This is a genomic window from Bradyrhizobium sp. 155 (assembly GCF_023101105.1).
Taxonomy (GTDB): domain Bacteria; phylum Pseudomonadota; class Alphaproteobacteria; order Rhizobiales; family Xanthobacteraceae; genus Bradyrhizobium; species Bradyrhizobium canariense_D.
Genome location: NZ_CP064706.1, coordinates 115343 through 173013, shown reverse-complemented (window position 1 = coordinate 173013; position 57671 = coordinate 115343). Strand labels below are relative to the sequence as shown.

The 57671-nt window shown below is 59.5% G+C and carries 34 protein-coding genes and 18 pseudogenes; 35 read left to right on the top strand and 17 right to left on the bottom strand.

What is annotated here, in order from left to right; genetic code table 11:
- Positions 1 to 567 precede the first annotated feature (567 nt).
- From IVA93_RS40330 to IVA93_RS40275, 12 genes and pseudogenes are all read left to right on the top strand, one after another.
- On the top strand, positions 568 to 1329 hold the full coding sequence (locus IVA93_RS40330) for a ParA family protein (protein ID WP_247790123.1): 762 nt from the start codon (positions 568 to 570) through the stop codon (positions 1327 to 1329).
- On the top strand, positions 1319 to 2299 hold the full coding sequence (locus IVA93_RS40325) for a ParB/RepB/Spo0J family partition protein (protein WP_247790122.1): 981 nt from the start codon (positions 1319 to 1321) through the stop codon (positions 2297 to 2299). The genes IVA93_RS40330 and IVA93_RS40325 overlap by 11 nt, the downstream gene beginning before the upstream one ends.
- Before the next feature lie 424 nt (positions 2300 to 2723).
- A complete protein-coding gene (locus IVA93_RS40320) occupies positions 2724 to 3242 on the top strand; it encodes a MobC family plasmid mobilization relaxosome protein (protein WP_247790121.1) in 519 nt (172 codons plus the stop codon).
- A gap of 143 nt (positions 3243 to 3385) precedes the next feature.
- Complete coding sequence (locus tag IVA93_RS40315) at positions 3386 to 4315, top strand: relaxase/mobilization nuclease domain-containing protein (protein WP_247790120.1); 930 nt, start codon at positions 3386 to 3388, stop codon at positions 4313 to 4315.
- 212 nt (positions 4316 to 4527) lie between these two features.
- A complete protein-coding gene (locus tag IVA93_RS40310; RefSeq protein ID WP_247790119.1) occupies positions 4528 to 6297 on the top strand; it encodes a nuclease-related domain-containing protein in 1770 nt (589 codons plus the stop codon).
- On the top strand, positions 6246 to 6656 hold the full coding sequence (locus IVA93_RS40305; protein WP_247790118.1) for a hypothetical protein: 411 nt from the start codon (positions 6246 to 6248) through the stop codon (positions 6654 to 6656). Before IVA93_RS40310 ends, IVA93_RS40305 begins: the two co-directional genes overlap by 52 nt.
- Positions 6657 to 6683: 27 nt before the next feature.
- Positions 6684 to 6941, top strand: coding sequence for a hypothetical protein (locus tag IVA93_RS40300; protein ID WP_247790117.1), 258 nt, complete (start codon positions 6684 to 6686; stop codon positions 6939 to 6941).
- Between the two features lie 25 nt (positions 6942 to 6966).
- The gene (locus IVA93_RS40295; protein ID WP_247790116.1) at positions 6967 to 7827 is read left to right on the top strand and encodes a DUF4238 domain-containing protein; all 861 of its coding nucleotides are present in this window, start codon (positions 6967 to 6969) and stop codon (positions 7825 to 7827) included.
- Positions 7828 to 8086: 259 nt separating this feature from the next.
- Positions 8087 to 8419: pseudogene (locus IVA93_RS40290) on the top strand (recombinase family protein); the annotation flags it as partial.
- Positions 8416 to 8640, top strand: a complete 225-nt coding sequence (locus IVA93_RS40285) for a WGR domain-containing protein (RefSeq protein ID WP_247790115.1) — start codon at positions 8416 to 8418, stop codon at positions 8638 to 8640. The pseudogene IVA93_RS40290 and the gene IVA93_RS40285, both read left to right, overlap by 4 nt.
- A gap of 26 nt (positions 8641 to 8666) precedes the next feature.
- Positions 8667 to 9752: a hypothetical protein gene (locus IVA93_RS40280; protein ID WP_247790114.1), complete on the top strand. Its 1086-nt coding sequence runs from the start codon at positions 8667 to 8669 to the stop codon at positions 9750 to 9752.
- Positions 9753 to 9765: 13 nt separating this feature from the next.
- Complete coding sequence (locus IVA93_RS40275; RefSeq protein WP_247790113.1) at positions 9766 to 11106, top strand: hypothetical protein; 1341 nt, start codon at positions 9766 to 9768, stop codon at positions 11104 to 11106.
- 71 nt (positions 11107 to 11177) lie between these two features.
- Here the strand turns inward: IVA93_RS40275 and IVA93_RS40270 are convergent, their stop codons facing one another.
- Positions 11178 to 12347, bottom strand: a complete 1170-nt coding sequence (locus IVA93_RS40270) for a Fic family protein (protein WP_247790177.1) — start codon at positions 12345 to 12347, stop codon at positions 11178 to 11180.
- 178 nt (positions 12348 to 12525) lie between these two features.
- Between IVA93_RS40270 and IVA93_RS40265 the strand changes: the two genes are divergently transcribed.
- Complete coding sequence (locus tag IVA93_RS40265) at positions 12526 to 13191, top strand: helix-turn-helix domain-containing protein (protein ID WP_247790112.1); 666 nt, start codon at positions 12526 to 12528, stop codon at positions 13189 to 13191.
- An 11-nt stretch (positions 13192 to 13202) separates the two neighbouring features.
- Positions 13203 to 13976 carry an abortive infection family protein gene (locus IVA93_RS40260; protein WP_247790111.1) on the top strand — a complete coding sequence of 258 codons (774 nt, stop codon included), beginning with the start codon at positions 13203 to 13205 and terminating at the stop codon, positions 13974 to 13976.
- 11 nt (positions 13977 to 13987) lie between these two features.
- Here IVA93_RS40260 and IVA93_RS40255 read toward each other — a convergent pair whose 3' ends face one another.
- Both IVA93_RS40255 and IVA93_RS40250 read right to left on the bottom strand, forming a co-directional pair.
- Entirely contained in the window at positions 13988 to 14257 is a 270-nt protein-coding gene (locus tag IVA93_RS40255) for a hypothetical protein (RefSeq protein WP_247790110.1), read from the bottom strand.
- A gap of 32 nt (positions 14258 to 14289) precedes the next feature.
- Positions 14290 to 16140 (bottom strand): helicase HerA domain-containing protein, encoded by a 1851-nt coding sequence (locus tag IVA93_RS40250; protein ID WP_247790109.1) that lies wholly within the window; start codon positions 16138 to 16140, stop codon positions 14290 to 14292.
- Positions 16141 to 16252: 112 nt separating this feature from the next.
- Here IVA93_RS40250 and IVA93_RS40245 point away from each other — a divergent pair, with 112 nt between their 5' ends.
- Both IVA93_RS40245 and IVA93_RS40240 read left to right on the top strand, forming a co-directional pair.
- Positions 16253 to 17209 (top strand): hypothetical protein, encoded by a 957-nt coding sequence (locus IVA93_RS40245; protein ID WP_247790108.1) that lies wholly within the window; start codon positions 16253 to 16255, stop codon positions 17207 to 17209.
- Between the two features lie 178 nt (positions 17210 to 17387).
- On the top strand, positions 17388 to 18797 hold the full coding sequence (locus IVA93_RS40240) for a DUF2130 domain-containing protein (RefSeq protein WP_247790107.1): 1410 nt from the start codon (positions 17388 to 17390) through the stop codon (positions 18795 to 18797).
- A 62-nt stretch (positions 18798 to 18859) separates the two neighbouring features.
- On the opposite strand, the pseudogene IVA93_RS40235 reads toward IVA93_RS40240, so the two are convergent.
- A pseudogene (locus tag IVA93_RS40235) lies at positions 18860 to 19084 on the bottom strand (XRE family transcriptional regulator); the annotation flags it as partial.
- Between the two features lie 356 nt (positions 19085 to 19440).
- Between IVA93_RS40235 and IVA93_RS40225 the strand changes: the two are divergent.
- From IVA93_RS40225 to IVA93_RS40215, 3 genes are all read left to right on the top strand, one after another.
- Positions 19441 to 19635 carry a hypothetical protein gene (locus IVA93_RS40225; protein WP_157790354.1) on the top strand — a complete coding sequence of 65 codons (195 nt, stop codon included), beginning with the start codon at positions 19441 to 19443 and terminating at the stop codon, positions 19633 to 19635.
- Positions 19632 to 22094 carry an AAA family ATPase gene (locus tag IVA93_RS40220; protein WP_247790106.1) on the top strand — a complete coding sequence of 821 codons (2463 nt, stop codon included), beginning with the start codon at positions 19632 to 19634 and terminating at the stop codon, positions 22092 to 22094. Before IVA93_RS40225 ends, IVA93_RS40220 begins: the two co-directional genes overlap by 4 nt.
- Before the next feature lie 84 nt (positions 22095 to 22178).
- Positions 22179 to 23297 (top strand): restriction endonuclease, encoded by a 1119-nt coding sequence (locus IVA93_RS40215; protein WP_247790105.1) that lies wholly within the window; start codon positions 22179 to 22181, stop codon positions 23295 to 23297.
- Positions 23298 to 23445: 148 nt separating this feature from the next.
- On the opposite strand, the pseudogene IVA93_RS40210 reads toward IVA93_RS40215, so the two are convergent.
- Positions 23446 to 24713 (bottom strand): annotated as a pseudogene (locus tag IVA93_RS40210) (IS256 family transposase).
- Positions 24714 to 24931: 218 nt separating this feature from the next.
- Here IVA93_RS40210 and IVA93_RS41525 point away from each other — a divergent pair.
- The gene (locus IVA93_RS41525) at positions 24932 to 25516 is read left to right on the top strand and encodes a PilZ domain-containing protein (protein ID WP_524536892.1); all 585 of its coding nucleotides are present in this window, start codon (positions 24932 to 24934) and stop codon (positions 25514 to 25516) included.
- 551 nt (positions 25517 to 26067) lie between these two features.
- On the opposite strand, the pseudogene IVA93_RS40205 reads toward IVA93_RS41525, so the two are convergent.
- Positions 26068 to 27172: pseudogene (locus tag IVA93_RS40205) on the bottom strand (IS3 family transposase); the annotation flags it as partial.
- Between the two features lie 181 nt (positions 27173 to 27353).
- Positions 27354 to 28631, bottom strand: coding sequence for a glycosyltransferase family 4 protein (locus IVA93_RS40200; protein ID WP_247365802.1), 1278 nt, complete (start codon positions 28629 to 28631; stop codon positions 27354 to 27356).
- Between the two features lie 519 nt (positions 28632 to 29150).
- Here IVA93_RS40200 and IVA93_RS40195 point away from each other — a divergent pair.
- The 4 genes from IVA93_RS40195 to IVA93_RS40175 all read left to right on the top strand — a co-directional run bounded on the left by IVA93_RS40195 (position 29151) and on the right by IVA93_RS40175 (position 34392).
- Entirely contained in the window at positions 29151 to 30050 is a 900-nt protein-coding gene (locus tag IVA93_RS40195) for a hypothetical protein (RefSeq protein ID WP_247790104.1), read from the top strand.
- 1 nt (position 30051) lies between these two features.
- On the top strand, positions 30052 to 31338 hold the full coding sequence (locus IVA93_RS40190; protein ID WP_247365970.1) for a glycosyltransferase: 1287 nt from the start codon (positions 30052 to 30054) through the stop codon (positions 31336 to 31338).
- A gap of 59 nt (positions 31339 to 31397) precedes the next feature.
- Positions 31398 to 31988, top strand: coding sequence for a hypothetical protein (locus IVA93_RS40185; RefSeq protein ID WP_247365967.1), 591 nt, complete (start codon positions 31398 to 31400; stop codon positions 31986 to 31988).
- 403 nt (positions 31989 to 32391) lie between these two features.
- Positions 32392 to 34392: a prolyl oligopeptidase family serine peptidase gene (locus IVA93_RS40175; protein ID WP_256469941.1), complete on the top strand. Its 2001-nt coding sequence runs from the start codon at positions 32392 to 32394 to the stop codon at positions 34390 to 34392.
- 12 nt (positions 34393 to 34404) lie between these two features.
- On the opposite strand, the gene IVA93_RS40170 is transcribed toward IVA93_RS40175, so the two are convergent.
- From IVA93_RS40170 to IVA93_RS40150, 5 genes and pseudogenes are all read right to left on the bottom strand, one after another.
- Positions 34405 to 35169, bottom strand: coding sequence for an SAM-dependent methyltransferase (locus IVA93_RS40170; protein WP_247365963.1), 765 nt, complete (start codon positions 35167 to 35169; stop codon positions 34405 to 34407).
- A gap of 51 nt (positions 35170 to 35220) precedes the next feature.
- Entirely contained in the window at positions 35221 to 35463 is a 243-nt protein-coding gene (locus IVA93_RS40165) for a hypothetical protein (RefSeq protein ID WP_247365962.1), read from the bottom strand.
- Positions 35464 to 35566: 103 nt separating this feature from the next.
- Positions 35567 to 36517, bottom strand: coding sequence for a TauD/TfdA family dioxygenase (locus IVA93_RS40160; RefSeq protein ID WP_247365960.1), 951 nt, complete (start codon positions 36515 to 36517; stop codon positions 35567 to 35569).
- A complete protein-coding gene (locus IVA93_RS40155; RefSeq protein ID WP_256469182.1) occupies positions 36514 to 37404 on the bottom strand; it encodes an SAM-dependent methyltransferase in 891 nt (296 codons plus the stop codon). Before IVA93_RS40155 ends, IVA93_RS40160 begins: the two co-directional genes overlap by 4 nt.
- Positions 37405 to 38037: 633 nt before the next feature.
- Positions 38038 to 39305 (bottom strand): annotated as a pseudogene (locus tag IVA93_RS40150) (IS256 family transposase).
- 177 nt (positions 39306 to 39482) lie between these two features.
- On the opposite strand from IVA93_RS40150, the pseudogene IVA93_RS40145 reads away from it, so the two are divergent.
- Positions 39483 to 40290: pseudogene (locus IVA93_RS40145) on the top strand (transposase); the annotation flags it as partial.
- On the opposite strand, the pseudogene IVA93_RS40140 reads toward IVA93_RS40145, so the two are convergent.
- Positions 40286 to 40691 (bottom strand): annotated as a pseudogene (locus IVA93_RS40140) (recombinase family protein); the annotation flags it as partial. The pseudogenes IVA93_RS40145 and IVA93_RS40140 sit on opposite strands and share 5 nt — an antisense overlap.
- 406 nt (positions 40692 to 41097) lie before the next feature.
- A pseudogene (locus IVA93_RS40135) lies at positions 41098 to 43039 on the bottom strand (glycosyltransferase family 2 protein).
- Between the two features lie 291 nt (positions 43040 to 43330).
- Between IVA93_RS40135 and IVA93_RS40130 the strand changes: the two are divergent.
- The 5 pseudogenes from IVA93_RS40130 to istB all read left to right on the top strand — a co-directional run.
- Positions 43331 to 43522: pseudogene (locus tag IVA93_RS40130) on the top strand (IS256 family transposase); the annotation flags it as partial.
- 1102 nt (positions 43523 to 44624) lie between these two features.
- Positions 44625 to 45139: pseudogene (locus tag IVA93_RS40125) on the top strand (transposase); the annotation flags it as partial.
- 255 nt (positions 45140 to 45394) lie between these two features.
- A pseudogene (locus IVA93_RS40115) lies at positions 45395 to 46485 on the top strand (recombinase family protein); the annotation flags it as partial.
- Positions 46486 to 46705: 220 nt separating this feature from the next.
- Positions 46706 to 48242, top strand: a pseudogene (istA, locus tag IVA93_RS40110) (IS21 family transposase); the annotation flags it as partial.
- Positions 48243 to 48259: 17 nt separating this feature from the next.
- A pseudogene (istB, locus tag IVA93_RS40105) lies at positions 48260 to 49004 on the top strand (IS21-like element helper ATPase IstB).
- Between the two features lie 256 nt (positions 49005 to 49260).
- Here the strand turns inward: istB and IVA93_RS40100 are convergent.
- Positions 49261 to 49835: pseudogene (locus IVA93_RS40100) on the bottom strand (IS3 family transposase); the annotation flags it as partial.
- Positions 49836 to 50057: 222 nt separating this feature from the next.
- On the opposite strand from IVA93_RS40100, the pseudogene IVA93_RS40095 reads away from it, so the two are divergent.
- Positions 50058 to 51427: pseudogene (locus tag IVA93_RS40095) on the top strand (IS110 family RNA-guided transposase); the annotation flags it as partial.
- Between the two features lie 11 nt (positions 51428 to 51438).
- Here IVA93_RS40095 and IVA93_RS40090 read toward each other — a convergent pair.
- Together IVA93_RS40090 and IVA93_RS40085 are read right to left on the bottom strand one after the other, a co-directional pair.
- Positions 51439 to 51696 (bottom strand): annotated as a pseudogene (locus IVA93_RS40090) (transposase); the annotation flags it as partial.
- A gap of 259 nt (positions 51697 to 51955) precedes the next feature.
- Positions 51956 to 53401 carry an aspartate aminotransferase family protein gene (locus IVA93_RS40085; protein ID WP_247365976.1) on the bottom strand — a complete coding sequence of 482 codons (1446 nt, stop codon included), beginning with the start codon at positions 53399 to 53401 and terminating at the stop codon, positions 51956 to 51958.
- A 555-nt stretch (positions 53402 to 53956) separates the two neighbouring features.
- Here IVA93_RS40085 and IVA93_RS40080 point away from each other — a divergent pair.
- The 4 genes and pseudogenes from IVA93_RS40080 to IVA93_RS41520 all read left to right on the top strand — a co-directional run bounded on the left by IVA93_RS40080 (position 53957) and on the right by IVA93_RS41520 (position 57632).
- A pseudogene (locus tag IVA93_RS40080) lies at positions 53957 to 55220 on the top strand (IS256 family transposase).
- A 76-nt stretch (positions 55221 to 55296) separates the two neighbouring features.
- Positions 55297 to 56517 carry an IS701 family transposase gene (locus tag IVA93_RS40075; RefSeq protein WP_247285483.1) on the top strand — a complete coding sequence of 407 codons (1221 nt, stop codon included), beginning with the start codon at positions 55297 to 55299 and terminating at the stop codon, positions 56515 to 56517.
- A gap of 238 nt (positions 56518 to 56755) precedes the next feature.
- Positions 56756 to 57357, top strand: a pseudogene (locus tag IVA93_RS40070) (IS5 family transposase); the annotation flags it as partial.
- A gap of 128 nt (positions 57358 to 57485) precedes the next feature.
- Positions 57486 to 57632 (top strand): hypothetical protein, encoded by a 147-nt coding sequence (locus IVA93_RS41520; protein WP_524536899.1) that lies wholly within the window; start codon positions 57486 to 57488, stop codon positions 57630 to 57632.
- The last annotated feature ends 39 nt before the right edge of the window (positions 57633 to 57671 follow it).

Genomic DNA, 57671 nt, shown 5'->3' with positions numbered 1-57671 from the left:
TGAGTCTTATGAATCGACCGGGCCGATCGATTCATTTTATCGATAGGTCCATTGCGTTGGAAATGTCGCGACCCATCCTTGCCGGATTAAATCTCTCCTCGATGGAGACTTCGCCATGGGGACGCGCGCGTCGCGATGCCTAGCTTGCAATTGCGCCAGCCCTGATCACAACAGCCGCCCGCAAGAAGATCGGCTTTTAATTCGAAACTTTCTGCGGCTTTTACAGCCTTGCCTGCTTGGGCGAGCCTCTTCGGGGACGGCTCTACTGGCACCGCCGCGGCGACGCTCCCGGAGCCCACAAGCGGTCTCCGCGCCTTCGCGTGATGATCCTCTCGCCACCGCGTCGCAGAGCGCCCGGCAACGTGCACAATCCCAGTCTCGCGTCCCAGACTTTCCTTCGATGGCTATGGGCTGACCTGACTCTTCTGGCAGGGGATTCGCCGGATGAATTTCGGGATCGTTCCCACGTTCGGATTCGCGATCGCTGTTGGTTCAAACCAACATCCCCAATGACATGACGGACGAGGATATGACCCCAGCGCCGTTAGACCTTTTTCGGACCTTAATATGAAGACCATTGTCATCAACAATCAAAAGGGCGGGGTCGGCAAGACGACGCTTGCTGTGCATTTGGCCTGGTTCATGGCGGAAGCGAATCTCCGCGTTCTCGTGATCGACGTTGATGCGCAGAGCAATGCGTCGGATACGTTGAGGCACTACGCCGGTTCAACGTTAGCCGCGGATCTGTTCAAGCCGGGGATACGGGTCGTACCTCGGGAAGACGAGTCCCTAACGCTCGCGCCGGCCGATAGCTCGCTGACTGATCTGGATCGCAGCAATGCGGTCGCCATAACGACTCTGCAAGAGAACCTCGCTGTCGCGTCGGATCAGTTCGATGCCTGCGTCATCGATACGCCGCCATCACTTGGACTGCGCAGTGTCGGCTGTTTGGTTGCGGCCTCGCATGTGCTTGCTCCAATTTATCTGGAGGACTATTCGATCAAGGGCGTCAAAGGTCTGATGCAGACCGTGATCGGCGTGCAGAGGCGCTATGGCCGCCAGGATACGAAGTTCCTCGGGTTGCTGCCTTCGAACTTCAACACGAAGTCGCCTCGTCAAAGGGCGCATCTTGAGCAACTCTTGCGTGAGGCTGGAAAATATGTGTTCCCGGGCCAGATCGTTGCCAGGGACGGCTACGCTGAGGCCGTTGCGGAACGCCTGCCAGTCTGGAAGCTGAAGCGCCGCTCTGCGCAGGAAGCTGGTCGGGAAATCCGCGAGGTTCTCGCCAAGATCGTCGCGCAAATGGACGAGACCGCACATGGCGCTTGATCTCAGCTTTAAGCAGCTCATCGACGCCGCGGAAGATGGTGCCGCCACAATCGGACAACCGACTTGCATCGCCATCGACCGTATTGACGAAGATCCGGACCAGCCTCGTCGCGGTTTCGACGAACAGAAGCTCGGGGAGCTTGCGGAATCAGTCCGTCAGCATGGCGTGCTGCAACCGATCGTGCTGCGGCAAGCGACCGAGGAAGGGCGATACGTGATCGTCATGGGTGCGAGGCGGTACCGTGCTGCTAAGCGCGCCGGGCTCTGTGACATCCCGGCTTTCATTCATGCTGTTGGTTCTGCGGATCGTTATGTTCAGATGATCGAGAATATCCAGCGTGATGACCTCAGTGCTCCCGAAATTGCAGCATTCATCGCGGACCGCTTGGGGCAGGGTGACAACCAAGCTGACATCTCGCGCAAGCTCGGCAAGCCGAGGGACTGGGTGTCTCGCTACGCGTCAGTCCAGAGCATGCCGGAGTTCCTCCGGTCGAAGCTTGCCGGCTCATCAATCCGTGCTGTGTATGAACTCTACCAGGCTTGGCGTGAGCAGCCCAACGCCGTCGAGACCTTATGCGCAGCACAGGAGAGCTTCACCGACGCACACGCCCGTCAGCTGGCCCGCAAAGTCCGTACGGACGCCGGCGGGGCCCCTGCCGATAGCGAAGGGCCTCCTGGATCTCAAACAGCACGAAGCCCGATCGCACCGCAAGCGGCATTGCAACCCAGAGAGAGAGACGGCGTGACGGCGATCGCGAAAAAGCCCCCCAACTCTTCCGGCGATCGGAACGCGCGAATGAGCACATCACTGACGATCAGAGTGCGTCACCAAGGTCGCACTGGCTGTCTTCTGGTCAATCGACTCGCGTCTCAAGGCTCACGGCACGCAGTACTGTTGGTTGATGGCGCAGAAGAGGCGGAGGAGGTTCCAGCATCGACCATCACAATCGAAGAGATCCTTTTCGCATGAAGCTGGACTTAGACAGCCTCCTCAGAAACGCTGCCACAGTTGGTGTGCCGGTGGAGCGGATTTCCCATCCGAAGGATGGCGCGTTAGCGCAGCAGCCGGAGGCCGAACGCGCTCCCCACAGCGCTGTAGAGAGGCCGGAGGCTGCTGGAAAGCCGCGGTCGACATATTCGATGCCAATACTGCCGACCTGCACGCGCGGCGTTCGTGGAGTACAAGGATTAGGGGTGACGGCTCAGTCATTCCCAGAGGAATTCTCCGCATCGATCGCCGGCTGGGTTGGATCTCACCTGCAGCGACTGCCGAGCTTTGAAGGCCGACCCCGTTGGTTTGAACCAACATGGAGGGGGTGGAAGGATTCGCGTTTTCTAGTGCAGGATAGGCTTCGCGCCAGCGATGTATTACGTCGCGATTGGGATTGGAGTGCATGGCTCTGATCTCGCTTCGTGTCTCCGACGAGGTCGCGGCGGCGTTCTCAGTTCTTGCAGCTACCCAGGGCGGCAAATCCGCGCTGCTGCGGCGCCTCATCGCTGAGGCACTAGCTGCACCCGCGCCGCGCATCTCGGCGTTGCCGGTCGGACGGCCGGAGAAGGTGACGGTACGATTTCGCGAGAGCGAGATGCGGCAGCTCGCGGAGGTCTCGCATCAGCGTGGCATGACGCGAACCGGCTGGATCGTTTCGCTGGTGCGCTCGCGGTTAGGGTCACCCGTGCAGCATTCCCCGAACGAGCATGATGCGCTTCGCGCGATCGTCCGCGAGCTCAACCGGATCGGCGGCAACATCAACCAGATCGCGCGCGCTGCAAACACGAGCGTGCTGCAGGGCAGGGCGGTCGAACCCGATCTGTCCGCCATCCGAGAGGCCAAGTTGGTCATCGAAACGGAACTCGCGCAACTACGTAATGCGCTGCATGGCAACGCGGATTATTGGGATGGACGGCGATGAGTCGGCGCTCCTCGCCTCGGTCGGCCGACCCAGCCTCCGAACTTCCGCCGATCTCGTATGTCTGGGAAACGCCTAATCGGCGCCCTCGGTGGGCAGAGTGGGATATCCCCGATCCGGCCGCGCCTGGCCGCCTAACGCCGGCGATGCGCGCGAAGCTCGAGCGCATCGTGCGCCGAGCGCCGGAGGTGATGGTCAAGATCACCGGTCGGACCAAGAGCGTGGCGCATCTCAAGTCGCACCTCGCATACATCACGCGAAATGGCGAGCTCGATACGGAAACAGAGCAGGGCGCGACGCTAGCGGGTCGTTCCGGATTGAAAGATCTGCAGCAATGCTGGGAAGATGATGCCAGTCTCGATGGCAAGCGTCGCCGTGATGGATCGCTTTCGATCAACATCATTTTGTCGATGCCGGCTGGCACCGATGCCGTCGCAGTCAAAGATTCAGCCCGGACATTTGCCATCGAGACATTCGGTGACAATCACGATTACGTCTTCGTCCAGCACCTCGACAACAAACACCCCCACGTGCATTTGACCGTTCGGTCCCTCGGACATAATGGCAAGCGCCTCAATCCCCGCAAGGCGGATCTTCAGGCCTGGCGAGAACGGTTTGCTGGACAACTCCGGCTTCGCGGCATCGCGGCGGAGGCAACGCCGCGGCGGACCCGCGGACAGGTTCGAAAGGCCGATCGCGGGGCGGTGGTTGCCTTGCGCAGGCGAAAGATCGTGCCCGATGTTGATCGGCTAGCTCGTACAGAGGTGCTTTCGGAGGTGAGGGGCGGCAAGAGTACCAAACATCCTTGGGACGAGCAGATCAAGTCACGTCAGGACGCGATCCGGCGGCGATATCTCGACTATGCCGCCCAGCTCCAGCGTTCTGGAGCGGCAGCAGATCAGGAGCTAGCACGCCAGGTTCGGCAATTCGTCGAGGACATGCCTGCCCTCGAAACTCGGCGGCATGCGCTGAAGAACGAGCTTTCGAAGCTTGCCGATACTCGGCGCCGCGGCGCGGAGCCGGACGTCGGTAAAGAGCGGCGCGAGAAGACAAGAGGTCAGGAGCCGACCAGATAGTTGAGCCGAATATTCTCGAGCTGAATATGGTCTCTACCGCCATGGGAAGTCGCCAACGCCGCTAACGACACTGTCAGGCTCATAACCTGAGGGTCGTTGGTTCAAATCCTATCCCCGCAACCAATTTCCCAACAACAACCCTAGCTTTTGCCCCGCCACGGCGTATATCGCCAGTCGTTGCGTTATATAATCACGTTTGATTGGGAGCGACGATGTCGGAGGGACTGGAAGAGGAAAAAATTAGAAGCGAGCAAGAAATTTTTGATGGGCTCGCTGGCGTCTGTCAGCGTCCCGGCTTTGCCCATGCAGTCGCAAATTTCTGCTTCCGCGACAACGTCGTGGGTTACGGCGATGAGCTGAAGGGCGAGGACTACGCCAAAATGTTCTCGCCGGATAGGCTTATCCGAACCGAGATGTCTACCCTCATAGGGCTGATGGCCATGGGCCCGATCGACTGGGCGAAGCCTTCAAACGAGCAGATGCAGGAAATGATGAAGCGCGCTGAAGAATTGCTTCAGGAGCTTCATCACGCCCTCAATCGGCCCGGTGAGGAGGAGTTCAAGGCACTATTGGCCGAGGCCGCGAAGGGGGGAGAGGACGTCAATCCATTCAAGGCGGGCTCTGTCCTGAGGGAGCCGATTTTCTATGCGGCTGAATCGGCCTATCCATCTCAATATCGAGAGTTCGCCACCAAGAAGTACCAGGCGGATAATGAATGGCTGAAAAGCAATCGTGGCTTCACCATCGAGGATGCCTCAAAAGTCGTCTCATCCTTGCTTGCTATTCTCGAAAGGAAGCTGCCGGAGGAACTGAAGAGGCTAAGGGACAAGCCAGCGGAGGAGTGGACGCTCTTGCCCGGCTTTCAGTTCACCGCCGAAGAAGTGATCGCGGTGTCAAAGCTGACCGAGGACGTTGTAGGGAAGGTCCTCGATGCATTTGTCCTCAAAGATCAAAATCCTACATTTTCGTCGCTCAACGCATTCAACGCGACGAACGCATTCCCGCTCCTGAAATCGGGCGAAGATCAGTACACGCTCTTTCAGTACCATGCATTGGCGGAATCTCTCTACGAGAGCCCATTTTTCTGGATGTTGAGTGATAAGAAATATCAGCCGACCGCAACGGCCAATCGCGGTAAATTCGTTGAGGCGTTAGCGGCCGAACGCCTTGAAAAGGTGTTTGGAGCGCCGCGCGTATTTAAGAATGTCGATATCTGGGAGTCAAAAGGCAAAAAGGCAGGGGAAATCGACGTGCTGGTCTTATTTGCTGACCGCGCAATTGTCCTGCAAGCAAAGTCTAAGAAATTGACACTTGCGGCGCGCCAAGGGAGCGATCCGCACATTCAAGAGGATTTCAAAGGGGCAGTACAAGACGCGTGCGATCAGGCCTTCACGTGTTCGGAAGAGCTTGTCGCGGGCAAATGCTCTTTCACCGACGAACACGGGAAGGAGATCGCGCTGCCGAAGGAGATTAAGCGGGTGTTTCCGGTGTGCGTCGTATCGGATCATTACCCGGCGCTCAGCTTCCAAGTGCAGCAGTTCTTGAAATCGAAGACAACGGACAAGATCGCTGCGCCATTGGTGAGCGATGTATTCATGCTCGACGTCATGACTGAGTTCTTGGATACGCCGCTGCGGTCACTGAGTTACCTCGACCTGCGAGCCAAGGCAGGCGAAAACGTTATGTCGTCACATGAAATCACAACACTCGCTTATCATCTGAAGCAGAATCTTTGGCTCGGCGAGCATGATTTCATACAATTGGGAGACGATATCTCTGCCGACGTAGACATTGCGATGGCAGTCCGGCGCGATGGCGTTGATGGTGAGAAGACGCCCAAAGGCATTCTAACCTTCTTGGAAGGCCGCTCGCTTGGGAGGATTGTCGAGGAACTAAACGCCATGGCAACGCCGTGGGCTAGGCGGCAGGCTTGGAGTTGCTTAAGCTTGGCAGCGAAACAGCAGATGATCTTTGCGCACTGATTGACAGGCAGGCTCAGCAAGGGGCGCGCGGCAAGAATGGCAGCTCATCTCTAGGCTTCAGCAAGGAGAGCACGGGCCTGACCGTGCAATGCAATAATTTGCCAACCCTGGAGGCGGTAGGGAATTTAAAGCGTCAGTGCGAGCTGCGAAAGTATGGACAGAAGGCTGCTTCATGGATCGGCCTATTGGTCGAGCCCGGTACAGGGAAGCTTCGGAACTGCTTGGTGCTAGATGCACCTTGGAAGGAAGATCCTGAGCTTGCGAAAGCGGCGGCACAGTTGACCGCCGCCGAACCGGCGAAAAGCGTCAAAGAGTCCAAAAAAGTTCTAAAGCGCTACAAGCTTGGAAAAGACAGATAATTTGGCCGAACAACTGGAAGAGGAACAATGGATACCGAAACGTTCGCGCTTCTCATGGTACAAAAAGTTACCTTGGTTGGTCTGATAAAATTTCTGCACATGAAGGGAGTGCTCGACCAAGATCTCATTGTCGAGTTCCTCCAGCAAATGGCGACGCCGACCGAGGGTGAGAGCGAGGGCGATGCATTAAAGCCGCACTTGGTTGAGGGCTTCGAAGCGATGATCGCATCTATAGAAGCGGAGCACGGATGGAAGCCCACAATTATTCCCGGAGGAAAGAAATAGGTAAATCATCAGCGCCAAAACTTGAATGAACAATCCTCGCGATCATCACTATGTACCGCAGTTCTACTTGCGAAACTTCGCCTGCGACCCTGAGAGGAAGAAGATTAGGACGCTCGCCAGGAACGGCGAATATGCCGTTTGGGCGGAACGGTCGATCGAAGGCCTTGGCTTCGAGAAGGACCTTTATGTTCACTCCTACGCAGGCATCCCGGTGTCGGTCGAGGAGACCATTAATCGCTCCGTTGAGACGCCCATTTCGCAAAGTGATACGTGGGCCAAGATTCAGAGCGGTCGGACCGACTCTCTCGACCGGTCCGACAAGCCAGTGCTTTATGCGTTGCTCCGGCACCTTGAAGCGCGCACGCCCCACTACCTTGCCAGCCAATCAGAGCTTGCGCAGCTCGCGGGTCAAGCCGACAGCGATATTCAGTTTTCAGACGAGGAGAAGGAGCACTACGCGGAAATGCGGGCAAATCCCGGTCTGACCAAGGAGATCTTCAACTACATGTCTGCCTCTGCCGATTGGACCGAGGCAGCCTATCGTGGGTGCGGAATAACAGTCGTGCGTACGGCTAAACCGCTGCGGGCCTCGACCACGCCCGTTTTGGTGACGGGAGCGCCAGAACACCCGTCGCTGCGGCTGCCACTGCCGGGCATGGTGCCCTACATGTATAATCTCGTAGTCAATCCAACGACGGTCGTGAACCTCGTCCTCGCGGACTTTGGCGACGCATTTCTCAATGTCGAGCAGGGTGAGGATTTCCGGCTTGGCATGAACCGGCACTTCATGGGCCAGTTTGGTCACTTCCCGCGGGTGCGGCACATGATCACGGATGCCGGCGAAGAACTGGTCCGGGATATGACCTGGGCAACTACCGGTTGCTGAAGGGTGGCGACCGGAAAATGGTATTTCATCGCCCTGCGGATTGGACCCCCGCTGGGACCAGCGACGGCCAGCCTGCCGCGTCATAAGCCTGTCTCTTGTCAGAGAGTTCCAAACGCTACATGGCACATATTTGGCACATGACGAGGTGTCTGCCGTTGAATTCGTTCAGGTGTTTCCATTCTCGGCAGTGGCTCATAACCTGAAGGTCATAGGTTCAAATCCTACCCCCGCAACCAAGTAACCTGCTGTATCGGCAGCAGGGGTATTCGCGGCCTTGGCCGAGTTCGAGCGCGAGCTGATTTCCGAACGTACGCGAGCAGGTCTGGCCTCGGCGCGGGCGCGGGGCAGGAGAGGCGGCCGCAAGTTCAAGATGACCGCCGCCAAAATTCGCTTAGCCCAGGCCGGGATGACCAACCGCGACACGAACGTCGGCAAGCTTTGTGAAGAACTCTCGATCACGCGGCAGACGCTCTATCGCTTCGTGTCACCGGAAGGGCAGCTCCGCCCCGATGCCCTGCGTCTGCTCGGCATAAAGCCGGCAAACGGCTCTGCAGCGTCAATAAAACAAAAATATAAGGAGGAAATCGCATGACCGCAATCATGCTGACCCGCGTCGACGATCAACACAATGTGGCCCGGTTCTACAAGCTGGACGTCCAGCCGACCTTGTTTGGCGGATGGTCCTTCGTGCGAGAGTGGGGGAGGATCGGTCATGCCGGCAGAGTTTGTTGGGAGCAATACGAAACGCGCGGCATGGCAGATATTGCTATGATTGCAAAGTGGAGCGAAAAACGCAAAAGGGGGTACCAGTAGTCAAACGACTTCGCCCGGGGGGCGTCATGATGAAATTCAAGTATCTACGGCCATCAGCTCTCTACTACCTGGCGGAAGGTCTGAGCTTTGATATTGGCAAATGCGCAGAAGTCCTTGACTCGGCTCTCGTCGGACTAAACCAGCAGACCGGTATCCCCGAGAAGATTGTGCGGTGGAATCGGCTGGGCGGGCATAAATCCGGCCCGCTGAAACTGGGTACGCTAAACCGAATTGCCATCGAGGTGACCGAGACGGCGTCGAAGTCGGGCGAGAAGATGCACCTCGCTACGGTTATCGAGAGCAAGGGCGAGCGCGAAAGCGGACCTGTCGTTTTTCTGGCTATGCAGTCTCTTGCTCTCCACATTCCGATGCGAGTGGAATTGCCATTGCGGGCACTGCTCCGGGGAGGGCCGTACCTGGAGGGGACCTACGTCGTCTATCTCCACGTGTTGTTCTCCGATGACGACAAGGAATATGTGTACTACGGCATCACCAAACGCGGCTGGAACTATCGCTTCGGAGAGCATATGAAGGCCGCGCTCGGCACGCGGCAAGCCCGTCTTTTCCCGCAAAAGATGGCCGAACTGGTCGATGCTAGGGTTGCTCAACTGGCGGGTCGAGATGACGGTCGGCCGAAGCTTACCGGAGTGATTACCGTGCTTTGCTCGGTGGGCGTCGATGAAGATATGGCGAAGGACACGGAAGAGTACCTCGTTGATAAATACAGCTTGGCGTCAAAGCATTCACTAGGGCTCAACATGATCCCTGGTGGCAGGGAAGGCGTGCGGGTCCTTCACCAACTGGCCGGTCGAGAGGCCGGCAACTCGATTGAGACGGAGGCCAGAGAAGAGGCTCTCGTTGAATATCTTGCGAAGTACCCTCAGGTCGTGATTGCGAAACCGGGCGTCGCTGCTGCATGGAACGACCCCGCCTATGCGGAAGCCGTGATATGTGGCCGCGAGAACCGCTTAACTGCCGAACAGGTCCGGAAGATCCGGTATCTCGCTGCAATGGGTCATGACCTTCCCTCAATAGGGTCGGCAGTTGGCGCCATTGACGCCGGTCAGGTGCGGCGTGTGTTGGCCGGACGCACCTATAGCCGAATACATTGAGTAAGCGAGTTTGATGATGCGGTTGGAAGATGCTGTTGATCAATATCTCGGTGAATGGCTGAGAGGACTTCCGCCTCCCGATGCGCCGAAGGATTGGTATGTGAACATGTTGAAAGGTGATCATGTCACCTTCGGTAACATTCACGAAAGTGGGAATTGGGTCAGCCGTCAGGGAAATGACCACCTGAGCGTCGCGACACAACTGCTGCTTAGCCGTATGGATGAGCAACGGAGAGTGACGAGGGAAACAGCCCGACGTTGCCTTGTCGAGGCCCACTTCGCACATCTGCCGAAAGCCAAGCGGACCCGTAAACTCTCCGAACATGCAGTGATAGCCGGGGCGACCAAGAGACTCGCCGAAGCAAGGCGTTCGGATGGCCTCTACGTTATTCCGGTCTGCTTCGCACCGTCTGCAACGAAGACCAGCTTTTGCATAGGGCCGGCTGCCATCCTGGCCAGGGCGGTTTTCGAGGAGAACCATCGCGCCTCGATAGATACTCTTCTCACCGAAGGCGACAGTTTCAGCGCGAAAGCGGCGGCCGAGTGGTCGGCCTATTCAGCGCGTTATGATCACTTTGTGCTCGTACAGGTGCGTGGGCACGAATATGAGATGGCCTGGAAAACGGCTCGGGATGTGGCCGAGTATATCCTCAATCTCATTCGCATAAAATTTGGCTACCATCACACGGACGATGTCCGTGTTGGGAACGGGTTCATTTGGGAAACGTCCCAGGTTCGGGTTTATTTCGACAAGGCCGGCTCGCCGAATTTTAGCCTGTCAAGCGGACCATGGGCGAGTCATCTTGATGATTGCTGGGCTGATCTATTTGATGATGACTTCGGCCCGGACGCGAACCTGCTCGCAAGCTTGGCGATGTGGATGGCATCGGGGGACGATCCGTCATCGCCTGTCCTCGAACGCCTGCGTTACGCAAACGCACTTATTGCAGAGGCGTTTAGCGAACCACACGATCGGATACGCCTTGTTCGTCTCGTGGCGGCGCTGGAGGCGCTTGCCGTGTTACCGCGCGAGGAGAAGTCTGAAGGGCTCGCCAGACGGTGCGGATTTGCTGGTGGCTGGGGCGACTGCGGTCGCGCGCTACAGATCATTGAGGATGTTCAGTACGCGTACACGGTTCGCAATGCCGTAGTGCATGGTGACGGTCCCGACAACGAAGACGCGATTTCTGCGTTCTATCGTTTGGAGCGTAACTTGGCGCCGATCTATCTTGGCTTCCTTCGCCTGCATGCTAAGACGCAAGGCCGCTATCGTCCGACCCATATACGGCACATCCGGCAGGCCTTCGACCAGCACATCGAGAATTTTTTCTGGTTTCCGGAGGATGCATGGTGATGATCGATACTTGGAGTGGAATCGTATGTACGATTCTACGATGATCGTGTCTGGCGTTGCCCGCCGAAAACTCAGGCGGCCGGGTGGTACAATCTCGGAAACCATCGATCGACAACGGCCGAGGGAAAGCCCAGCTTCACGGGCGAGCGCGTCGTGGGTGAAACGAGGTAGCCCTTTTCAATAAGGGCGTTGAGGACCGTTCGCGCTTGGCGTTCTTCGTATCCCGTAAGGGTAGGCGCATTACCCCGCGTGTACTCTCCGGCCATGACCGCTTCGCGCAGTAAAGGCCAAGAGCCCTTTGGAAGCCGCTTTGCACGCGTTTCCTCCTCGGTCCAGATCTCCATCCGCCTGAGCAGTTCTTCCGGTTCCAAAAGCCCCGTCATGAAGTCGACCTGGTCAACGCAGGTGGTAAGGAAGAATTGGCAGAACCCGACAAGCCCCGACATCGTGAGATTACCGCGGCCATCAAGGTCACCGCGCCGCGGTTCGTCTGCCGCCTGTAGGTTTGCTTTATAATCGGCGACTCGCCGCGCGAGTCCCCGCGAGACGGCCCAAAGCTCAGAGCCGACTTCTAACTCGCGCAAGAGTGCATGTGAGAACAGGCGTGTCACGCGGCCATTACCGTCCAGAAACGGGTGAATCCAGGCCAGGCGATGGTGTGATGCCGCAACGCCGATAATTTTGCGTAGCTTTGAAAGGTGAGGGGACGAATATCCTTCGGCAAAACGCTTCAGGAATGCGGGGAGATCGGCTGGATCGGGAGGGATGTGACGCCCCACTCTCACCTGGTCTTGGCGAAGTTCGCCGGGTACGATCTTGATCTTCTTCTTGGTCGTGGGATGGTCAACGACCAGCAGCTCTTCGGGCAGGCGTTCGCAGAAGTTTTTGTGCGTCCAGACAATAAAATCGACGGACAGCGCGGGCGAGGGGGCTTCTCCGCGATCGATAATCTGCTGAACTTCAATGTGAGCGCGCGCCTCTAATTGCAGATTGCGGCGCTCCGGCTCCTTGGCCAGGTCGTTGTTCAGTGCTCGATCAATGTCGATGGGCAGTGTGTTGTGGCCCTCGATGAGGTTGGAGTAGTAACAGTTCATCGAACGCACCAGATCGCCTACCGAGGCCCTCATGACCGGGTGGAGGCGGCCGGCCAGCGTGTTGGCCCTTGCAACCAAATCAGTTGCGAGATCTTCGAGTTCCTGCCGATCCTCGGGCAGGAGAGGCTCCATTGCTGATACGTCCATTTTTGCCGCTTCCTTTGCCGCCAGAATATATAGCAATATCAATAGATATATAAAGATTAGTGCTGCCCATTTTGCCGGTTTTATTGCCGCTTCAAAAGGCAAATAAATGAATGGATCTCTTTACTATAGGGCCAATGGCCCTATATGTAACTAGGTCCAACGGACCTAGGAAAGCCTTATGACTCTCGTCAGAACACCGGAAGCTTTGAAGGACGCGCGCGCTTCGCTTGGATTAAGCGCAGGCGCCTTGGCCAAAATCGTGCGGGTTGAAGATGGGCGCACGGTCCGCCGATGGGAAGCCGGCGAACGCGAAATCCCCGGGCCGGTTATCGTTATTCTGGAAACGGCCATCGGCTATCTCGACAGCATCAAGCTGATCGACACGCAGCTGGCCATGTTGCGCTCGGGCAAAATGACCAGCGGCGAAGCAACGAGTGCTGGCAGGATCGATCAGACCGACGCCGACATTGAACGTCTCACGGTCTCTCGAAAGAGCCTTGTAGAGGCCCTGGAGATACTGACCCGGCAGCCGGCCAATGATGGCTCAGACCGGGTTCATTGGTACACTTTGCAGCGGGCAACACCGCTATTTGACCCGGCACAAAAGGACGAATGGTCGATCCCCGGAGAACTGAGCCCTGAAGCTGCCTTGGCCTATTTTGCCAAGCATGAGGGGTTCGACGAAGGGCTCGAAGTCGCCAACGACGAAGGCCCTCTTAAGGAGTTCGTTCTTGAAAAGCGCGAAGTGCTACGCCGTCAAGTTGGCGCCTCGCAGCGCCTCAGCGCGGGCCGCGTGATCGAGACCTATGCGGTGCGCCGACATCTCAGGCATTCCAATCCATGAAGGCGTAGCAGATGACGAACCTAAAGCGTTCGGAGATGCGCTTAATCGACAGCGCCTTGGGCATGGGCAGCGGCTACGTCCTCAATTTCTCCGATCGCACTTTTGCTGAATTCTTCGACGACGAGTTCAGGATCGACATCGACCAGCAGCGTTACAAGACGCGGGGGACGTCCAAAGCCAATCGGTTGCGCTCGTTCGTAGATCAAGAGGACGAGCACCTGGTTGCCCGCGTCCTCCGTCGCCTATGGAAAGAGCGCGAGGAGATTCCGATCTTTCGAGACGCCGATGACCACGGGTCTATGAAGATCAAACTGTTCGAGCTCATCGCCACTATCGAGGGTGGCGCGGCCGTTCCGAGGACGGATGTCATCGAAAGGTTTAACCGCGACGAAACTCTTGAGGAGCTAGTGTCTTCGATCGAGCGGGACATCAGCGCGAACAAGCCCGCTGCCGCTCTCGATCGCCTGCACACCTACTGCATGAAGAAGTTCGGTCATTTGCTCGACAGCCATGATGTCGGTTGGAGCACCGACGAGCCCCTGCACAGCCGGGTGGGCAAATACGTCAAAGCCCTGGACCAGGGGCATCAGCTCACCGACATGAGTAAGCAGATCATCAAGAACGCGATCGGTGTCTTCGAGAAGTTCAACTTCGTCCGCAACAACAATTCCCTGGCCCACGACAATGTACTGCCAAACCATCCGGAAGCCCGGTTCATTTTCGATTCTGTGACCGCGGTTTTGCGGTTTATCAAGAGTATTGAAGCGGCGCGTTTCGGGAGCTGAGCCTGGCGGCCTTATCCTGCCGCGGCAGCAGCAGCTCCCGGCGGTGGCTTTCGTAACGCATCGCTCGCGTCTTTCTTGGCTTGATCGAATGGACGGCCAAGAAGGATCGGGCGTTCGGCCTTGATGGCCTTGCCGGCCGCCAGAAACTGGAAGCGGCCGAGATTTGGAATCGAGCGGACATGCTGTGTGCTGTACACACTCTCCAGGAAATTGAGGCTGGTCTGATCGATCAGGCTATGTGTCAGGAAGGTGTTGCACTGGGAAAGGATCGTCTTGCTCACCAGCGCGGTCCGCTGGCTGATGACCAGAAGACCTACGCCGTACTTCCGGCCTTGCAATGCAATTTGCCCGATCCGACTGACGACCCATTGCGTTTCGCTGTCAAAACCCGAGCTGAACGTCTCCGGAATGATGGTGTGGGCTTCTTCGAGGACAATGAGAACCTTGCGCGCCTGCCGGTTGGCCCGGGCCCAGGCCATGATCGTTGACAGCACAGCTCGGTGATCCTCAGCGTTGCCTTAGTGTTCGAGATTTCGGTCAACTCAAGTATTGCCAGCGGATCATTGCCGACCAGAAAGTCGTTGATCTGCTTGTCGACGCCGCCCTTGATCTGGGTGAGGGCGGTCTTCAGGGCGGCTTTCTCCGCGGGCGCGCCGTAGGGCGTCGTTTCGACAGCGAACAGTTTCTGCTCAAGGTCGTCTGTTTCTTTCTGCGTCGGCGCCGGAAAGATGGGCTTCAGGTCGGCGAGCCGGGCCTTGTACTCTCCTGTGAAATCCACACAGAAAATCCTGAAATCGTTCTTGGCGGCCTCGCAGACGATATCAAGCGCGAGTTCGGTCTTGCCCGTGCCGGTGACGCCGAGAACGGCCGTGTGAAACTGAACCAGATCGTCGATATTGGCCATCACGCCGATATTGGTTGACGGCACGACGCCAATGGGAAACTCGCCCTGCTTGGCAATGGGAGCCGGAAATACGCGCTCTTTCGCCCAGAACACTGGCGTGTTCATGGTTGAAAGCCAGCCAAACTTGGTGAAGCCGTCCTCCGGCGAATAACAACCCAGCTGTACGGCGTTGACGATGTGCGTGCCGCGCGGGTTCTGGTCAAAGCTCTCTTCCGCCGTCTGGGCGTCGAGGATCTGGTAAAAGACGTCCATTCCATTCACGCGCACAAAAACGACCTGGCCTTCTGCCAACTCGGATGCGGCCGAGACCTCGAAGCGCAAGATGCCGATGTTCGAGTTCTCGACGGTGAATCCGACCAGCACGGACCCGGCCGTGCCGCTCAGGTTTTCTATGAACTTCGCTGCCTTCTCGGGGGAGTGCGACTGGATGACGTCTCCTTCAGCCAGCACTATCCTGTCCTGCAGCTCAGCCACGCAAAGACCGGTCCCCATCACGTCCAGTCCCTGGACCTGAGCGAACAGAGCCATGACATAGTGCTGATCACCATTTGACATGGCCGCGGTGTACAGCATGCCCGGCTTCCACGAGCTGTGCCGCGACAGCCTGACCCTGACGATATTGGGGTGATCAATGCGTTCGATGATGCCTACCGTCGGGGAGGTAATGACCCTGGCTTTCTCTGCCTGCCAGTGCTTCCAGGCGGCGATCAGCCGCTCAAAAGGCCTGCCGATCGCGATCAATGTCCACAGCATTGTCAGCCAGGCGACCGTGGTCAGGCTGCTCTGGTAGGCGCCGATGATGCTGATCAGCGCCGGTGGCGTGTAGAGCAGCTCGCCCTGGCCGAAAGCATCGGTGGCCCGAAAGAAAAACCGCCCGACGGGGGATCGTTTGTTCTTGTCGTGAATAAACAGGGCGACCATCGCTCCCGCCATAGAGGCGAGGCAGTAGATTACCGCAGTCCAACGCATGACCTCGAGATGAGGCTTAAGAGCCCCGGTCGCTCCGAGGTCAGCCGTAATCAGGATGGCCATGGCGCCAATGGCGTTGGCGAGAGCGTCTTTTGGTGGCACGAACCAGGGTGCCGAAAGCAGCGCCAGAAACCAGAGTGCAAGGCCGCTTAAGAACCAAACGCTTTCGAGCCCGCCGGTCGGCAAGAGGTTTCCCGATGCGACATACAGGCCGATGTAAAAGACAGCGACATTGGCAGCGAGTGCCAGGGCTCGATCGGCTAGCGTGGTCTGGATTCTGTCGGTTGACACGGTTCGGCTTTCCAGGTTGTGGTTAAGCTTAGCACACAACCTGTATAGTTCGGGACGAGAGCGCAAGGGCGGCTTCTGAGGGCGCAGCTGGTGCGCTGCATCAAGCCGGGCGATGTCCCCGAAAGCCGATGATGCTGATGATCATGGCGACGGATTTCTTATGACGACCCCATGGAAACCATACGCTTGCACGGTGCCGGCCGCAGGCGTTGCCGGCACCGCTTCGGTGCTGTCGACCGTGCATCACGTCACGCACACCGGGCCGGCCTTACGTATATTAGCTGATGGGCAGGTTACCCGAGGGTTGATCTACGACGAGTGTATCCTCAACGACTCCCGCACGACGGTCGTCTGGTTATCTCCCAACAACTGGCACAATGGCTCGCGTTACGGCTCCGTCCAGTTCACTTTTAATTTTGCCGACATCGTCGCACGCCGAAAGATCTATTGGGTGGAGGTTCGCAAATACAAGAACCATGCCTACCGCTTCATGATTTCCGACAAGGACTTGAGCAAGCTGCCGGTTACCCCCTACGACCCCACAAAGGAAGAGGGGCCGCTGCGACAGGTCGGCGGAGTCTGGTACTGGAATTCGGAGCACACGGCGGAATTCCTGCTCGATTCCAGTCTGATCCTTCATTTCTGCAAGAAGATCGATTTCGTCAAGCATCACGAGAAGATGTGTGCTGCACCAGGTGGCTGCGGGCAGCTTGGCCAGGACGGCACCAACGCCGCCGGGAGAGTCCTGGCCTTTCTGCTCTCCAGAGACCTACGAGGTCTAAACGACACATTGATTGTGACCGACCCCAAGGCGGCACTCTCTACGGCCGCCGAGCGCGGGATACTGAAAGCTTATGAGGACCTCTCGCGCAATCTTGGTGGCCCCGCCAAGTCCAACGACGACGTCGATGCGGCATTGCGTGCGGCCCTGCTGCAGCTCGCGGCGGGGGAAGAGACGCATGCACAGGCGACAGCAAAATTGATCCGCTCGGATGACCTGCTCTGCCGGCGGCTTGCGGAGCTCGTCAAGCGTCACTTCAAGCTGGAATCGACTGCTCTGAAGTTCTGACGCTGATAATTCTGCGCCGAGGTCTTTGAAAGGCGGGGATTGCCAAAGCAAAGTGCGCAAAATCGCGGCGCATGGGCTTGACCCTTCAAATTCGCTTGTTCTAATTTTGTTCTTGTGCGGCCAGATTCTGCCGGCCCGTCCCATTTTAAATGACAACATCACGGCCCCGACAGGAAACATGCACGAGATCATCTGTCCCCACTGCGAGAAGGCCTTCAAGGTCGATGAATCCGGCTATGCCGCGATCCTGAAGCAGGTCCGTGACGCCGATTTCTCACAGCAACTCCATGAACGGCTGGAACTGGCCGAGCGCGACAAGCAGAGCGCTGTTGAACTGACCAGGGCCCAGGTCAGCAGCGATCTGCAGAAGACCGCCGCTGGCAAGGATGCTGAAATCCAGGAGTTGAAGTCCAAGCTTGAGGGGAGCGAAGTCGCTCAGAAGCTTGCTGTCACCGAAGCGCTCAGCGTGGTCGAGAAGGAGCGTGACACGCTGGCGAACGCGCTTGCACAGGCGGAACGCGAGAAGAAGGCTGCCTCAGAGCTTGCTGAGGCGCTTTTGGCCAGCGAGCAGCACAAGATCACGGCCGCCAAGGAAAAAGAAATCCAGGAGCTGAAGGCTAAGCTTCAGGCCGTCGAGCTGGAGAAGAAGCTCGCCGTGACCGAAGCCGTCGGCGCCGTGGAGAAAGAGCGCGATGAGCTGAAGAACTGCATCAAGCAGGTCCAGCTTGAAAAACAGCTCTCCGAGCAGTCGCTCAAGGACAAGTACGAAACGCAGATCAAGGATCGCGACGACGCGATCGAGCGTCTTAAGGACATGAAGGCGCGTCTCTCGACTAAGATGGTTGGTGAGACCCTTGAGCAGCACTGCGAGACCGAGTTCAACCGGGTGCGCTCGATGGCTTTTCCGCGGGCGTATTTCGAGAAAGACAACGACGCGCGGACGGGCAGCAAGGGCGATTACATCTTCCGCGACGCGGACGAGGCCGGCACCGAGATCATCTCGATCATGTTTGAGATGAAAAACGAGAGCGACAGGACGGCGACGAAGAGCAAGAACGAGGATTTCCTCAGGGAACTCGACCGGGATCGCACCGAGAAGGGTTGTGAATACGCCATCTTGGTCTCACTGCTTGAGCCCGATAGCGAACTTTACAACAGCGGCATCGTCGACGTCTTCCACCGCTATCCGAAGATGTACGTCATCCGGCCGCAGTTCTTTCTGCCGATGATCACGCTGTTGCGGAATGCCTCTCTTAACTCGCTGAAGTTCAAGACCGAGCTGGCGCTGGTTAAGGCTCAGAATATCGACATCACCCAGTTCGAAAACCAGTTGGAAACGTTCAAGAACGGGTTCGCCAAGAATTACGACCTCGCCTCCCGAAATTTCCAGACGGCGATCGCCGAGATCGATAAGTCCATCGATCACCTGCAGAAGACCAAGGATGCCTTGATCGGCGCCGACCGCAATCTCCGCCTTGCGAACGATAAGGCGCAGGACGTGACGATCAAGAAGCTGACCCGGGGCAATCCGACCATGGCGGCGAAGTTCTCGGAGCTAAAGAGTGCTCCCGCTGAAGCCGCGGAGTAGGGCGGCCTAAAGCAGAGCCTCATTGAACCGTGAAAAGCATGCGCATCAGCTTTTTCTATTGAAACCAGCTTGAATTGCCCACGGAGTACCTTGGACGAGTCTGGCTGCTTCATCTCGACCAGCTTGGCGGCGTCGGTCTGGGTGACCTCCCGCTCGGCCATCAGCCGTTTTAACTGCACCACCAGTGCAGCTTTGAGTTGATGTTCCTCTGCGTTGGGCAGGCCGAGATCAGCAAAAATGTTGCCCGAGCCCTTGGTGTGGGCGGGCAGCTTCGTTTTGGTGCTCATCATCGCTCTCCCTTTGTTGCCTTGTGGATGGCCTCGGCTTCGCGCAAGCGCTGCCGGACCAGGTCTATGTGCCGTTGCGGGGTCGCAATCCCGCTGGTGGATTTCTTCTGGAACGCGTGTGGGACGTATAGGACGCCCTCCAAACGCGTTGTGAACTGATCGACGGTAGCAGCGGACCGCTCCGCAAATTGAAGCCATAGCGCCTTACCTACCCGAGCCAACCCGACCCACAGACCAACACTCCCGGCGGCAATCGGTTGGTGTCTAAATACAGACAATGACTTTCGTAGCATACGGAGCATCGCTCTATTGAAAGTTGTGCCGCGGTCGGTGAGAATGTGCCGAGGGGAGGGGCCATGGTTTTCAAATTCAGTGATACTGCGCCTTTGGGCGACAATTTTGCAGCATACAGTGCAGAGCTTGAACAGTTGGACTCGACGCTTGGACCTGTTCTAGCGACCCGGCTCAATGATCTCGCCGCCGGTGCGGAGCCGGCGCTGATTTGGGACGAGCTTCTCGCTGCGCTAGCGAAAACGCCGAAGGCACCATGAGCGGCTGGTTTCTGGAACGCCTCGAGATCGAGGGTGTACGCGGCATCAACAATGAGGGTGATCCTCTGGTGTTGAGTTTCGCGCACGATGCCGTCAACTCCGTTTCCGCGCCCAACGGCGTCGGCAAGAGCTCTATCTTTGACGCACTCACATACGCATTGCGCAAGAAGATTCCGAAGCTCGACGAGCTGCCGGCGACGGAAAGCGGTGATTCTTACTACCTGAACCGCTTTCATTCAAAAAACACGGGAACGATTCGTTTGACCGTGCGGCCAGACGGCGGAGGGGCGCCCGTTTCGCTCACCATAACCCGCAACGCCCTCGGCGTTCGCAAGGTGACTTCCCCAGCCAACATCGACGGCGAGAAGCTTCTGGAGTCCCTCAACCGCGATTTCGTCCTGCTCGACCACAAGACGCTGCAGTCCTTCATCGATGATAAGGCCCTCGACAGGGGGCGAGCCTTTGCGGGCTTGCTTGGACTCGCCGCATACTCGACCCTGCGTCAGGTACTGCAAGGGCTTGCCAACACGCGAGCCTTCAACAACCACTTCGAGGTTAAAGTCCTGACGCAACAGGAAACCTCCTTGAAGGCAACGATTGCCAAGCAGCAGGCTGAGGCGGTCGCGGCGTTTCAGTTACTGACGCAGACCTCTCTCCATGAGCAGAAAGATCACGCGGCTGCGATCGCAAAGGCACATGATGCGTTGCATCAGGTCGCGGTTCTCATGCCGCACTGCGCTGGCAAGAGCTTTGCTGATATAGCACTCGACGACTGCGTGGAGTCGATCAAGAAGGCTGAAGGAGGCGATGGTCCGGCGCGCCTGGCTACGTTGCGACGCCAGGAGACCACGTACACAAGCCAAATCTCGATGGGACCAACCGATGCGGACCATCAGCAACTGCTCGCGCTCGCGCAACAGCGCGACACTACGCTGTCAAAGACAGCTGGCCGGTTGCTGAAGGATCTTTACGCCGCGAGCCGCGCCGTTCTTGTGGATGAGTGTTGGCCGAACAAGAACAAGTGCCCGGCTTGCGAGCATGAAGGCTCCGGACCTTTGCTTCCCGACTTGGAGGTGCGCCTGGCCGCTTTCCAAGAGCTCGAGGACTGCACGGTCAACATCGATGCCGAATGGAAGGCAAAGTCGTGGAGCGATTTGCGCAAGCTGGAGGAGGCCCATGCCGTCAAGGATGAGAAGCTCCTTTTCGCCAATCTGGCCCATAGGCCCGAATTGGCTGTAACCGCGGCGAACGTTGCAGATCTTTGGACCTGGCGAAACACGTTGATCGACCGAGCGTCGGCGGCCCTCGAGAACACAAAGACCAAGCGCGAGGCGCTGGAGAAGGAACTTCCGGCGTCCCTCGTTGCGGTCACGACCGCGGTTGAGGCCGCCAGACGCCTGCAGAAGGCTTGGAATGAAATCGAGGGCGCGCAGGCCTCTCTCACGAAAGTCACCGGCAAGCTTGCGGCCGTCACGCGGATCAAGGCCTTCCTAGACCGGGCGAGTGAGACCTTCGCTACCGCGGAGGCGAATCTTTCCAAGCGCCGGTTGGCCGCCGTCGAGCCCCTGTGTCAGAAGTTCTTCGGCTCGATCATGTACCAGCCTGTCAAGCCGTCGCTGGCCAAGGCCGATGGAGCCGAGGCTCTTTCTATCGGTCTGTCCGAGTTTTTCACGCTCAAGAACGTGTCCGCGCAGGCGCTCCTCTCTGAGAGCTTCCGCAACGCGTTTGCCGTGTCGGTCTACCTGGCGGCGGCGACGCTTTATGGAGGCGAGCCGCGGTTCGTGGTTCTTGACGATGTGACCTCCAGCTTCGACGCGGGGCACCAATTCCACCTGATGGAGCTCATTCGTACCCAGTTTGCGCGTCCGATGCAGGCTGACGGGCCACAAGTCATTCTTCTGAGCCATGACACCCTCCTCGAGAAGCTTTTCAACCGCAACAGCGGCCAGGGGTGGCGACATCAACGGTTGGAAGGGACAGCCCGCACGGCCGTGTTGCCGCAATCTGATGCGGTCAATCGTGTTCGTGATGCCACTTTGCGGTTCCTGCAGGCCGGCCAAATCGACGACGCGGCGCCGCGACTTCGTCAGTACCTGGAGCATCGGCTACTGGAGATCATCCAAAAAGTGAAAATCCCGGTCCCGATTGATTTCGCGCTCGACGACAACAATAAGCAGGTGGGCAATGCGGTGGCCGCGATCGAGGCGGCCGTGAAGTTGCACAAGGCCGCCGGCGATCTGATCCTGGATGCAGCACAGCAAGCGGGCCTACAGACTCATATGGCCAGTATCACCGGCAATTTCGTGGCCCACTACGCGACGGGGACGACCAACGCGTTCTCCAGCCCATCCTTGCAGGGCGTGATGCAAGCAATCGACACCTATGCCGAATGCTTCATGTGCGAGGATCCGCCTGGCAGCGGCACCAAGCGCCTCTACCGCTCGCTGAATAAACGATGATGCGCCTTCATCGCCTTAGTTGAAGTCGGCGAATCCCCAGGTAGAATCCGAACTATGTCTACTTAGAAGGAGTGGCGACCAGCTATGTCTCCTGTCGGCGCCATGTATATCGGCCGATCTAAGGAGTTTGAGAAGCTGAAATCTCTCCTGACTGGAGAATTTCCGCGAAGCGTCGTCGTGACGGGCCTGGGCGGGATTGGAAAGACGAGCTTTGTTCAAATGTTTGCCCACGCCGCTGCGGATTTATTTCCCGACGGCGTGGAGTTCTTAAGTGCGCCACTCCACGAGGCCAGGGCGGCACAGCCCATTGGGCTACCGGCTCCCATCGTCGCCCGATTTCTGTTGGTAGTCGATGATCTCGACAGGGTGTCATGGGAAGCCCAGTCTCAGTTGATGAAGCAGCTTGACGAGGCTCACTTCCGGTATCCAAATCTGCGAAGCATCGTGATTTCGCGTGTCCAACTCGCACGTATGTCCTCCGAGCAGATCGTGCTGGGCGGCCTGGATGAGCGAGAGTTCTACCTGCTCGCTAACAACGTCGCTGAGGAGATGGGGGCGTCCCTCCAGCTGCAAGACCTTCAACGGCTGCGAGAAATCTCACAGGGACACCCCGCAATTGTGAGTTTGGCACTGCAGGAGCTCCGGAGCGGTCGGAGCGATGCCATAGGTGAGATACTCCGTCACCTGCGAGGTTTTCGAGCAAATGGCCTTGTGGGGCCTGACGGCAGGCCGCTGAAGGGCGATTCCGAGCGGCAGGTCATTGTTGAGGTCAGCACGGCCAACGATGAGATCCTCAAGCTTCTGAGGGCCGAGCCAGAACTGGTGAGGAGCCTACCGCCCCGCAAGTTTGAAGAGTTGGTCGGAGAGATACTGGCCAAGATGGGCTACGAGATCACATTGACCCCCGAAAAGAGGGACGGTGGATTCGATATCTATGCCGCACGAAAAGAAGGATTAGGGCAATTCCTCTATTTGGTCGAATGCAAGCGATACGCTCCTACGCACAAAGTGGGAGTCGAGATCGTGCGATCGCTTCATGGGGTTCTTCAGGCCGAGCGAGCGACCGCCGGCGCAATCGTCACAACGTCATTCTTTACGTCAGGGGCCAGGGAATATCAGCAGCGCATTGAACACCAGATGCAGCTGCACGACTACATCACGCTCCAGACCTGGATAAAGGGATTCCCGCTCACTCGAAATTAGCGGACAAATTTCGGATATTCCATAATCTATGTTATGCGAAGATGCATTGTAGACCCTCATTAGAAAGGTTACCATCCTCCATTAGAGCCTGACGGGGATGTCCCGATCGCTGTTGAACTGCGTCGGGCCGACGTTGCCGGAATGAATGTTACGCGGCCCTGGTGACGTGGGCAACGGGGTTGATCGTCATGCGATTGTGGTGAGCTTGAAGAGCCGCACGCAGAACCGACAATTGCTTATGCGCCCTCAATCGTCGGAAGCCCTTGTTGGCCTCGATCATGCCGGCCGCGAGCCACCGCAAGGCCATACCGGCATCCCGCCAGCGTTTGACGTTGCGCGTGACGCGGCGAATGGTGCCCATCATGTTCTCGGCGATGTTGGTACAGGCGAGCGATCGACGAAGCTCCTTCGGCAGCTTCAACCGGACGACCGTCAGGATTTCGTCGAGGCCTTCGAGGATGCTGGCCGCTACGCCGGGCCATTGCTGGTCGAGTCGACACGCGAGATTGCGGTCAATTTTTCAGCCTTGTCGGCGTCATCGAGCTCCCAGGCCTGGCGCAGCACCCGACGGGTGGCCGCATGATGCTCTTTCGGCAGGCGTTCCATGATGTTGCGCGCCTTGTGGATCTGGCAGCGCTGGATCGCAGCGGCCGGACCGAAGGTGCGGCGGATCGCCTTCGACAACGGCTTCGCGCCGTCGGCGATGAACAGTCTTGGCACCGCCGGGTCGAGCCCGCGCGAGACCAGGTTGTCGAGCAGGGCCTGAACCGTTGCGGCATTCTCGGTCGCCCCTTCCACCAGCGCCAGCGGATGCTTGTTGCCTTCGCCGTCAACCCCGATCGCGGCGACCAGCACGAGATCGTCGCCGAGATGCAGCCCGTCGATTTGGACCACCAGAAGGTCGAGCGCGGACAGATCGGCAGCCATGAAGTCGGCCAGCCGCGCCGCCGACAGTGCGACGAACCTCCGCGAGGCCGCCGACTTCGAAACCCCCGATCCGGGCGGTGCCGGCACGTCACCCTCGGGCAGCCGGACGGCGCGGCCAAACCGGCGCGTCGACACATTGATCAGCATCAGGTTCATCGCCCAGCGACCGAGCCAGTCCTCCTGCGCCGCCGTTTCCCAGCTCGGGATCGTGACCTCGCCCCACGCCCCGGACCCGCGGGCGCTCGACCTCGATCTTGCCGCCGTGGAAGCCGATCCGTCCCCGCGTTGGCCCTAACGGTGCGCCCGCCGCGCCGCGCCGCGACCGTGGCGCGGCCCGCAGGCCGCCGTGACATCCGCCGCCATCATCGTGCCGAGCGCCTCGATCCCCGCCGCAAGGCAGAACCGATCAAAGCTCGCCCGCACTTCTGCAAACGCTTCGTCCACAGCCCCGGTCGCCGGCGAACCAGCCGGTGTGATATCTCTCGTCATGGCGTTGCTCTCCTTTGTGGAATCAGCACCCCGAGCCTACCGGCTCAAGGTGGGCAACGCCGACCTCTTCAGGATTTCAACACAACCCGGGACATCCCCCGGTTCGATCTCTGGTCTCGATATCCGGATTGGATTCGAAGATCGGCCCTGATCGTCGCTTTTGCGGTTCCGCTCGATAACCTTCTGGCGATGAAGGCGATCCGTAAGACCTTGTTCGCGTGCTGCCGGCGTGTACGGTTGTGTCGCCTTCAGCGCCGGGGCCACGGCCAACGTTGCAATGGCCTTGTTTGTCCGGTTGGCACCCCAAACCGTTCTGGGATAACAGCCGTACTACGAACGGTAGTTATCCGGAATTCCCTCAACTTGATGGTAGCTCTAGTATAACCTATCGCGTCCGGAACCTGTGGGAAGCACCAACAAAAGCGGAGGAGAGCGTGAGTCTGCAGCACCAGTATCGGGAGCTCAAGAAGTTGCAAAAGAGGGTCCGTCAATGGGAAGGAAAGCGTTGTTCCCGACGGTCGATTGAAAGGCAGTCGGTGTGGCGAGATGTTCTTCTCTCAATTGCGGGCCACATCACCTCCGAGCCCTGCCTCGTACGCGATCTCTCCGTTAGGGGCGCCGGCATTCAGCTTAATGGGCTCACGATTCTGCCGACCGAGTTTTCGATTTCCTTCAATGAGTTTCGCACCGCCCACCCTTGTCGTCTCGTTTGGCGACAAGGCGACTTCATCGGCGTGGAATTCCAAGACACGGACCGTTATTCAAACCTCGTGGAGCCAGATAGAAGGTCCCCTTTGCGCTAAAATCGCCCCCCGCGTGCTGGAGCCCTCAGCTCACACGGGCCGGCCGGCACCTCAGCGCACCGTGAGACTCACCGCGTAGATCGGAATGTTCTTGTTGTTGAACGTCTTGATGCGCGCCGCGAACGATGTTCCTCCTGTGCACGCCTGGTCAGCGGTTTCAACGATCTTGCGCCCACCCTGTCCGTTGGTCGAAACCGACGATAGAGATGCCGCAGTCCAGTTCGTACCGCCGTTGCAGGTGACTTCGACCGTCAGATCGGTGTTGAGCGTCGGCGATGCGCTGTTATCGAATTCGAGCAGAACGCGCGCATTGGCGACGCTCGAATCGGCCGTCTGCGATGTGGTGACAACCGTGATATTGCTGGTCTGGCTGGTGTAGCGCAGAGCTGGCCCCGGTTGTTTGGACAGCGCCCCCCGGGATTTAAGTGGATTCCTGCCGGGTTATGCTGAACGCGGGGCCTTACAATTTTGTCGTTGCGTCGGGAGGGCGTAGCCCGACCAGAGCGACGACAAAAATCGTCGGCGACGGTCATGCGGCCATCACCATAGCTTGCGTACCAGTAAGCCTCATCGGGCGTGCGCCCGTGAAGGCTCGAGTGAGGGCGTCCCTGATTGTAGAAGGCCAGATACTTGGCAATTGGCGCTCGCGCCTCGGACACGCTGTCGTAGGCGCGGAGATAAACTTCTTCGTATTTGACCGTGCGCCAGAGCCGCTCGACAAACACGTTGTCGCGCCAGGCGCCCTTGCCGTCCATGCTGATGGCGATCTTCGCGTCCAGCAGCACATCGGTGAACTCGAGGCTGGTGAACTGGCTGCCCTGGTCCGTGTTGAAAATCTCGGGCCTGCCGTGCTTCGCCAACGCCTCCTGGACCGCTTCGACGCAGAAGGCCGCCTCCATTGTGATCGAGACGCGATGGGCCAGGACCCGTCGGCTGAACACATCGACGACCGCCGCGAGATAGACGAAGCCACGCCGCATCGGAATGTAAGTGATGTCCATTGCCCACGCCTGGTCGGGCCGCTCGATCTTCAATCCGCGCAACAGGTACGGGTAGATCTTGTGACCCGGTGCCGGCTTGCTCGTGTTCGGGCGACGATAGACCGCCTCGATCCCCATGCGCTTCATCAGCGTCGCGATGTGGCGGCGACCGGCGTATACGCCTTCCCGCCGCAGCAACGATCGCAGCATACGCGCTCCCGCGAAGGGATAATCGAGATGCAGCTCATCGAGCCGACGCATCAAGGCAAGGTCCTCGGCCGAAACTGGCCGAGGTTCATAGTAGACCGTGCTGCGAGCCAGCTTCAGGACCTTCGCCTGGCGCACGATAGAAAGATCATGACCGCGGTCGATCATCGCTTTGCGCTCAGCAGGCCCGCCTTGGTGAGCGCGCCGGACAAAAAATCGTTTTCCAACGCCAGCTCGCCGATCTTGGCATGTAACGCCTTCAAATCGACCGGCGTCTCGGCCGATGCCTTGTCATGCCCAAACACGCCGGCGGCGCCTTCCAGGAGCTGGCTTTTCCAGATCGTGATCTGGTTCGGATGACATCAAACAGTTGCGCCAGCTCCGCCACCGTCTTGTCGCCTTTGACCGCAGCCAAAGCAACCTTCGCCTTGAATGCCGGAGAATGCGTCCGGCGGCTCTTCTTCGTCATCTTCGCTCCTGATTCGCGGCAAGAATCCTCGCCGCTGTCAGGCAGAAAATCCACTCAAGCTACTGTCCGAATTTGCGGAGCCAGCTCTCCGGATACGTTGGCGCGGCTCCTGTGGAGATGGCGGGCTGGCCCCAATTAGACGGCGCGTGAGCTTGGAGGTCTGGTCAGAAGTGCGGCTCGTTCAACCGGCTTCATTGCAACCGGCCGGTGCGTAGCCGCAAATGCCACCCGGAGGAGGCACACCCCTTCTTTGATTCAGAAGAAGACGCATCCGCGGCACGCAGACCTGCTCCGCATCATAATGATCGATCACGTAGTGGCGGGCGGTCGCGCGCAGCTCGGAGAACCTTGTCGGCTGTGTCAGCGCTTCAATAATCCGTTCGGAAAGTTCGTCCACCGCGAAGAATGGGACAAGCAAACCGTTTTCGCCGGGGCGGATGATTTCGCGTACTGGCGCCGTGTCAGAACCGATCACTAGGCATCCTGCACTCATCGCTTCCAACATCGACCAGGACAGTACGAAGGGATACGTAAAATAGACGTGTGCGGATGAGACCTGAAGGGCGGTAACAAAGGTGTCGTACGGGACGCCGCCCACGAAATGTACACGGGACAAGTCGAGGCGATCACGCACCTCAGCAAGGAACGTTGACTTCCAGGTCGTACCCGTCGGTGGCGGCAGACCGTAGGACACGCCGGTCCTGCCGATGATGATGATCTGCGCGTTCGGCCGCCGTCTCAAGATCTCCGGCAGTGCCCGCATAAAGATATGGTAGCCCCTTAACGGCTCGAGATTTCGCGCGACAAACGTCACAACCTCGTCGGAAGGGCGAAGGTACTGGCCATTCGGTAGTGTCAGGCGCGCATGGGGGTTCGGCCGCATGCGGGCAGTGTCGATGCCCTCATGGATCACGTCGATCTTGCTTTGATAATGTGGGGGAAAGGTCGATTTTTGCCATCTCGTTGGCGAGATCCCCATTTCGCAATCCTCGAGCGCGAGCAGAGTCGTCGCATTCTTCACATCAAGACCAATATGGCCATCAACTCCGGGCACCGGAAATTCCGGGTCAAACCCGACGTCACGCCCCTCGGGCCCGTAGAAAAATTCGCAATAGATGAGCAAACGTGCCTTGGGAAACATCGTACGCAGCGGCAGCGTCTCGCCCCATCCGGGATGGGCGAGGATCATATCCGGCGAAAACCCGGACGTTTGTAAGCTCGAAAGACTGTACAGCACCTGCTCTGCGCGTCGGCACTCAAGATCGAAGCGTCGCGCAAACGGATGCGTTCCCGACACCTCAGCTTTTGGAAGTGCATATCGGACCAATCTTACGGATGGCATCGGTCTTGAAGTCGGTGCGCCGATGGCAACGAGCTCGAAGCCAGGCTCCCTGGCCAAGGCAGCCGCTATGTTGCGGTACTGCGCCGGAAAATTGTTGTGAACGAAAAGAATTTTCATTGGCAAAAGCTCTGGGCGTGATCAACGCAAACAGGTGCGTCCGGCAGTTTCCGATTCGAGGGCTTAAATTGTATTCTGCTGTCACAGATTAAGTGAACGTGACAAACGCATGACAGCTTTGGTTGTTTCCCTGCCGTGTTGTCTATGATAAGCTGCTTAAATGCGCGTTAAATTGTGAGCATTCTGATGAGCACCAAGCAATTCCGCGTCAACTCTGAGTCACAAAGCCGCCGTTCCGATTTGATCGACCCCGATGATATCCCGGGCGTTATCGTGCTGCTGAGGCACGAGAACGAAAGGCTTCGTCAGATACCGGAGCGGCTCAGTGCAGAAGCCGAATGCATACGCCGATCTCTATTGCCCGGGTTGGCGTCCCGCCGCTCGCTTGAGAAGCGTTCCCTAAGGCATCTTGTTCGCGGACCGGTCGTCGCAGCGACGCTCCGAATCTCAGGGGATCACGCAAGATCGTCAAGCGAGAAGAAAAACTCTTTGGTTCATCGAATCTGATTGGGGGCAACGATGGATGATGTTGAGCAGCAGAAGGTCGTAAGTTTAGATCGGGGACTCTTCTTCGTGAGCTACAAGAGTGCGGACGATCTCGCTTCGCCGCCGCACGTGACAGTTGTACCGACGCAGGGACATGAAGGGCGCATGGAGTTCATCATGCATCCCGACGCAACCGAGCCGACACTTTGGGAGCCGAATTCGGGCCTGATGGTCCGGGTCAACACACCTGGCACGTTGCAGATTCAGGTTCAGCCGAAGCGACCCGGGGGATCGCGCGCGGCCATGGTTCGTATCGAGCCGATTCAGTCCGGCCGAGCGCCGCTCGCTGCGCAAGGTGAGAGCGCGGCCATGCACGCAAATGTTGCAATGGACGGTCTCAAGATCCTCGGACACGTCGCAGGTCGCGGCGATGTTGTCGTCGCGCCTAACGCATGGATTGCAGGTCCAACGGCCCCATCGCGCATCGAAGGAATTGCCCTTGAATGGCCGGAGAAGCCGGCGGGTCTCGATATTCGCTATGCGGTCCAAGTCCCCATTGGCCAGGCAGGGAGTGGCAAAATGGTGTCGCTCGGGACCTATGCCGGTACGCGTGGACGAGCCTTGCCTATTACAGGCGTCGTGCTGGAAATTAGTGGAGCCGCGGGATTCGAGTGCGTGGCGGAAGCGACGTTCTTGAACGCGCCGACCTTGCGCGCCGTCGGTAAACGCGTCGTTCTGTCGGGGCCGACCAGCCGCGAGCCTCTGGTTGGCATTCGAATCGGCGTCAACCGATTAGCAGCCCCGGACAATGTCCTCGTTCCCGCAAAACCGTCTCGAAAGCCGGTCGGCTCCAGCCGGGTCCGCGTCTTCCGCAGCCGGGCGCGCCAAGAGAGCTCCATCGGCCAGGGGCAATCCGAAAATGGAGCCGCGTAGCGTGGGTGAGCGATCGGCTGGGTCGGACCACCATCGCAAGATTCGCGATGTTTCCTTCCTTGTCGGGCCTCACGCGCATATCGCCCTCGAACGCCTCGCAGCCGAGGCGTTGACCACGAAGGAGTTCGCGACGGCGCTCAAATACGCCGATCGACGCATTCGAGTTTCGCCTCCACCAGCAGCTCACTGCTTCGTTCTCCGCGCCGAAGCCGCTTGGAGGCTTGGACATAGCGAAGCTGCGCTGTCCGATCTTGCGCGGGCGCTTCTTGTCGATCCTTACGATGTCGGCGCCAACCGCCGGATGCTGGCATGGGCTGCCGACGAACGGCGACTGGCCGCAGCCGCTCAACTCATATGCCGCGAAAGCAGTCCGGCTATCCTTCGAGCTGCCATCGCGGAGCTGCGGCGTGCCGGGGGCCGCCATTGGGCGGCCTGCTCTGTATTCGACAATCACGTGACGGGCTGGGTCGCCTGGACCAACGCCATTTCCGTCGAAGTGAGCCTTGCAACCGAAGACGGCACGCTGACGAGCATTTTCGAACCCAATCCGTTTCACCCCCTGGCGAGCGCAGATGTGCAGGCAACAACCTTCTTGGTTCGGCGGCCACCGTCCACTACAGCTCAAATCGTGACGCTGAGATGCGGCGAAGACCTCGTCCAGGTTCGACGCGTGGCGCCCAACCTCACCTCGACGATGAACCTCCGAGCCGCTCGCGATCCTTCCATCAGACTCGGAGCGAACGTCGACCTGCCGACCGTTATTGTCCCCGTCTATGCGGATGCGCGGGCAACGATCGAATGCTTCGAGAGCCTCGACAAGGCAAGGCGTCCACGAGGGACTGATAAGGACGCCTTTCAGGTTCTCGCCATCGACGATGCTAGTCCGGAAGTGGAGCTGCAGCGCCATCTGAGCGAGCTTGCAGCGGCAGGCAAGATTCGTCTCCTCGTGAACCCGGTCAATCTCGGCTTTGTCGGCGCGATCAATCGGGCGCTGAACGAGATCCAGAGGGGCGACGTAGTACTGCTCAACTCCGACACGCTCGTTCCGCCCGGCTTCGTCGATCGGTTAGCCGACGTGGCATATTCGGCGCCAAACATCGGAACCGTCACACCACTTTCCAACAACGGCGACATCTTTTCCTTTCCAACGCCAAACGACGTTAATCCGATGCCGCGCTATAATGAAATGGACCCTGATTGTCCGACCAACGGCCTGGAGACGCTGCTCCGGTTGATAGACGGAGTGGATGATGACGCCAAACGAGACGCAAGGTCAATGCGGGGTTGAAGGCAAGGATCGCGCTGTAAGCGGTGTGCGAACAGCGACGGCGCCGATGGATGCATGCCTTGGAAGAAGCAACTGCTGGACCAGGCGGCGCGGGCCTTTGGCGCGGGTGTGACGCTGACCCCGGCCGACGAATACACCGTCGAGTTCATCAACGTCCGCGGCGTCAACGTGAAGCCCCTCGCCACCAGGGCGTCATTCTCGCCAGCGAAGGAAGACCCCTCGACCATTTCACGAGAGTTTCGAAAGCTGGGTCTCGGGCGAGCGAGGACACGAGCGACCGGGAGAAGCTGCACGGCAAGATTGGACAACTGCCGTCCAAGCTCGACCCGCATATTGCTGCGATCGAGGGCTGGCTCGCTACGCAACCGCAGTTAACTGCACTCGCCATCGTCGGCCGGCTCAGCGAGAAATACCCCGAGGAGTTCGGGACAAGACAGCATTCGATCGTGCAGCGTCTGCTGAGGGCGCTTAGACGGAAGACGGCCGAGCAGTTGGTCGCGGAGGAGCGGCTCGGCGAGGCCACCACTGCTGCCCCATTGCCCGGGGTTGTGGACGGCTCGGGCAATGTAGGGCCCGACCCGCCCACAGCCCTCTCGTCGAGCAAGCCGGAAAAGCCACTTGGCGCGGCCGATCAGCCGAGGTCGCATTGACCAGTGCAATGGCGCCGTCAGGGCAACATTCGCAGATGCGGCAATACGTCGTACAGCATTGGCCGGTGCAGATTGGAAGCAGTTTTCGAGATGACTACCGGGCAAGACGTAGTACCCTCGAGGTGGCAGGTTTGATGGCGGATCACCTTCGATGATCCAGAGGCCCTTCGAGTAAGAGCCATCACTGCGCTCGGGAACGGAAGCGGTAGGAGCCAGAGTGGAAGTCGCGCTCCGAGGTCGGCGCCATGGCCATCTACATCGCGCGATGGACGATGCGGTCCAGCAGGATCGGTACACCCACTAACTCGGCGCTCTGACTTGCGCCAGGACTACTGAACTCTTGACTGTGTTCGCAGCGCGTCTACAGTCCTTGGTTAGCACAAATGTAGACGGCCTTCGGGTTATGGCTCAGCGAAGTAGTCATAAGGACGCCGACGATTTTTCCTGGATGCGCGATGTCTCCAACCCGCGCTTCCTTCTCTTCCTCCAGGAAGAGAATGCTCGCTTCGCGGCGGCCATAGCGCCGGCGCGCGATATTGAGCAAGAACTCTTTGAGGAGATCGCTTCTCGATCACCGCGTGTGATCGAGAGCGTGCCCTATAAGTATGGCGAATACGAGTATCGCCTTCTCTACCCCGAAGGCGCGGAATATCCTCGCTTCGAACGTGCGCAATCCCGCATGCCGGAGAGTCGCGAAACGATCCTTGACTACGCTGATGTGGCAGGGTCGTACGCATCGTGCGACATCCTAGTTTCCGTGGATCGGCGCTCGAGCCTGCTCGCCTTTGCTATCGATGTCACCGGTGAACGGCTGTACACGATTCGCTTCAAGGATCTTGCGACGGGTGCCGTCCTGCCGCAGACGATCAGCGGCGCGTCCGGAAATATGGTTTTCTCGAAGGACGGACGGAACTTATTCTATACTGAACTGGACTCTCAAACTTTGCGCTGGCGGCGGGTAAAGCGTTATCGGATCGGCGCAGACCCGCAGAGCTCCGAGACAGTCTACGATGAAGCAGATGAGGCGTTTTCATGCTCCGTCTATCTGGCGAAGGGGGACGATTTTGTCTTCATACGCAGTAGTTCGGGCGAGGAGGACGAGGTTCGTTTCATAACGAGCGATGACGTCCTTGGTCCGGCGCGTCTCATTGCGCCGCGCCGACCGAAATGCGAGTACGAGGTCCAATTCGACGGCGTCGACTTCGTTATCCGCACAAACTATAATGCCCCGAATTTCCGCCTGATGCGCGCCGCGATCGACGTTACGGAAATCGAAGCTTGGCGACCATTTTGGGCGCCGGAGCCTGGATGCTATCTTGAGGAGTTCGAAGTACTGCAAGGCACTATTGCCGTGATTGAGCGCGTTGACGGTGCAATGTGCGGGCGGATCATTCCAAGCGGAATCGCAATCGAAACGCCTTTCGCCTCCGATCGCAAGCCTGCCTCGATCGCTTTTAAGGCTAATGTTGAGCTCGATGCAGGAGCTATCCGATATGAATGGTCAACTTATATCGACTTTCCCCGAATCTGCCAAATTGATCTGGACTCGAGAGAGACTAGAGTGCTCAAATTTGAGAGGGCTGCGGGAAACTTCGACCAAAACGACTATGAGGTGGAGGAGCATCGCGTTGACCGTCCGGACGGCGCGCGCGTTCCACTGACCATCCTGTCTCGCAAGGGCGATCGAGGGCAGCCAGGGCCAACCCTCGTCTACGGCTACGGCGCCTACGGCTTCAGCATCGACCCGTATCTCTGGCTACCGCGCTTCAGCTTGATCGATCGCGGATTTCGGATCGCGATCGCTCATGTGCGTGGCGGTGGTGAACTTGGGCGCGCCTGGCATGAAGCGGGCCGCCGGCGGGCCAAGACCACGAGCATCGCCGATTTCATCGCCTGCGCCGAATACACGCGTGAGGTCCGACTCGCTTCAAATATCTACGCCATGGGCGAGAGCGCCGGCGGCGTACTCGTCGGCGCGGCTCTGAATGCGAGGCCGGACTTATTCTGTGCCGCCGTTACTATCGCGCCTTTTGTCGACTTGCTTAACTCGCTTTCCGATCCGACGATTCCGCTCACGACAACAGACTACGACGAGTGGGGCGACCCGAATGACCCCTCGGACCGTCGCTGCATTCTATCGTATGCGCCATATGAGAAACTCCAACCTCAGCCCTACCCGCACGTGCTCGCGCTCGCGCGTCTGCACGACACGCAGGTGGCCGTCTGGGAGCCAGCTAAGTGGATAGCACGCATGAGAACTATGTCGACCGGGAGCGGCGTGCAGTTCCTAAAGACTGAGTTCGACACAGGCCACCTGGGCCGTTCGGGCAGGTATGAACAGTTCCGAGACACTGCGACAGCTTACGCCTTTTTGATCGGCGTCGAACGCGGCCTAATCGGCTGAAGGCGCTCGTGCTCACGTTATGCCGAAGCGCGCAAGATAAACTCTATTCACCAAACCCTCGCGTAGTGGTGGGACGTAAAGCGTCGCGAGGCCGAGATCGTGCTCGTGGAGGCTGCGAAGCGGCGTCTCTAGAATCTTCGGCGACGACACCGAGAACAGCGCGGCTTGATAGGCGACCACTGGATGGTCGGCGCCATAATACCTCTCCAGCACCTCAGTAAGGATGCGTACATTCTTCTTCGGCTGGCGGTTGCGCGAGAAGGTCGAAAGGCCAATGCAGCCAACCTGCCAGAGGACAAGCATGCTTGTTATGTCCGGCTCGTAGCCGCGCAAGAGGAAGTCCGTAGCCTCGAAGGATTGGCAGCCGTATTCGGCAGGGTCGATAAGAACATCCGACACGAGACAATCTTGGGCTGAGATACCCGGCAGCATACGCGCGTGATAACCTTCCGCCCGAGCCGTTCGGATGCAGCGATGCGCAACATCGACAAAGATGCCCGGATGGCCTTCGAATGAGACGCAGACCTTGAGACCCGAGCGTACATACGAGAGGATCGCCTCCGCCATCGCACCGTAAGTCAGCATCCGATCTTTGCCCTCTTCGTAAAGCACGTCGAGGCACTCAGATGACTTTGCGTTGCGCGCGATCCAATCAATTGTTAGCGGCTCGCCGGCTCCGTAGAGCACTTTGTCGGCAAATCGGATTGAAGCGGCCGCTTCGGGAGTCATGTGCGCGAGAGATTTAATCCCACTTCCAACCACAGTCAGCCAACCCACATTCAGCACTCCCACGGAGGGGACACGCAACGGCGGTAGCCGCCGCAAAGATCAAACTCCGAATCGAATGCGGATATTACGTATGCGGATTACGCGAAAGGCTACCTGTCCGGCGCCCTCAGCACCGAGCTGTCGCATGATCCGCTCCTCGTCACCGCTCTTGACAGCCTCCTTCTCCTCACTAGCAAGACCAGCAGCATCCATAGCAGCCTCTGGATCGTTCTCGAACTCGGTAAGCTTATTGGAATCGTCATTGAGGTCGCGCAAAAAATCGTAGAGCTTCGACTCTGCCATGTTGCTCTCCTGCGAAATCAAGCTTGCGCAGAAACGTATAGTCGCAACAGCTTAGCCTCAACTACCATACTTGGTAGGAGCACAACTTGAGCGGAAACCTGAGCTAAATCAACCAGAGACGGAGATGATGGCGTGGAGCACGTGGCACCTGCCTGTTGCGGTAGGGGCCCCGGCCATGCAAGACAACGCCGTTGTCAATCAAAAGCACATCTCCTGGTGAGAGTAGGAGTTCGGCAACGAGCCCGGGTTCGACCAGAGCCGTTTCCAAAGCACCCACAGCCTCACGCTGTCGCGGGTCAAGAGACGCGTGAGCGATCTGATGATACAGATAACGCAACCGAGTGCCATCAGTATCGGAGCTAACGATCGAGACAGCGTCGATCGCATCGTCAGCCGGGTCAATCTGCCGCGTTGCGTCAAAAGGCACGGGGCGCCTCAGGTCCTCGACCAAGTCGGCGCCGATCGCCGCGACACGTGCCAGGAGTGCTGCCGCACTAGCGAGCCGCACCGCGCCACCCACCTCGGCGGCTTCGAAGCAGAGGAAGGCAAGGCGGCGCGGTGGGTCACGGCCGAACGCATGATCGGTATGGCAGGGCAAGTTATTCCAGCGTCGTCCGAGCTCAATTTGGCCGTGCCCGTGCATGTGGCTGGACATGTCCGGGTCGACCACGTCGCAGAGGTAGGATCCTGACACATCCTGCGGGCGCAAGCGACCAAACCTCTTCGCCAGTATGATGTGGAGAAAGCGCGCCTCCCGGAAGGAAAGCTTTTCGACGGGAATACGACTGAGCAGCGCGAACCCGGGCCCCTGCGCAAGCGCTTGTTCGACTCGTCGAAAAAAGCCTGCATGCGCGTCCTCCGTATCGAGCACAAGATCGGAGTGCACGATCGCTGGCCAGTTCGAGTCGGAGACATTCGCTAGTGGCGCGGGATCGAGGAGAGGCAAGGGAATCTTAAATCGCCAAACCTCCGGGCGGGTGCTGATAAGGGCGTCCCAGAGCAAGCCCTGGGAGAAATTACCCACGCAGGCATGAGTTGCTGGTTCGCCCGTCACAACTGCGGCTCCGGGTCAATCTTGTTGCTCGCAACGATAAGGAATCGCGGATCGATAGTCCAGCTAGGCATGTGCGTCTCCCTGTCAAGTTCGTCCGCGGGTATGCCAAGGCGGCGCGCCATATCGAGGTCGACTGGCGGCTCTACTGCCGGTGGAATGAACAGCGTCCCAGCGGTTTTATACCGCCGCAGTGCCTCGTGCAGTTCACCGATTTCAACCGACCACACCTTGGGGCGGCCGATCGGCAGCACGGGTGCATGGTAGAGAAATCCAACGTGGCGAGCGTCGTAATAATTTAGCAGGGTCTCGACGAGGAGCGGCACGTGCGCACCGCTATAGCCCTCGCTTTGATAGCTGGCATCCCCGACGCAATCGACTTGCCATAAAATTACGGCGCAGCTCGGATCAAGCTTGTGTCCGAAAACGAGCCACTCGCTAGCCTCGAAGGACAGGCAGCCATGTTCCGCCGGATCGATGCCAAGGTCCGCGTAAAGGCAGGCCTCCGCGGAGATGGCAGGTTGCATGAAGGCGCGATAGCCCTCTCGCCGGGCTCGTTTAATGGCTTCATGCGAGGGCGAGACAAATACGCCCGGATGCCCATAGAACGCCGCCGTGACGGACTTGCCCAGCCGAACTGGCTCGAGCATGCTCTCAACCATCTCCTCGTACGTGGCGCGCCGATCCTTGCCATCCGCGTAAAAGCGCGAGAGATCCTCGGCGTCTGGGCGCAGCTCAACTAACCAGTCACGGGTTAGTGGCTCGGAGACGCAGAACATGACCGCATCGGCATTCTTGATCCGCGCGACCGCTTCTCCAGTCAAGTGCCGTCCTCCTTGGATCCCGGTTCCGATGATAGCCAGGACGCCAAGTTTGGGTGGTGCAGACATATTCGGCGCTCCGATGTAAAAAGCTATTGTCCGTGTGCAACAACAAAGACTTCCGCTTCATAGAAGCCACTCTTTTGGATTGCTCTCGGCCTTCGACGTGGGCCGCTGAACGTTTTCTTCGTGATTACCGGCACACCGCGCGCCCTCGCTCATCATCTGCTGGTCGTCTCATCGTGCGCCGCATTCGACACCTTATCTTGCTTCACCTTCATCAGGGCCTCTGGGAGCCCTGGTAACCGTGCTTGCGACCTCAAATCGAACCAACACGCTTTCTTTCGGCCACCCTCCCTTCCCCTCGGATGAAGTGACCTTGGCGACGATTTCCTCCCCCGTCTCACCGCTTTCAACAAGGGCACTGTCTTCCGCACGAACGCCATCGCTCGTAACGCCGACCCACCAAGTTAGTGATAGAGTGAGATCGAGAGAGAAACCGACAACAGGCCAAATCACGCGCCTTTCATTCATTTACGTCCCTGCACCTGCGTCGAAATGTAGCTCCGAAAAGACCCGCGAGGCGCCTACCAGGATTGGTTGGCCCAAGGATTTTTCGGTTGAGAAGTGAGCTGCTGCCGGTTTGAGGGGATGTCCCGATCGCTGTTGAACTAGGCCGGGCCGACGTTGCCGGAATGAATGTTACGCGGCCCTGGTGACGTGGGCAACGGGGTTGATCGTCATGCGATTGTGGTGAGCTTGAAGAGCCGCACGCAGAACCGACAATTGCTTATGCGCCTTCAATCGTCGGAAGCCCTTGTTGGCCTCGATCATGCCAGCCGCGAGCCACCGCAAGGCCATACCGGCATCCCGCCAGCGTTTGACGTTGCGCGTGACGCGGCGAATGGTGCCCATCATGTTCTCGGCGATGTTGGTACAGGCGAGCGATCGACGAAGCTCCTTCGGCAGCTTCAACCGGACGACCGTCAGGATTTCGTCGAGGCCTTCGAGGATGCTGGCCGCTACGCCGGGCCATTGCTGGTCGAGTCGACACGCGAGATTGCGGTCAATTTTTCAGCCTTGTCGGCGTCATCGAGCTCCCAGGCCTGGCGCAGCACCCGACGGGTGGCCGCATGATGCTCTTTCGGCAGGCGTTCCATGATGTTGCGCGCCTTGTGGATCTGGCAGCGCTGGATCGCAGCGGCCGGACCGAAGGTGCGGCGGATCGCCTTCGACAACGGCTTCGCGCCGTCGGCGATGAACAGTCTTGGCACCGCCGGGTCGAGCCCGCGCGAGACCAGGTTGTCGAGCAGGGCCTGAACCGTTGCGGCATTCTCGGTCGCCCCTTCCACCAGCGCCAGCGGATGCTTGTTGCCTTCGCCGTCAACCCCGATCGCGGCGACCAGCACGAGATCGTCGCCGAGATGCAGCCCGTCGATTTGGACCACCAGAAGGTCGAGCGCGGACAGATCGGCAGCCATGAAGTCGGCCAGCCGCGCCGCCGACAGTGCGACGAACCTCCGCGAGGCCGCCGACTTCGAAACCCCCGATCCGGGCGGTGCCGGCACGTCACCCTCGGGCAGCCGGACGGCGCGGCCAAACCGGCGCGTCGACACATTGATCAGCATCAGGTTCATCGCCCAGCGACCGAGCCAGTCCTCCTGCGCCGCCGTTTCCCAGCTCGGGATCGTGACCTCGCCCCACGCCCCGGACCCGCGGGCGCTCGACCTCGATCTTGCCGCCGTGGAAGCCGATCCGTCCCCGCGTTGGCCCTAACGGTGCGCCCGCCGCGCCGCGCCGCGACCGTGGCGCGGCCCGCAGGCCGCCGTGACATCCGCCGCCATCATCGTGCCGAGCGCCTCGATCCCCGCCGCAAGGCAGAACCGATCAAAGCTCGCCCGCACTTCTGCAAACGCTTCGTCCACAGCCCCGGTCGCCGGCGAACCAGCCGGTGTGATATCTCTCGTCATGGCGTTGCTCTCCTTTGTGGAATTAGCACCCCGAGCCTACCGGCTCAAGGTGGGCAACGCCGACCTCTTCAGGATTTCAACACAACCCGGGACATCCCCCCGGCACATCGTGCTCCCGGTGCCTCTATCCCGACGGTCGCACCGTACCACGATACAGCGCACCGCAGCGGAACGGGTCTGCAGGCGGCCGGGTATCTGCCGCAGATATGGACGCCGGACGCCGAGACCAATGCAAGCGCAGGCTGGTGGCGCGTCGCTATCAGTTCGTGCGGCATCGCACGCGCCTCAAGAACGGGTGCATCCGATCCTGCACGCGCACCTGATCCCGAAGTGCCCGCATGCCGATCTTTTCAACGCCCGCAGCCGGGCGTGGTTGGCCGCTCAACAGTTGCCGGACGATGAATGCGCAGCCATCGATCGGCACGTCCGCGAGCTTGACCGGTTTACGGAAGACCTGGCCCTGCTCGACTGCGAGATCGCGCAGGACGCCATGGACGATCCCGCGGTCAACAGATTGATAACAATCACGGGCGTCAATCTGCGCTCGCCGCCGGGATCGTGGCGGCGATCGGCGACATCGGCCGGTTCAACAGCCCGCACAAGCTGGGAGCTATTTCGGGCTGAACCGGCGGGTGCGGCAGTCCCGAGCTCGGAGCGGCCCGCCACGGCCGCATCAGCAAGATCGGCCGCGGTCATGCGCGCGCCATGCTGGTCGACGGCCTGGGCAGCGGCCAACGCGCCCGGCTCACTGCATGCTCTTTCGTCCACATCCACGCCCCGGCGCGGCCATCAGATCGCCGCGGTGGCCGTGGCTCGCAAGCTCACTGTGCTCTGCTGGCATTTGTTGACGAACCGCTAAGATTACCTGTGGGCGCGCCCAGCGCTGGTCGTCAACAAGATCCGCGCAATGCAACTTCAAGCCGGACATCCACAACAGAAAGGTAGCCGCCGCGGACCTGCCTATGCCTACAACATCAAGGCGCTTGGCGCGCGCTGCCAAGCTCCGCGACCTTGTCGAAGACAAGCGCAATGGCCTCTTGCACGCGCCGATCTGGATCCTTCTCGTAGCGATCACCTGCCTTGACGAAGCCAAGCGGGGCCGTCACTACCAGCTCGCCGTAGCCCATAGCGAGCGCTGACGCAGCAGATCGAGCTCGTACTCGTTAAGACTGCCCTTGAGGCCGAGCAGCAGCCGGTCATTGCCGTGCCGAGGTGCGTAGATGCGTCCTGATCGACCCGCACCGCATCGACGACGCCACACATCTCGGTGAGTTGCTGCCAGCCCCGGCTATTGCGGGTAAAGCGCGACACTTCTCGTGCGCACACCGGGCCAACCTTGCCGAGGCATACCTCTGCGACCATCCGCTCGAAACCCGCGCCGCGAACTCAGCGCCGCCCTTCGACATATCGAAGGAAGGTCTCCGAAAGGCGGACGACCAGCTCTTTTAGCTCTATATTCTCTTTTTTCGAGAGAGCGAAGGGCGACCCTCATTCGCATCTCGTCGTCCGGACTCTAGGGCCAAAAGGTGGGCGGCTTTCGCTCGCGATCATTCCTTCCTCCCGACAGCGCTACCCCAAGGATACATGCTCTTAGAGACACCGATTCGCTGGTCAATATTGCTCAGTTTCAATGGCGAGCGCGTTGGTTCTCAAATGGCCCTGATCTGCCGCGACGCTCTCCGTTGTGGCTTGCTCTTGCCGCCAATCAGCAGACTCATACTGTCCAACCCTTCTATGCAGCCGCCTGAGTAGCGGCGAAGCCTTGGGCCATCGATATTGCAGGCAAACGTAGTCACCCGAAAATCCGCATCATTATTGCTTTGCCGAGGGGGACGGCGCGTATGCGGGTGAATGCGGTGACGTAGCCACCACAACAGAAAGCTCGATGAGTTCAATGCGCGTGTTGAGGGTCTCATCGAACCGGATCGCAAATCCATCCCCAGTGCGCCGCACGACCAGAGCGGCGACAGTTCTGTCCCGAAGAGTACAATGAGGCAGCGCCAACAGGTGGGGGATTGTTGCTCACGAAGCGGGCGCCCGTGATCGACATATCGGCCAAACGGTAGATGCCGGACCGCCCACCGATATTCAAAAGAACCAGCTCAGTTCGCTCGAACCGCTCGGCTTTCCGTCGCCGCGGCTGCTCGATAGACACCAGGCAGACGATCATCAGAATGATCGCGTTGTACAAACTCCAGGCGAGCGCCAAGCCGCCATAGGCGATCATGTCACCTTGCACATGAAGCACGAAGGCATAGCCGATACCGGCGAGCGTAATCGCCAATGCGGTGCCGTATACCCTGAGCAGTGACCATTCGATGAAGCGTTGGTCGCGATCCCCGCCCTTCGCGGTGACCTTGAATTTGTGTCCCTGCGTCTGGAGCAGCCCCGCCGCCACGGCCTTGAGAACCGCCGGCAGTGCAATGTATTGAGCGACATTCCGACATCACCGCCATGGAGCGTCCGCGGGAAATCCAGGCCATGGTGAGCGAATACCAGACATAGAAGGGTAGGAAATATCCGAGGAGTTCGAAAAGATCCGCCTGGACGGCTTCAACGCCGAAGAGGAGATAGAGGCTCGGAACGACGAGACCGAATACCTTGACGACATAGGTCGAGGTCCAACTCATAAATGCTTCGATGAGAGACAGCCTGTCGATAACATCCAGCTGCGATCTTCGGGAAAAAGGGCCACTACGCCCGCGAAAGATCTGCATGAAGCCAAGACACCATCGGCTGCGCTGGGTGATGTACTCCTTGAGTCCCTCGGGGGCCAACCCCAAGGTCAGACGCTCGTTCAGGTACACCGTGCGCGCGCCAATTTCCTTCAGCCGCGGCGTCAGTAGATAATCCTCCGTCACGGAATCGGTCGGAAAGCCGCCAATTTTCACAAGTGACGAGTGTCTGACAACTGACGACGTGCCGCAACAGAAAGCCACGCCGCACGCGTCCTTCGCTGGCATCAGAATATCGAAGAAGAAGCGCTGCTCGTCAGGCCAGACCTTGGTGGCGGCCAAGTTGGTTTGGATCGGATCCGCATTGATGAAATGCTGAGGCGTTTGCACCACGCCTACGCCAGGATCGCGGAACAGGCACATCGCGCGAGCGAGAAATTCGGGCATGGGAACGAAATCGGCGTCGAGGATCGAAATAAAGTCGGGGGGATCGGCGAGCCCCGTCACATGCCGCAGAGCGTGGTTGATGTTGCCGGCCTTGGCGTCCTTGTTGTCGGGCCGCGCCAGATAGCGGCAGCCGAGCTCGCCTGCAAGCTTCTGGAGCCAGCGGCGCCGCCCGTCGTCCAGCACCCAAACCCGATAGTTAGGATAGTTCATTCCAGTTGCGCCGACGATCGTGCGCTCCAAGATCGAAATTTCCTCGTTATAGGTGCAAATAAATACGTCGATCAGCGGTGCGTGCCGTCCGGCAAGCCACTGCCTGTTGGCTTCGACTTGCGATGTTCGATCGGTCGTGCGGCTGAGAAACACCAGCGACAGGGCCCCCGCCGCAAGCGATGCAGCCTCGGCGATGAGGAACAGAGATCCCAAGGCGAAATCGGTGGTCCAGCTGACGGGCGGAACCGTGGCCGTAACGCGCCATCCAAAATAACGGACCGTGAGCAGCAACACGATTGAAATCATCAGTGAACGCGCCGTGGAGTTCTCGCGCCGGAGCCAGGGAAGGATGGCAAGGCAGAACCCGAGCGCAATAAGGCACGGTGTCAGCGCGCGGATCATGGCAGAGCTGGCTCCGCAAATTCGGACAGTAGCTTGAGTGGATTTTCTGCCTGACAGCGGCGAGGATTCTTGCCGCGAATCAGGAGCGAAGATGACGAAGAAGAGCCGCCGGACGCATTCTCCGGCATTCAAGGCGTCATGACCGTCGCCGACGATTTTTGTCGTCGCTCTGGTCGGGCTACGCCCTCCCGACGCAACGACAAAATCGTAAGGCCCCGCGTTCAGCATAACCCGGCAGGAATCCACTTAAATCCCGCGGGGCGCTGTCCAAACAACCGGGGCCAGCTCTGATCGAAGGGCTGCCTGTCCAACCAGACGGCACTCGCGACGGTCTTCAAACTGCTCGAGGCCGCGCAGAGAAGCTGGCGTCGTCTCGATGGCCACAACCAGTTGCCAAAACTCGTTCTCGGTGTGACATTCAATGATGGGATCGAGGTCATCGCCAAGCCGGCCGACCGTCAGCCCATAATCGCCGCCGCCTGACCGGCTCCGGCCGTCACCAAAATTTGGCGATAGCTCCGAGACGTCGCCAGTCCGGCGGACCAAACGAGCAACTCGCAAACAGGACTATGCCCCCTTCCTGCTCCCAGTCGAACCTTGTGCTGTCGGCCCAGATGCAAAGCAGGACTACCGCTATCTTCCTAGCAATTGTGGCCTGCGTTCTGTCCGGCACAGAACTTGCTCACTTCTCGCAGCATCGCGCACCATTGGACTGATGGTGATGCCTGAGGATCGGGCGTTGAGAATGCAACCCGCTCCCGGAACTCTTACAATAACACCAGATCAGCGGAGCAAAGCCATGGAATATGTCGCGCTGGGGATTGCTGCGATCCTCTTCATCGCGGTTCTCGTCGGTTGGTGGTGGGCTGTTCGGAAGCTCTTCTAGTGCCGAGTTTGTACCCGCAGGTAATCGGAGCCGCACGCAAACTGCGTCAGAGCCAAGCTTGCCATTGACGTCCAAATGACCGCCTAAGCCTTCAAGAGAAGGTTACACATCTTCTGGCGAGAGCTTTGGGCCCCCTACTGTTTCTAACGTAGCATGAAAGCTTTGGATGCTGGGGCGGACCTCTTTGTCCCTGGCTCCATGAATGTCAAGCCCCGACTTTCTGTAGTTGAACAGGTCGGCGACATCATCTTGAACTCACTCGGTAGCATCCGGGTCGAGATCGAGTCTGTCGCATGATAGAGGTTTTCCGTCGAGATCATTTTGCCACAGTCCGCCCCGCTCAGCTTGTCGTCGTCAATGGTCGCTCGTTCGAGTGGCTGGACATCCGCACCGACACAGCCGCCCAGCTGCGTGATCCGGTGACGCTCGAACGAGCGTGGGTGCCCCTAGTCGCGATCACCGTTCCGGCGCAGCCACAATGGGCGCCGACGCATCCCGCGACTTCAGAGGCTGGTCGACCATTTTGCAAGTGTTCTTACCGCGGTGTTCGTCGGAAAACAGTCAGCTCTTCGCGCCGAAGCTGATTATACGGATCGGGCTTGAGCTATCACCCAAAGTTGGTGACGGCGGGAATCGGAAAGGCGGCATATCGTGGGGGTGCTTGACGCCTCCACTTCTCCACCGAAGGAGCGATATGCCGTGTCCAACGATAACGTCATCCATCTGATTCAGCCAGAAATCTTCGACGATCAACTCACAGAAGTCTTGCGCAATGGGGCGTGTGCCCTGCTGGCCCAGGCGGTCGAGGCCGAGGTTGCAGATTTTCTCGGCCATGCCGATTTGCCGATTTGAAGACCCGGGACGGCCACCAGCGCGTCGTCCGCCACGGTCACCTGCCGGAGCGCGAGGTGATGACCGGCATCGGTCCGGTCGCCGTCCGCCAGCCGCGTGTACGCGATCGCGAAGCGGACGCCGCCGATCCTGGCCGCATCCGGTTCTCGCCGGCGCTCCTGCCGTCCTACATGCGCCGGTCGAAGTCGATCGAGACGCTGCTGCCGATCCTTTACCTGAAGGGTATCTCGACCGGCGACTTCTCCGAGGCGCTGGCTGCGCTGCTCGGCAAGGATGCTGCCGGGTTGTCGGCCTCCGCCATCGGTCGCCTGAAGGATGGCTGGCTCGACGAGCACGCCGCGTGGCAGAGGCGCGATCTGTCGCCGATATAGCGCGACAATCTGGATGGGAAGCGCATTGCGTCGCCAGAAATGTTCCTGAATGCTGAGTTGTTGCCTCACGTAAATTGCTCCCCAATGGCAAGGGAGCGCAGGGACAACGATGAGGCGATTGAGTATGGCGACGCGCAAGGAACTGAAGTCTGCTTTGGCGCGGCGCTACAGCATGTCGAGCCGCGTCGAAAAGGGCCGCATCCTCGACAGTTCGTTGCGATCACGGGCTTCCATCGGAAGCATGCGATGAGGATGCTGCGCTGCGGCCGCAAGCTCACACTCCGATACTCCGGCATGAAGCACCATATCCCCCGCTACAGCTGCAGCCGCGCCTGGATGGACAATGGTGGCCCTCACTGCATCGGCTTCGGCGGACTGCGCGTCGATGATGCAGTCGAGGAAGCGCTGCTTGGCGTCGTCGGTCCGGGCGCTATCGCCGCTGCAACCGCGGCCGCCAAGGAAGCCAGGGAACGGCGGGATCAGGTGCGCGATGCTCTCAGTCGCGACCTCGAAGCGGCGCGCTATGCCGCCGACCGGGCCTTCCGGCAGTACGATGCCGCTGACCCCGCGAACCGGCTGGTGGCGGGCGAGCTTGAAGCGCGCTGGCACAGGGCGCTCGCTCACGCGGCGGAGGTCGAGGGCAAGATCGCAATGCATGAGGCGGCGACGCCGGTCCCCATTGCCGATCCAGCTTCGCTCGGCGATCTAGCCTCGAACCTCAAAGCGGTCTGGGATGCGCCGACGACGGATGCTCGCCTCAAGAAGCGCGTTGTGCGCACCCTCATCCATGAGGTCGTGGCCGATATCGACGATGCGGCCTCCGAGATCGTCCTCATCGTCCACTGGGTCGGCGGCGTTCACAGCGAGATACGCCTGCCCAAGCGCCGGCGCGGGCAGCGTAACAGCACCTCCGCCAACATCATCGAGGCTGTGCGCCGACTGGTGCTGATCGCCAGCGACGATCTGATCGCCGGCCTCCTCAACCGCAACGGCCTCGAGACCGGTAACGGCAATCGCTGGACGCGCGAGCGTGTTACCTCGCTGCGCTCGAACTATCGCATCCCGGTGTTCAAGCCCGCCGAGGACGGCATCGAGCCCTAGCTAAACCTCAGCAACGCCGCCAAGCTCCTGAAGATCGCGCCCAAGACGCTCCGGCTGGCCGCTGAAGCCGGTGAATCGAAGCCATCCATCCTCTGTCGGATGGTCCTTGGATCTTCGCCCGCAGCTCGCTGATAACAACTGCTGCTCGATCTATCGCCGAACGAGCGCGACAGAACCCAAGATACCCCACGGGATCGAATCCCAATCAGCAAAGTCTTTTCTCTTCAACAACATAGACAGATGGGTGTTCTGATGCGCGGTTGCGTGTTCCAGCCGATCGTGATCACCGATTCCAGGCCATCGTGATCACCCATTCCAAAGCATCGTGATCATCGTTTCCAGCCGATCGTGATCGCTATTTCCAGCGATCATGATCGGGGGCAACGGGGAGGCGCGCACCGCTGACAGTCTGCAACCCGGCTACCTTGGTCTTTTGCCCAACCGCAGAGGATCGAGATGCCGACAGAGAGACTGTCCATGCGCCACATTCGTGAAGTTCTACGCCTGCACTACAGCGTCGGCATGTCGCAACGCGCCATTGCCCGCAGCCTGCGCTTGGCCCAGGGCACGGTCAGCAAGTACCTGAACCGAACCCGCCGCGCGGGCCTGACCTGGCCGTTGCCGCCAGAGCTGGATGACGATGTCGGGCTCGAGAACCGCCTGTATCCGCCACCATCCGATCGACCCAGCGACGAGCGTCCGCAGCCCGATTGGGCGGTGGTGCATCGCGAGCTGCGGCGCCCGAACGTCACGCTGATGCTGTTGTGGGAGGAGTATTGCGACGCAAGCTCCGACAGCTTCAGCTACTCATGGGTTCTGCGAACGCTACAAGGAATGGGCCGGCCGCCTCAAGCCGACCCTGCGCCAGGTTCATGTCGCCGGCGAGAAGCTGTTCGTCGGCTATTCCGGCCACACGATGGAGGTGGTTGACGGGCTCACGGGTGAGGTACGCAGCACGCAGATCTTCGTCGCCGTGCTCGGCGCCTCGAACTACACCTACGCCGAGGCCAGCCTCAGCCAGAGCCTGCCTGACTGGATCGCCTCGCACGTTCGGGCCTTTGCCTTTTTCGGCGGCGTGGCCCGGCAGACGGTGAGCGACAATCTGAAGGCCGGTATCACCCGGGCTTGCTTCCACGAGCCGATGGTCAACCGGACCTATGCCGATCTCGCCCGCCATTACCGCACCGCCATCGTTCCAGCGCGGCCGTATCGGCCGCGCGACAAAGCCAAGGCCGAAGTCGGGGTCCAAATCGTCGGGCGATGGATTCTGGCGCGCTTGCGCAACCGCCGCTTCTTCTCACTCGCCTCCCTTAATGAGGCGATCCACGCGCTCCTTGTCGACCTGAACGATCGACCGTTGCGCAGCTGGGGACGAAGTCGCCGCGACCTGTTCGAGGAGCTCGATCGTCCGGCGCTGACCCCTTTGCCGGATGAGCCGTACGAGTACGCCGAGTGGCAGCGCTGCCGGGTCAACCTCGATTATCACATCGAGATCGCCAAGCATTACTACAGCGTCCCTCACAACCTCGTTCATCAGGAGGTTGAGGCCCGCATCACCCAAAAGACCATCGAGATATTTCTCCGCGGCAAGCGGGTGGCCTCGCATCTGCGCAGCAGCTTGCCACATCGCCCGACCACGATTCCCGAGCATATGCCGAGCTCACATCGCCGCTATCGCGACTGGACCCTTGAGCGCATTCGTTCGGAAGCCGCCAAAGTCGGTCCCGATGTCCAGACGCTGATCGACGTCATCCTGCGATCGCGGCCACATCCGGAACAGGGCTTCCGCTCGGCCATCGGCATTCTCGGGCTGGTCAAGCGCTACGGCCAGGAACGCGTCGATGCCGCTTGTGCCCGGGCGCTGCTGCTCAACGCCCGGTCGTACAAATCGGTCGCTGCCATCCTCAAGAACGGCACCGACAGAACCGCGCCTCCCGCCGAGGAGGCGCCCATCCTCTTCCACACCAACATCCGTGGCCGCAGCTATTACAATGATCAGGAGAGATCAGCATGCTCATTCACCCCACCGTCGATCGCTTGCGCGCACTCGGCCTCGCCGCCATGGCCGATACCTGCGTCGAACTGCAGAACAATCCCGAGGCGGCCGAGATGCCGCATGCCGATTGGCTCGGCCTCCTCGTCGATCGCGAGGCCACCGCCCGCGACAACCGTCGCATCACGCGTCGCTTGACCAGCGCCAAGCTCCGTCAAGCCGCCGCCATCGAGAACGTCGACTACCGCGCCGCTCGCGGCCTTGACCGTTCGCTCTTCCAGAACCTCGTCACCTGTCAATGGATCCGTGACAGCAACCACCTGGTCATTGTCGGCCCAACCGGCACCGGCAAGTCCTGGCTTGCCTGTGCACTCGGCAACAAGGCCTGCCGCGATGGCTTTTCCGTCCTCTACAAGCGAACATCCCGCCTGTTCGCCGATCTCGCCCAGGCGCGCGGCGAAGGCCGTCTGGCGACGCCTGATCGCTGCCCTGGAGCGCGTCAATCTCCTCATCCTCGACGACTGGGGACCCGAACCGCTCACCGCCGACCAGCGCCGTGATCTGCTCGAGATCGTCGATGATCGTTACGACAAGGGATCGTTGTTGATCACTAGTCAGGTGCCCGTGTCGCAATGGCATGATGTCATTGCCGACCCCACGCTCGGCGATGCGATATTGGATCGCATCATTCACAATGCTCATCGCATCGAGCTCAAGGGCGACAGTCTACGGCGTCAGGCTGGCGAAAAGAAAAAACCGTGAGCACCTCGCGCACGATCGCCCCGCCGGCCCACAGGCCCCTCCCGCGCGCGTCGCTACGTCGCTCGTGGGGCCACTCCGCGCCGCGCACGGGGCCCGCCCATGGACCGCCGGGACGATCTCCAAACCAACCCGCCAATCTTGACGAGGAGACTATTTCGAGCCCAGATGCAATCGTCAGCCGTGTTCGCCTCCGCACCTGATCGCGATCACTGGAATCCGTGATCACCATCGCCTGGAACACCTGATCACCATCCCTGGAATGCGCAGCGCGGTTGTAGAAGTCGAGATACCGGCCGATCGAATGTCGCGCCTCGCCGACGGTTTCGTAGGCTCGCAAGATAGACCTCCTCGTATTTTACGCTGCGCCATAGCCGCTCGACGAAGACGTTGTCCCGCCAGGCACCCTTGCCGTCCATGCTGATCGCGATGTCGTGGCTGGCGAGGACGCCGGTGAAGGCCGCCCCAGTGAACTGGCTGCCCTGGTCGGTGTTGAAGACCTCCGGCTTGCCGTGACGGACCATCGCGTCCTCCAGCGTCTCGACGCAGAACGCCGCCTCCATGGTGATCGACAGCCGCCACGACAGCACACGGCGGGTCGCCCAGTCGAGCACCGCGGCGAGATAGACAAAGCCACGTGCCATCGGGATGTAGGTGATATCCATCGCCCACACCTGATTGGCCCGCTCGATCGCCAGACCGCGCAGCAGAGCTGCCGCGGCTGATCTTCAAAACTTCCGCCTGCCTGGTGATCGACAGATCGTGTCCACGGTCGATCATCGCTTTGCGCTCAGCAATCCCGCCTTGGTGAGCGCTCCTTCTAAAAAACTGGTCTCAGCGCTGCTCGCTCCCTGTGGGATAGAAACGCATTGCCGCTAGACTGCGGCCGGAAGGGAGCGGCCGATATGATTTTGGTGGCATGTGACCCCGCTAAAAAACCTGGTCCATGGGCTGTTGCGTACGTGAGAGTGGTGACGCCGTCCCGGCGATCCCGTTTAGGAATCTGAATAAATTGCGCAGCCCAGCCCTTCCGCCGTGTCAGCAGGAGGATTGGAGATGAACCGCAACAAATCGAAATCCAGGGCCGACCGCACGATGCCCATGGTGCACCCGAACGCGGCTGCCATCGACATTGGCGCGACCATGCACATGGCTGCCGTCAGGGCAGATCGCGCACCTGAGCCGGTACGCAGCTTTGGTACCTTCACGGCTGATCTGCATCGGCTGGTCGACTGGTTTACAGAATGCGGCGTCGAGACCGTCGTCATGGAATCGACCAGTGTCTACTGGATCCCGATTGTCGAGCTTCTCGATGCACGGGGGTTCACTGTGTTTCTTGTCAACGCGCGCGATGCCAAGCACGTGCCGGGGCGCAAGACCTGTCAGCGACGCGCAGTGGCTGCAGCGGCTCCATTCGTTCGGGTTGCTGCGAGCCAGCTTTCGACCCAAAGGGCAGATTGCCGAACTGCGAGCCTACGTGCGTCAGCGGGAGCGTCTGCTGGAGTACGCGGCTTCACACATCCAGCATATGCAGAAAGCATTGACTGAGATGAATCTTCAACTCCACCACGTTGTAGCCGACATCACCGGTGCGACCGGCCTGGGCATCATTCGCGCGATCCTTGCCGGCGAGCGCGACCCTGAGGCGCTGGCGTGCTTACGCCATTACAGCTGCCACTCCAGCGCCGAGACGATCGCGAAGGCGCTCACCGGTAGCTACCGTGCCGAGCATCTGTTTGCGCTCGATCAGGCACTCGCCATTTACGACGCCTATCGCGAGAAGGCATCTGCCTGCGATGTCCGGATCGAAGCTGTGTTGAAGGAACTCAGCACCCCCAGGGGTCGTGATCATGGATCAGCACCGCCAGTCTCGCGGCGTCGGAACAGAACCGATCAGGCGAACGCTCTGGCTTTCGACATCCGGGCGGCGCTGTTCGTGTTGCTCGGAGGACATCACTATGATCGACGGCCTCGGCCCTTACCTTTCGCTGAAGTTGATCGCGGAATGCGGCGACGACCTTACCTCATGGCCTAGTGCAAAGCATTTTACCTCCTGGCTGGGGTTGGCTCCGAGCAATAAGATCTCCGGCGGCAAAGTGCTCTCGTCACGAACGCGCCGATCCGGCGGTCGGGCCGCGGCTCTTCTGCGCCTCGCTGCCGTCACCGTCGGACGCACTGACATCGCGCTCGGCGCCTTTTACAGTCGCCTCTCGTCCCGCGTCGGCAAGGCCAAGGCGGTGACCGCCACGGCCCGCAAGATCGCAGTCCTATTCTACAACGCGGTGCGACACGGAATGGAGTATGTCGATCCGGGGGCCTCATCCTACGAGACGCGCTACCGCACGCGAGTCGTCAACAATCTGCATCGGCGTGCCAAGGCATTCGGGTTTGTTCTCCAGCCAGTGGAGCCGAAAGCTGGTGCTGCCGTTTCTCAGGAATCGTTCTCCAGCGTCAGCTCGCCGATCTTGGCGTGCAGCGACTTTACGTCCACAGCCGGCACGGCGGCCGTCACACTTCCAGATCCGAAAACCTCGGAAGCTCCTCCCTCGAGCTGCGCCTTCCACGCCATAATCTGATTGGGATGGACGTCAAATTGCTCAGCCAGTTGAGCTATCATTCGGTCGCCCTTCACGGCAGCGAGTGCCACCTTGGCCTTGAAAGCCGGCGTGTGGTTCCGGCGCGGTCGTCTGCTCATGGTCTCTCCTGTTCGCGGCGATTATCGCCGCCGTCAGGCAGAAACTCCACTTATCCTCCTGTTCAAATTTGCGGGGCCAGCTCTCTCTGACCAGCCAAGAATCGCAGAGCGAAAGCCGAAGGGAAACCAATTAATCAAATGGGAGAAAAGCTCCGCTTACAACCATTCCATAAGTTCGATTGATTAAATTCATAGGTGTTTGTTGCGCAAAGTATGTTGATTTGGCGGGTCTCTCAAGGCGATCGGATCTGTAGGCAGACTAAACGGGTCGTGTGGGGACTTGTCCGGATCGCGACAGATTGACGACGGTTGCCTCAAGCTCGTGGAGCATGCCCGTGATCCCGTCGAAGAGCGCGTCGATTTGGTCCTTGTTGACGATCAGAGGTGGGCATATCGCTAACGCATCGTCGATATTCCGCACAATGATTCCTTGCTCGAGCATCAACCGGCTCGCGAAAGTGCCGACGTCTCCCAGAGTAGCAGCGGCTACCTTCCGCTCCTTGTCCAGCACCAGCTCGATTGCCGCAATGAGGCCAACGCCGCGGACTTCACCGACGAGCGGATGGTCGCTGAGCGTACGCAGCCGTTCCTGCATGTAGCTGCCGATGCGGCTACTGTTCGCAATCAGCTCCCGCTCCTCGATGAGTTTGATGTTTTCAATCGCGATGGCGGCGCCGACCGGATGACCGCCCCCTGTGAAGCCGTGAGCCAGCACTCCAACCCTATTACTCTCTTCCGCGATAGGTTCGAACATGGAGTCATTCATTATGATCGCCGAGAGTGGAAAATAGCTGGACGTGAGCTGCTTCGAAACTACGATTACATCGGGCGCGATGCCGTAGGTTTCGCAACCGAACATTGTACCGGTCCTGCCAAAGCCGCAAATTACCTCGTCGGCAACTAAAAGAATGCTGTGCTGTTTTAGTACGGTTTGTATTTTGTCCCAGTAAGTCGGCGGCGGAACGATGACGCCACCCGCGCCCATTACAGGCTCAGCGAAGAATGCTGCAATGGTATCGGGACCTTCATGCTGAATCAGCGACTCGAGCTCTTCGGCCCGACGCGTCGCAAAGGTCTCCTCCGATTCGCCGGGACGACCGTCTTTGTAGAAATGGGGGGAGCCCGTGTGCAGAATGTTCGGCAGCGGCAGATCGAACGAGCGGTGGTTGTGCGGCAACCCGGTCAGGCTTGCCGCAGCGATCGTGACGCCGTGATAGCCGCGTAAACAGCTGATGACTTTCTTGCGCTGAGGCTGGCACAATGCATTCGAGCGATAGGCGATCAGCTTCAGCACTGTGTCATTCGCCTCCGAGCCGGAGTTTGTGAAGAACACCTTACTCATCGGCACTGGAGACATCTTCACGAGCTTCTCGGCGAGCTCGATGGAAGGCCCATTCGATCTTGATGCGAAGGTATGATAGAATGGCAGGACTTGCATCTGACGATGCGCGGCTTCGATAAGTCGTTTCTCACTGAAGCCAAGTCCCACACTCCAAAGACCGGCCATGGCATCGAGGTAGCGGTTTCCGGCCGTGTCGAAGACATAGGAACCGTTTCCGCGCTCAATGATGAGCGGTCCGGCCTCTTGGTGCGACCGCGCGTTAGTGTAGGGATGGAGCTGATAAGCTACATCTCTGGCCTGTTGACAATTGGGCTGCATGGTCGACCTCACGGCATCGGTCCACAATTTGACCTCGGGAAACATGATAGAACACAAACAAGATCACATATTTGCAACGACGCGAGCGAGTATCTCTTTGCAATATCCGCTCGCCAAACGATAATCCGAGCCTCGTTCGGCCCAACTTTGGTCAGCCCTTCACGACTTCTGCCGGCGCGCCGAACCGCCTCCGAACCGGCCAAGTTGCTCGTAAATGCGTGACCGAGGAGCTGCTGATATGCTAGTCGGAGTGAGCTCGCCACCCGCCAAAGCTTGTAGGCTCTTATTTGACCCTTGGTACGAATCCGAGAGCCGATTGCTTCCGTGTTCGGCTTGGTACGGTTGCGACTCTTCGGCCAAAGCAATCCGTTCACGGAGGTCTTGCTGCAATTCCAGACAAGGCTCGGCTGATCCCGTGCTGACGTGAGATAGCAGCGAACCGTTATTGAACAACGATTGCTCCGCCGAGGCCGCCCGACGCAAATGATGCGCGCATCCCCCGGTTGACCTAAGCCAATGATTGCTCTGCCAGAGCTCCCAGCTGTGTTGCCGTTGGAAGTAGGGGATGTCCCGGGTTCTGTTGAATTTCTGAAGAGGTTCATGACGAGAGATATCACACCGGCTGGTTCGCCGGCGACCGGGGCTGTGGACGAAGCGTTTGCAGAAGTGCGGGCGAGCTTTGATCGGTTCTGCCTTGCGGGGATCGAGGCGCTCGGCACGATGATGGCGGCGGATGTCACGGCGGCCTGCGGGCCGCGCCACGGTCGCGATGCGGCGCGGCGGGCGCACCGTTAGGGCCAACGCGGGGACGGATCGGCTTCCACGGCGGCAAGATCGAGGTCGAGCGCCCGCGGGTCCGGGGCGTGGGGCGAGGTCACGATCCCGAGCTGGGAAACGGCGGCGCAGGAGGACTGGCTCGGTCGCTGGGCGATGAACCTGATGCTGATCAATGTGTCGACGCGCCGGTTTGGCCGCGCCGTCCGGCTGCCCGAGGGTGACGTGCCGGCACCGCCCGGATCGGGGGTTTCGAAGTCGGCGGCCTCGCGGAGGTTCGTCGCACTGTCGGCGGCGCGGCTGGCCGACTTCATGGCTGCCGATCTGTCCGCGCTCGACCTTCTGGTGGTCCAAATCGACGGGCTGCATCTCGGCGACGATCTCGTGCTGGTCGCCGCGATCGGGGTTGACGGCGAAGGCAACAAGCATCCGCTGGCGCTGGTGGAAGGGGCGACCGAGAATGCCGCAACGGTTCAGGCCCTGCTCGACAACCTGGTCTCGCGCGGGCTCGACCCGGCGGTGCCAAGACTGTTCATCGCCGACGGCGCGAAGCCGTTGTCGAAGGCGATCCGCCGCACCTTCGGTCCGGCCGCTGCGATCCAGCGCTGCCAGATCCACAAGGCGCGCAACATCATGGAACGCCTGCCGAAAGAGCATCATGCGGCCACCCGTCGGGTGCTGCGCCAGGCCTGGGAGCTCGATGACGCTGACAAGGCTGAAAAATTGACCGCAATCTCGCGTGTCGACTCGACCAGCAATGGCCCGGCGTAGCGGCCAGCATCCTCGAAGGCCTGGACGAAATCCTGACGGTCGTCCGGTTGAAGCTGCCGAAGGAGCTTCGTCGATCGCTCGCCTGTACCAACATCGCCGAGAACATGATGGGCACCATTCGCCGCGTCACGCGCAACGTCAAACGCTGGCGGGATGCCGGTATGCCTTGCGGTGGCTCGCGGCCGGCATGATCGAGGCCAACAAGGGCTTCCGACGATTGAGGGCGCATAAGCAATTGTCGGGTCTGCGTGCGGCCCTTCAAGCTCACCACGATCGCATGACGATCAAGCCCGTTGCCCACGTCACCAGGGCCGCGTAACATTCATTCCGGCAATGTCGGCCCGACCTAGCATTACAGTTGCTTTTGTTGCGGGCTTCTGAATCCATGGGCAACCATGATTCGAATGTCGTGGGCGCGGGCCGCGTCGGTTGAGGCGACGCTTGCGTTGTGGGCGGCGTCGCTTCGAGAGATCAAGCAACGGATACGTCCGTTGTTCACGCAAGAGCGTGTTGCGACGAATGCAGGTCTGTTCCTGGAAGGTCTGCTCGGAGATGAGCAGCGCAAGACCGGTTGGATGCGCGCGGAGGCGGCTGGCGATCCCGGCCCATGGCGGCAGCAGGCGATTCTGGGTCGTGGAGACTGGGACGCTGATGCCCTGCGCGATATCGTGCACGACTATGTCATCGAGCATTTGGCGGATGACGATGCGGTGCTCGTGATCGACGAGACCGGTTTTCTCAAACAGGGCAAAGCGTCATGCGGAGTGGCGCGGCAATACACTGGTTCGGCAGGAAAGATCACGAACTGCCAGATCGGCGTCTTCGCTGCCTACGTTTCGCGTCATGGCCATGCGTTCATCGATCGCGCGTTGTATCTTCCGAAGGAATGGACCGACGATCCAGATCGTCTGGAAGCCACATATGTGCCTGCCGATGTCGGCTTTGCGACCAAACCAAAGCTTGCGACGAGAATGATCGCACGCGCGATAGCCGGGTCTGTACCATTCAAGTGGGTTGCCGGTGATACCGTCTACGGTGTTGGCAACATCGAACAGCAACTACGTCGGGCAGGCAAAGGCTACGTGCTTGGGGTCAGCAGCGCTCATGTGTTTCGATCCTGGGGCAAGCGACCGCCGGTCGCCGGTACGGCTGCAGACCTCGCCCGGACGCGGCGCTCATCCGACTGGAAGCGCCTGTCGGCGGGAGCCGGAACCAAAGGACCGCGGCTGCACGATTGGTGTTATCTCGAATTGGCGGATCTCGAGGCCGAGCAGTCCAACAGTGCAAATGACGGTTTGTGGACACGCGGTCTACTGATCCGTCGTCGCATTGCCGATGATGACCTCGCCTTCTTCACCACCTGGTGCCCAGCGGGAACAGCCATTGAAACGCTGGTCGCGGTCGAAGGCCATCGATGGGCGATCGAGGACAGCTTTGAAACGGCGAAAAACGAGTTCGGGCTCGATCACAACGAGAGCAGATCCTGGCATGGCTGGCACCGTCATGTGTCCTTGGTGATGCTCGCCTTCGCCATGATGGCCGCGATCCGACATCGCGCTAATCCGCCACCGCCCAAAAAAACGAAACGGCGCCCCCCGGCAAAAGCCAAAACATAACCACCCCACCACTGATCCGTTGGTCAATCCAGGAAATCCGCCGCATTGCTATCAGACTTGCGCGGAAGCGGATTCAACCCGCACACATCATCGCATGGTCCTTCTGGCGCAGAGCTCACCAGGCTGCCGCTCAACGCGCCCACTTCAAATCAAAAAAGCAACTGTAATGCTAGGGTCTGTACCTAATTAGCGAGTTCTGATTCCCTGGTGCCAAGTTGATTCGGCACGAGGGACTTCGATGCGCAAAGGACTGTTCTGGCTCAACGACAAGCAGTGGGCTCAGATAGAGCCGCATCTGCCAACGAACCAGACCGGCCCGGCGCGCCAAGACGATCGACGCATTATCAGCGGTATCATTCACATGCTCCAGTGCGGCGCACGCTGGCGCGATTGCCCGTCCGACTATGGCCCTTACACGACGATCTACAATCGGTTCAATCGCTGGGCTAAGCGCGGACATTGGCAGGCGATCTTTGAAGCGCTCGCCCGCTGCGGCAAGGACCGAGTGGCTTTGTCGATCGACTCCACCTCGATCAAAGCGCATCGCTCGGCGAGCGGCGGAAAAGGGGGGAGTGTGAACAGGCGATCGGCCGCTCGCGCGGTGGGCGGACCACGAAAATCCACGCGCTGAGCGACCCTGATTGCAAACCTTGCGCATTTCATCTCACTCCGGGACAAGCCGCAGACATTGCCGCAGGGCCGGCCCTTTTGAAGCTCGCGCCGCCCATGTCTTCCCTCATTGGGGACAAAGGCTACCATGGCGACGGCTTTCGCGCCGAAATCGTCAATCGCGGCGCGAAACCCGTCATTCCAAACAAATCCAACCGGGTAACCCTCCACGAATCATTGAAAAATTGATTCGGGAATCCTATAAATCGCGGCAAAATCAACAATCTGCCAAAGTAGTGCTAGTACTCCTTACTGGCTACCCGCCGATCCACTGGCCGACGCATGGCGGGCTTGGACCAGTGATTCTGCCCAACGTCGATCTGCGCATGACCCTGGTCCCGAACTGGCAATCGGGAATCGCCTCCTACCGCTATCGTAGCGGCCACGGCGATTGGCAGGAGATCGAGGCCGCGCCGGTCAAGCTGGTGTCTCCAGCCATCGCATGAACGGATCTAGGCCTTGCCCGCAACGCCCCTATCGAGACC

What these genes read in the sequence shown, in the direction of transcription:
- IVA93_RS40330 (WP_247790123.1), top strand. Translation starts at nt 568, where the DNA reads ATGAAGACCATTGTCATCAACAATCAAAAGGGCGGGGTCGGCAAGACG.
- IVA93_RS40325 (WP_247790122.1), top strand. Translation starts at nt 1,319, where the DNA reads ATGGCGCTTGATCTCAGCTTTAAGCAGCTCATCGACGCCGCGGAAGAT.
- IVA93_RS40320 (WP_247790121.1), top strand. Translation starts at nt 2,724, where the DNA reads ATGGCTCTGATCTCGCTTCGTGTCTCCGACGAGGTCGCGGCGGCGTTC.
- IVA93_RS40315 (WP_247790120.1), top strand. Translation starts at nt 3,386, where the DNA reads ATGCGCGCGAAGCTCGAGCGCATCGTGCGCCGAGCGCCGGAGGTGATG.
- IVA93_RS40310 (WP_247790119.1), top strand. Translation starts at nt 4,528, where the DNA reads ATGTCGGAGGGACTGGAAGAGGAAAAAATTAGAAGCGAGCAAGAAATT.
- IVA93_RS40300 (WP_247790117.1), top strand. Translation starts at nt 6,684, where the DNA reads ATGGATACCGAAACGTTCGCGCTTCTCATGGTACAAAAAGTTACCTTG.
- IVA93_RS40295 (WP_247790116.1), top strand. Translation starts at nt 6,967, where the DNA reads ATGAACAATCCTCGCGATCATCACTATGTACCGCAGTTCTACTTGCGA.
- IVA93_RS40285 (WP_247790115.1), top strand. Translation starts at nt 8,416, where the DNA reads ATGACCGCAATCATGCTGACCCGCGTCGACGATCAACACAATGTGGCC.
- IVA93_RS40280 (WP_247790114.1), top strand. Translation starts at nt 8,667, where the DNA reads ATGATGAAATTCAAGTATCTACGGCCATCAGCTCTCTACTACCTGGCG.
- IVA93_RS40275 (WP_247790113.1), top strand. Translation starts at nt 9,766, where the DNA reads ATGATGCGGTTGGAAGATGCTGTTGATCAATATCTCGGTGAATGGCTG.
- IVA93_RS40270 (WP_247790177.1), bottom strand. Translation starts at nt 12,347, where the DNA reads ATGGACGTATCAGCAATGGAGCCTCTCCTGCCCGAGGATCGGCAGGAA.
- IVA93_RS40265 (WP_247790112.1), top strand. Translation starts at nt 12,526, where the DNA reads ATGACTCTCGTCAGAACACCGGAAGCTTTGAAGGACGCGCGCGCTTCG.
- IVA93_RS40260 (WP_247790111.1), top strand. Translation starts at nt 13,203, where the DNA reads ATGACGAACCTAAAGCGTTCGGAGATGCGCTTAATCGACAGCGCCTTG.
- IVA93_RS40245 (WP_247790108.1), top strand. Translation starts at nt 16,253, where the DNA reads ATGTCCCCGAAAGCCGATGATGCTGATGATCATGGCGACGGATTTCTT.
- IVA93_RS40240 (WP_247790107.1), top strand. Translation starts at nt 17,388, where the DNA reads ATGCACGAGATCATCTGTCCCCACTGCGAGAAGGCCTTCAAGGTCGAT.
- IVA93_RS40225 (WP_157790354.1), top strand. Translation starts at nt 19,441, where the DNA reads ATGGTTTTCAAATTCAGTGATACTGCGCCTTTGGGCGACAATTTTGCA.
- IVA93_RS40220 (WP_247790106.1), top strand. Translation starts at nt 19,632, where the DNA reads ATGAGCGGCTGGTTTCTGGAACGCCTCGAGATCGAGGGTGTACGCGGC.
- IVA93_RS40215 (WP_247790105.1), top strand. Translation starts at nt 22,179, where the DNA reads ATGTCTCCTGTCGGCGCCATGTATATCGGCCGATCTAAGGAGTTTGAG.
- IVA93_RS40200 (WP_247365802.1), bottom strand. Translation starts at nt 28,631, where the DNA reads ATGAAAATTCTTTTCGTTCACAACAATTTTCCGGCGCAGTACCGCAAC.
- IVA93_RS40195 (WP_247790104.1), top strand. Translation starts at nt 29,151, where the DNA reads ATGGATGATGTTGAGCAGCAGAAGGTCGTAAGTTTAGATCGGGGACTC.
- IVA93_RS40175 (WP_256469941.1), top strand. Translation starts at nt 32,392, where the DNA reads ATGGCTCAGCGAAGTAGTCATAAGGACGCCGACGATTTTTCCTGGATG.
- IVA93_RS40165 (WP_247365962.1), bottom strand. Translation starts at nt 35,463, where the DNA reads ATGGCAGAGTCGAAGCTCTACGATTTTTTGCGCGACCTCAATGACGAT.
- IVA93_RS40155 (WP_256469182.1), bottom strand. Translation starts at nt 37,404, where the DNA reads ATGTCTGCACCACCCAAACTTGGCGTCCTGGCTATCATCGGAACCGGG.
- IVA93_RS40085 (WP_247365976.1), bottom strand. Translation starts at nt 53,401, where the DNA reads ATGTTTCCCGAGGTCAAATTGTGGACCGATGCCGTGAGGTCGACCATG.
- IVA93_RS40075 (WP_247285483.1), top strand. Translation starts at nt 55,297, where the DNA reads ATGATTCGAATGTCGTGGGCGCGGGCCGCGTCGGTTGAGGCGACGCTT.